The organism is Streptomyces sp. NPDC040589, assembly GCF_055594445.1.
The window spans coordinates 56678-111186 of sequence record NZ_JBVIWP010000005.1; the positions used below are offsets into that span (position 1 = coordinate 56678).

Here is a 54509-nt window from a genome sequence, read left to right on the forward strand (position 1 = left end):
TCTACGAGGCGTTCACGGCCGCGCAGTGACGGCCCGGTGAGCCCCGCCCGACGGCCGGCCATCCGCCCCTCGCGCCAACCGACTTGCGCAGCACCCGGGCTGATCAGTTAGAGTCTGGAGCACGCCGAGGGGCGAGGCCGAAAGGCCCAGCTCACGGAAACATGCGGGTGTAGTTCAGTAGTAGAACATCCCCCTTCCAGGGGGAAGGCGCAGTGTGCGATTCCTGTCACCCGCTCTGCATCACCGTACCGACCACTCCTGTGGATCAGGTAGGCTGGTGCCCGCACCGATCGGTGAGAGCCGATCGGGGGCAATTGCGGACGTAGCTCAGCTGGTAGAGCGCAACCTTGCCAAGGTTGAGGTCGCGAGTTCGAACCTCGTCGTCCGCTCGGGAATGAGACCCCGGTCCATCAGGACCGGGGTCTTTTCGTGCGCATCGCGGGCCCGTCTGACATTTGTCATGCCGAGTGATGACAACGCGCACTGCTGCCGGGTCCGCCGGGGCGGAACGCTGAAGGCATGGAAAACAACGGACACGAACACGTGATTGAGGTCACTGACCTGCGGCGTGTGTACGGGGGCGGGTTCGAGGCGGTACGCGGAATCAGCTTTTCCGTGCGACGCGGGGAGATCTTCGCGCTGCTGGGCACCAACGGCGCGGGCAAGACGTCGACCGTGGAGGTGCTCGAGGGGCTCGCGCCGCCCACCGCCGGGACGGTGCGGGTCCTCGGGCACGACCCGTACACCGACCGGGCCCTCGTCCGGCCCCGCACCGGCGTGATGCTCCAGGAAGGCGGCTTCCCGTCCGAGCTGACCGTCGCGGAGACCGCGCGGATGTGGGCGGGGTGCGTGAGCGGGGCCCGTCCGCCGTCGGAGGCCCTCGCGCTGGTCCGACTGGAGTCGAAGGCCGACGTCCGGGTCAAGCAGTTGTCCGGCGGCCAGCGGCGCCGCCTGGATCTGGCACTCGCCCTGCTCGGCCACCCCGAGGTGCTCTTCCTGGACGAGCCGACCACCGGACTGGACGTCGAAGGCCGCCGGGAAACGTGGGAGTTGGTGAGCGCACTGCGCGACGGCGGCACGACGGTGCTGCTGACCACGCACTACCTGGAAGAGGCCGAGAACCTCGCCGACCGGCTGGCGATCATGCACGAGGGCCGTGCCGCCCTCACCGGGACCCCGGCCGAGGTGACCGCTTCGGAGCCGTCGCACATCTCCTTCGAGCTGCCCGACGGCTACTTGGTGGGCGACCTGCCGCCGCTCGGGGAGCTGGGCGTGAGCGGGCACGAGACCGACGGCCGGATCGTCCGGCTCCGCACCCATGAACTGCAGCGCGCGGCCACCGGGCTGCTGCTGTGGGCCGAGCGGGCCCGGGTGGAACTGCGCCGCCTGGACGTGCGGTCGGCCTCCCTGGAGGAGGCGTTCCTCGGGATCGCCAAGGATGCCTCCGCGGGACGGGCCCCGGCAACGACGACGAAGGAGTACGCGGCATGAGTGCCACCCACACGACACCCCGCCCGGCGCTCGCCCCCGAGGCCGCGGCCACCACGCCGATGAGCCGCATGACGGCACTGGCCCGCGCCGAGCTGACCCTGCTCGGGCGGAACAGGGGCGCGCTCGTCGCCGCACTGTTCGTGCCGCTGGTGATGCCGGTCAGTGTGCGGTCGGCGGCCCAGGAGATGGACCTCGCGGGGGCGGGGCTGGACGCCGGCACCCTGGTGCTGCCCGCCGCGGTCGGCTTCTCCCTGCTGTTCGCCGTCTACTCGGTGCTCGTCGGCGTCTTCGTCGTCCGGCGTGAGGAACTCGTCCTCAAGCGACTGCGCACCGGTGAGCTGCGGGACACCGAGATCCTGGCCGGCTCCGCCATGCCCGCCGCCGTCACCGCGCTCGCGCAGTGCCTGCTGCTCGCGGCGGGCTGCACCGTGCTGCTGGACATGTCCGCGCCGTCCGCGCCCCAGCTGGCCGTCGCGGGCCTGCTGTTGGGGCTCGTGCTGTGCGCCGCCCTCGCCGCGGTCACCGCCGGTTTCACCCGGACCGGCGAGAGCGCCCAGGTCACGCCCATGCCGCTGCTGATCGTCTCGATGATGGGCTCGGGCATGTTCTTTCCGCTGGAGCTGCTGCCGGACCGGCTGGCCTCCCTGTGCGAGCTGCTGCCGCTGACGCCCGTCGTCAGCCTGGTGCGCGGCGGCTGGACCGGTGACCTGTCGGCGTACGAGGCGCTGGGCGCCGTGGCGACGGCGGTGGCCTGGATCCTCGTGTCGGTGTTTGCTGTACGGCGGTGGTTCCGCTGGGAACCGCGGCGCTGACCAAAGGGGGAGGGACGGGCTGATGCGCGGGCCGGGCGGGTGGTGGCGGCGGAAGACGACGCCGGAGAAGGTCGAGACGTACACGCGGTGGTCGTTCCAGTCCTTCGCGGTGACGGAGTTCGTCATGGTCGGGCTCATGGCCCTCCCGATGGGAGCGTGGCTCGGGGCCGGGATGCTGCTCATGGCCGGTGCGCACGCCGCGGTCTGCTGCGTCACCGTGTCGCGGGCGCTGGACTGGACGCGCGGCAGGCGGCCTCAGCCCGTCCGGCTGCTGTGGACGCTGGCCGCCGTGACCGCCGCGGTCTGCGCCGTCTCGATCGGCATCGCCGACCACGGGCCGGGCGGCGAGAGCGTGGACACCGCCGCGGGCGGGGCCCTCGGCGTCGTCGGCATCATCGGTGTCGGCACCATCGCCCTCGGGGTCCGCGAGCGGCGGCAGGTGTTCGCGATCGTCGTGGGCTTCGCGACGGTCTCCTGGCTCGTTGCGTTCACCCGGGGCGCCTCGCTGGGCGAATCGCTCTTCACGGCGGTGATCGCGCTGTTCGCGGGCGGGCTGCTCGCCTTCACGGCCGTCGTCTCACTGTGGCTGCTCAACATCGTCTACGAACTCGACGAGGCCCGCGAGACCCGGGCCCGGCTCGCCGTCGCCGAGGAGCGGCTCAGGTTCGGGCGTGATCTGCACGACGTGATGGGCCGGAACCTGGCCGTGATCGCGCTCAAGAGCGAACTGGCCGTGCAGCTGGCCCAGCGGGGGCGGCCGGAGGCCGTGGCGCAGATGGTCGAGGTCCAGCGGCTCGCGCACGAGTCGCAGCGGGAGGTGCGGGAGGTCGTCCGCGGCTACCGGGAGGCCGACCTCGGGTCGGAACTCGCCGGGGCGCAGGGGGTGCTGGCCGCGGCCGGAATCGACTGCGCGGTCACCGGACCGGTGCCGGTGGGGCTGCCGTCCGGGGTGCAGTCCGCACTGGGGTGGGTGGTGCGGGAGGCCGCGACGAATGTCCTGCGGCACGGGGACGCGCGGCGGTGTGCGGTGCGGCTGCGGGTGGTGGAGGGGTGCGTGGTGTTGTCCGTGGAGAACGACGGGGTGGTCACGGAGGCCGATACCGGGCTGCCCGGCGCTCCCGGCTCCTCCGGCCCCTCCGGCTCGGGGCTCACCGGATTGCGGGAGCGGCTGGCGGAGATCGACGGCACGTTGGAGGCCGGGCCCGCGGGGCGGGGGCTGTTCCGGCTGACGGCGGAGATTCCGCTGCCGTCGTCGGCCACCCCTTCCGCCACTGCCGGCCCCGCGTCCGTCTCCGCCGTGCGTTCCGTGAGTGAGGTCACGCCATGACGGCCGGGGAGCCCGTGCGGCTGCTGCTCGCCGACGACGAGCACCTCATCCGTGGGGCGCTCGCCGCGCTGCTGTCGCTGGAGGACGACCTCATGATCGTCGCCGAGGCGGCCACCGGTCCGGAGGCGCTGGCGATGGCCCGGGCGCACGAGCCCGACGTCGCGGTGCTGGATCTCCAGATGCCCGGCGCCGACGGTGTGAAGGTCGCCACATCCCTGCGCTCCGAACTGCCCGGCTGCAAGGTGCTCATCGTCACCAGCCACGGGCGGCCCGGGCATCTGAAGCGGGCGCTGGAGGCCGGGGTACGGGGGTTCGTGCCGAAGACCGTGAGTGCGCAGCGGCTCGCGGAGCTCATTCGTACCGTGCACGTCGGCAACCGTTACGTGGACCCTGAGTTGGCCGCCGACGCGATCGCCGCCGGGGACTCGCCGCTGACCGCGCGGGAGGCGGAGGTGCTGGAACTCGCCGCCGACGGTGCACCCGTGGCGGAGATCGCCGAGCGGGCCGCGCTGTCGCAGGGGACCGTACGGAACTACCTGTCCTCGGCGGTGTCGAAGCTCGGGGCGGAGAACCGGCATGCGGCGGTGCGGCTCGCACGGGAGCGAGGTTGGGTATAGTGGTTCCCGCGCCACGGCGCATGCGAACGTAGCTCAGTTGGTAGAGCGCAACCTTGCCAAGGTTGAGGTCGCGAGTTCGAACCTCGTCGTTCGCTCCAGCGAGAAGCCCCCCCCGGTTCCGGCCGGGGGGCTTCTGTGTGTTCAGGACCAGGTCAGGCCCGTCAGGCGCTCGTACGCCTCCACGTACTTGGCGCGGGTGGCGTCGACGACCTGCTGCGGCAGCGCCGGCGGGGGCTGCTCGCTCTTGCGGTCCCAGCCGGACTCCGCCGAGGTCAGCCAGTCGCGGACGAACTGCTTGTCGTACGACGGCTGCGCGCGGCCCGGCTCCCACTGGTCGGCCGGCCAGAAACGGGAGGAGTCCGCGGTGAGGACCTCGTCCGCGAGGACCAGGTCGTCGCCGTCGAAGCCGAACTCGAACTTCGTGTCCGCGAGGATGATGCCCCGCTCCCGGGCGATGTCCCGGCCCCGGGCGTAGACGGCGAGGGTCGCCTGGCGCAGTCGGGCCGCGGTGTCCGCGCCGACCTGGCGGGCGACCTCCTCGTAGGAGACGTTCTCGTCGTGCTCGCCGACTGCGGCCTTGGTGGCCGGGGTGAAGATCGGCGCGGGCAGTTCGCTGCCGTCGACCAGGCCCTCGGGGAGGGCGAGGCCGCAGACCGTGCGGGACTCCTTGTACTCGACCAGGCCCGAGCCGGTGAGGTAGCCGCGGGCCACGCACTCCACGGGGACCATCTGCAGGGACTTGCAGACCAGCGTGCGGCCCGCCCAGTCGGCGGGGGCGCCGGCGGGCAGTTCGGTGCTCAGGACGTGGTTCGGGACCAGGTCGGCGAGCTGGTCGAACCACCACAGGGAGAGCTGGGTGAGGACTCGGCCCTTGTCGGGGATCTCGGTCGGCAGCACCCAGTCGTAGGCGGAGATGCGGTCGCTGGCGACCATCACGAGGTCGCCCGCCTCGTTCTGGTACAGCTCGCGCACCTTGCCGGTGTGCAGATGCACCAGACCCGGAACCTGGATCGGCTCGGGCTTTTCTACGAATCCGGACACGGTTCCTCCCCGTGGTTCTGTCCTATGCCTTGATTCTCCCGTATGCGCGGGTGATCACGGACAGTGGGTCAGTCGCGTTTGCAGATGCGGTCCAGGAGGTTTGCGGTGGCGCGCTGGATGCGGGGGTCGACGTGGTCCGGGCGGTCCAGCGCCGGGGTCCAGGCGAACGTTCCGGATGCGAAGACCCAGGCGCCCGACGGGGCGCGGTAGAGGGACGTCTCCTGGTGGCGCCGGGCGCCTTCCTTGTCGGAGTACGGGGAGTGCGCGAGCAGCACGCGCTCCTCGTGCTCGGGCAGCGGGGTGCGCGGGAAGTAGCGGTCGGCCTCGCCCGCCACCAGGTCGGCGATCTCGTCGCCCTCGTGCGCGCCGGACGCCTCCCACAGCCAGTGATCGGCGTTGCGCACGATCAAGGGCTGCGGCTCGGGGACGTGCCCCGCGTACTGGATGCCTATGAGCTGCTGCTCCGCCCGGTCGATCTCCCGCCACAGCACCGGCTTGCCCGGGCCCCTGCGCTTGCGGCAGGTCAGCAGGCGGTCGGGGACGCCGGACGGGGAGGGGCCCAGTTCCACCTGCCAGTACATGGAGTTGGCGGAGAGGAAGACGAGCGAGGTCCCGGCGTCGCGGGCGAGCTCCACACTGCCGCGCATGGCGGCCGACCAGTACTCGTCGTGGCCCGGGAAGACCAGGCCGCGGTAGTGGGTGGGGTCGACGCGGCCCGCGTGCAGGTCGCTCGCCGTGGCATAGGCGATGTCGTAGCCGTAGCGCTCGGCCCAGCGGATGAAGTCGTAGGCGTGGCCGACGTGGAGGGGGAGGCCCGCGCCCGCGTAGGGACGGTCGAAGGAGACCGTCGTGGCGGCCTCCGACTCGCCCAGCAGCCGGCCCTCCTCGTCCCAGGCGTGGTAGAGGCTGGCGCCGGTGCGGCCGTCCTCCGGGTAGAGGTTGTACGCCTGCCAGGTGATGTCGGGCAGGACGAGGAGCAGGTCGGCGGGCTGGTCGTGGCGGACCGTGAACGGGACGTGGGAGCGGTAGCCGCCGGCGGTGGTGAGGACGGCGACGTACGCGCCGATGTTCCAGTACGACGGGACCTGGAGCCGCCAGGACAGCCACCAGTGGTGGCACGAGACCGTACGGTCCGCGGTGAGCGGCGCGGGCTGCACGATGCCGGACAGCCGCGGGCTGGTCGTGATCTTGGCGGCGCCGTCACCGCCGTAGTGGCCTATGCGGTAGATGTCGACGCCGAACTCCTGGGGCGGGTCGACGGTGATGTGGAAGTCGATGGCGTCGCCGGGCGCGACCGCTCCGGTGGAGGTGAAGCCCTTGATCTGGCGGTGGACGTCGTCGGCCGCGCGGGGGCCGTTGGAGCGGGTGGATTTCCTCGGGGCGTGGGGCGCGTCCTGGTCCACGTACCAGGGGACGACCTGGCCGGTGTCGTCGAAGTACGTCACGGTGCCGCGCAGCCACGGAACGGGGCCCTGTCCGAAGGGATCCGTCACGGCGTGCGCCAGCGCTCCCGACTCCCAGCGGCCGATCTGCTCCGAAGCCATGGCTGTTTCCCCTCCCCATCGCCCCCGTGGTGGTGCGTACTGGTGTGGTGCGTGTGGTCTGTGCGCTGAGTGCGGTGAGTGCGTCCCCGTGTGATGTCGTCGCGCTTATGTGCTTGTCGTATGTCGTCAGCCCTTGCCATGTGCGCGAACGGTCCAAGCACATCACATAACGCGCGCACTTCGTCACTGTTCGTTTCGAATTGGCCAGAAGTGGAAGCGGATGCTCCGGCGGTCAGACGAGCCGGACCGGCTTCTCCGGGCGTATCCCCAGCTCGGCCAGCCAGGCGCGCAGGGGGGTGGGGTCGCCCTCCTCGATCAGGGTGAGGATTTTGGGCGCGAGATCGGCGGTGCGCTCGCCGTTGTGGAGGAGCGTGGGGCCGTCCAGCCAGTCCAGGCCGGGCGTCGCGCCGGCGGTGTCCATCGCGGCACAGCAGATCATCGCCGTGAGGTGGTCGGCGAGCAGTTCACGGGCCGTGCGCGGGGGCTGGAGGGGGAAGAGGGGGAGGGCTCGGTCGTCCCAGAGGGCGAGGGGGTCCGGGGCGGCCGGGGAGCCGGCGGCCGGTGAGGCGGCGGTCGACGGGCGGGGCGTCGCGGCGGCCTCTTCGCGGCCCAGTTCGGCGCTGAGGCGGGCGGCGAGGTTCGCGCTGCGGGGGGTGGTGCCGGAGAGGTCTTCTTCGTCGTCGTCGGGGGGAGGGGGTGGTTCCGGGCTTCTGGTGGGGAGGGGCGCTTCGCCGGACGGGTCGGTGCTTCTCTGGGTGAGAGACGCGTCGCCGGTCGGGCCCGTGCTTCTCTGGCTCAGGGGTGATTCGCCGGTCGGGTCCGTCAGGTGGTCCAGGACGCGGGACAGGGTCGGGCTGCCGGTGGCGGGGGCCGCGGGGCCGGTGGCGGGGCGGACGCCCATCGCGTCCAGGACGCGGTGGAGCCGGGCCGCGTCGATGCGCCATTTGCGGTCCACGACCTCTTCCGGATACTCGCTCCAGTCCACCGGCGACCAGTCGGGCCCGGGCTCGGCAGGGCCGCCGTGGAAGAGTCGGGCGGCGAGGAGGGAGGCGGACTCGTCGACCGCGCCCGGCTCCTCGAGCAGATCGCAGGCGGGCCGCTCCCCGAGACGGGACGCGAAGCCCTCGGCCAGGCGGTCGCGCCGGGACAGCTCCGTGAGCGCCGCCACCACGCCGGCGTCCAGCCGGGACGGCCAGCGGCCCATCCGCCAGGCGGGCAGCGCGACGCGGGTCAGCAGCCGGTCCCAGCCCGCGTACGCCAGGCCCACCTGCTCCTGGGCGACGATCCGCAGCCCGTAATCCACAGCCTGTGCACGCTCCGCCGCCGCGGCCGCCACGCCCCGCTCCAGCTCGGCGGCATGGAGGCGGCAACCGCGCAGCAGCAGCCGGGCCACCCAGCCGACGCCGGACAGTACGGCTCGCGACACCGGGTCGCGGCGGGGCGCCGAGGTCACGGCCACCGCGGCGTCGAGGCCCCGGACGAAGCGCCGGGCCGCGGCTATGTCCGGGTGGGCGGAGGGGCCCGTACCGGCGACGACCGGGGCGAGGACCGCGCGCAGCTCGCCGACCCGCATCCACCACAGGAAGGGAGAGCCGATGACGAGGACCGGCGCGACGGGGTGACGACGGTGCGCGTGCTTCCCCGCGCCCGCTATGTCGTCGTGCTCCTCGGGCGGAGGCGGTCCGTGGGCCGGGTGGGTGCGGTCCTCCAGCCAGCTGTCGCAGTCCGGCGTGAGCGCTATCGCGGAGGGGGCGGGGACCTCGAGGCGGTCGGCCAGGTCGCGCACCATCCGGTACAGGTCGGGAGCCGACTCCTCGGCGATCGGGACGGTCGGGCTCATGGCCGGACGGGCCCGGGCGACGACCAGGGCGATCCCGGCGGCGGCGAGCAGCACGAGGACGGCGACCGGCGTCACGACCCAGCGGGCGGCGTCCCAGCCGGGACCGACGAGACGGCCGGAGAAAGCCCCCGCGAGCAGGATCACGGCGACGGCCGCGGGCAGCAGGGCGACGGCCAGCGCGCGGCTGCGGATGCGCAGCACGACGAGTGCCCGTGCCCGCGCGACCTGCGCGCCTGCCTCCACACCCATTCTGGTCACGACCGACCTCACCCCCTCCCCGTTGACCTGACGCTTTCCTTGCTCACTCCCCCACTGTGGCACCCGCCACTGACATCGCAATGCCGGTGGGCCAAGTGCCGGAACGCTTGCGCCGCACCCTAGTTGGGGCTCAGCGCCCCGTCAGCCGGATAGGACATCGGTCACTCGATGGAATGGCTCAGGGGAGAGGTGGATGACGGAAAGCGAGGGTCAGGCCCTCACCTACCGAAAACTTCAGGCCCCGGATCCTGAGACGGATTCGGGGCCTGTGAGGTTCATCGGCGGCGGGGTGGTTCCCCTGCTGTGTGTAGGGCGGGTCGGGTGTGGGCCCGGTTACGCGCCTGCCGCCTTCGCGGCGATGTCCGTGCGGTGCTGGGAGCCGTCGAGGCGGACGCGCCCGACGGCCGTGTAGGCACGGTCGCGGGCCTCGGCGAGGTCCTTGCCGGTGGCCGTGACGGACAGGACGCGGCCGCCCGCGCTGACGATCGCGTCCCCGTCGCTCTTGGTACCGGCGTGCAGGACGTACGCGTGCGGGGCGTCCTGGGCGGCGACCTCGTCGAGGCCGGTGATCGGGTCGCCGGTGCGCGGGGTGCCGGGGTAGTTGTGCGAGGCGACGACCACGGTCACGGCCGCGTCGTCGCTCCAGCGCAGCGGCTCGAGGTGGGCGAGGTTGCCGGTGGCGGCGGCCATCAGGAGGCCGGCCAGCGGCGTCTTCAGGCGGGCCAGGACGACCTGGGTCTCCGGGTCGCCGAAGCGGGCGTTGAACTCGATCACGCGGACACCGCGGGAGGTGATCGCGAGACCGGCGTAGAGCAGGCCGGAGAACGGCGTGCCGCGGCGCTGCATCTCGTCCACGGTCGGCTGCAGGACCGTCTGCAGCACCTCGTCGACCAGCTTCGGGTCGGCCCACGGCAGCGGGGAGTACGCCCCCATGCCGCCCGTGTTCGGCCCCTCGTCGCCGTCCAGCGCGCGCTTGAAGTCCTGGGCGGGCTGGAGCGGCACGACCGTCTCGCCGTCGGTGACGGCGAACAGGGAGACCTCGGGGCCGTCGAGGAACTCCTCGATGACCACGCGCTCGCAGGCCGCGGCGTGGGCCCGGGCGGCTTCGAGGTCGTCGGTGACGACGACACCCTTGCCCGCGGCGAGCCCGTCGTCCTTGACGACGTACGGAGCACCGAAGGCGTCGAGGGCCGTGTCGACCTCGTCCGCCGTGGTGCAGACGTACGAGCGTGCCGTGGGCACCTCGGCCGCCGCCATGACGTCCTTCGCGAAGGCCTTGGAGCCCTCGAGCTGCGCGGCCGGGCCGGACGGGCCGAAGACCGGGATGCCCGCCGCGCGCACGGCGTCGGCGACTCCGGCGACCAGCGGTGCCTCCGGGCCGACGACCACGAGCTCCGCGCCGAGCCGGGTGGCCAGCGCGGTGACGGCGGCGCCGTCCAGGGCGTCGACCTGGTGCAGCTCGGCGACCTCGGCGATGCCGGCATTGCCGGGGGCGCAGTGCAGCGCGGTGACGTCGGGGTCGAGGGACAGCGAGTGGCACAGGGCGTGTTCGCGGGCGCCGGTACCGATGACGAGGACCTTCACGGGGGTCAGCCTAACGGGAAGCGCCGGGATTCCTTTGTGCGGGCTTCCGAAGGGGGTGGGGGTGTTGGGTTGGAGGTTCCTCCGAAGCGGGGGCACTGACCGGGCGGCTGGGGCTCGTTCGGCCGGGCTGGAGCTGGTTCGGCCGGGCTGGAGCTCGTTCGGCCGGCTAGGGCTCGTTCGTGAACTCGTCCACCACCGTTGCCCCCAGCTCCCGGACGATCAGGTCCTGCCCGGAGAGGGCCGACTCGTCGAGGTCGGGGTCGTCGTCCTCGGGGATGTCGTCCTCGACGGACACGGACCGCGGCTTCGGGGTGGAGGGCTGGGGCGCGGGGGCGGACGCCGCGGGGGCAGAGGTGGGGGCGGAAGAAGGCGTGCTCGACTGCTGGGCGGGGGTGGACGGGGCGGTCGACTGGGACGGGGCGGGGCGCTGGGCGGTTGCCGTACCGCCGCTGCCGCCGCTGCCGCCTCCCGCGTTGTAGCCGCCACCGCCGGAGCTGTAGCTGCCGCCGCCGTAGCCACCGGCGTTGCCGCCGGGGCCGGCACCGCCTCCTCCGAAGCCGGACGGGCCGCCCGGGGCCGGGGGCGCGGAGCCGCCGGAGGGGTCGACGATCGCCTCGATCTTCCACTGGACGTTGAACTGCTCGCCCAGCGCCTGCCGCAGCACGTCCTCGCTGCCGCTGCTCAGGAAGTTGTCCCGCGCACCCGCGTTGACGAAGCCGAGCTGGAGGGTCGTGCCGTCGAAGCCGGCCACCTGGGCGTTCTGGCTGAGCAGGATCCAGGTGAAGCGCCGACGGTTCTTGACGGCCTCCAGGATGTTCGGCCAGAGCATGCGGGGGTCGAGACCGCCGCCTGCGGGGGCAGGGGCGGGGGCGGCCGGAGCGGGGGCCGACGGCGAGGGTTCCGGCGGGGTGCTGGGGGCGGGTGCGCTCGGCGCGGGGGTGCTCGCTGCCGGGGCACTTCCTGCCGCGGGGCCTGCCGCTCCCGGGGCGGACGTGGGCCAGCCGCCGGGGCGACGGCCGCCGCTGCCCGCGGAGGCTGCGGTGGGCCAGGCGCCGGGGGCCGGGGCCGCCGGGGCGGATGCGGGTCCGGATGCGGGTGCGGGCGTCGTGGGCGCCAGGGGTGCCTGGGACGGCTCGGGAGGCCGGGGCGGCTCGGGAGGCCGGGGCGGCTCGGGAGGCCGGGGCGGCTCGGCCTGCCCGCCGGCGGCGGGGCCTGCGGCGGCCGGGGGCTGCTCGGCGGGGGCACCGGGGGAGCCCGGGTTACCGGGAGCGTCGGGGGCGGCGTACCCGGCCGCAGCCGCCGTATCACCGCCGCCGCTGCCACCGGTGCTGCCGCTCCCGTTCCCCGGTGCCCCGGAAGCCCGTACGGCCGCGCGGGCCGCGGCCGGACCGCCACCGGGCGGAACCGGAGGAGCGGCCGCAGCCGCTGGAGCCGCCGCTCCACCGTGCCCCTCGGGCCCGGGCACGTAGCCCATGGCGGGCATGCCGGCGGGTCCCGCGGAGAAGTTCACGCCGCGCTCGATGCGGTCCAGACGGGCCATGACGGACCGGTCGTCGCCGTAGGCGGCGGGGAGCAGGACGCGGGCGCAGATCAGCTCGAGCTGGAGACGGGGCGAGTTGGCGCCGCGCATCTCGGTCAGTCCCTCGTTGACGAGGTCGGCGGCCCGGCTCAGCTCGGCGGCGCCGAAGGTGCCGGCCTGGGCCTGCATGCGCTCGACGACATCGGCGGGGGCGTCGATGAGCCCCTTCTCGGCCGCGTCCGGAACGGCGGCGAGGATCACCAGGTCACGCAGCCGCTCCAGCAGGTCGGCGACGAAGCGACGGGGGTCGTTCCCGCCCTCGATCACATGGTCGACAACCTCGAAGGCCGCGGCCCCGTCGCCGGTGGCGAAGGACTCGACGACGGAGTCGAGGAGGGAGCCGTCGGTGTACCCGAGCAGGGCGGTCGCCATGGCATACGTCACACCGTCCGCCGCGGCACCGGCGAGGAGCTGGTCCATGACGGACATGGAGTCACGCACGGAACCGGCGCCTGCCCGCACGACGAGCGGGAGCACACCGTCGTCGACCGGGATGGTCTCCTTCTGGCACACCTCGGCGAGGTAGTCCCGCAGGGTTCCGGGCGGCACGAGCCGGAAGGGGTAGTGATGGGTCCGCGAGCGGATCGTCCCGATGACCTTCTCGGGCTCGGTGGTCGCGAAGATGAACTTGAGGTGCTCCGGCGGCTCCTCGACGACCTTCAGCAGCGCGTTGAAACCGGCCGACGTGACCATGTGGGCCTCGTCGATGATGTAGATCTTGTAGCGGCTGCGCGCGGGTCCGAAGAAGGCCTTTTCGCGCAGGTCACGGGCGTCGTCCACGCCACCGTGCGACGCGGCGTCGATCTCGATGACGTCGATGGAACCGGGGCCGTTGCGCGCGAGGTCCTGACACGACTGGCACTCACCGCACGGGGTGGGCGTCGGCCCCTGCTCGCAGTTCAGACACCGCGCCAAAATCCGCGCGCTGGTCGTCTTGCCACACCCGCGCGGCCCGCTGAACAGGTACGCGTGGTTGACCCGGTTGTTGCGCAGCGCCTGCTGCAACGGGTCGGTGACGTGCTGCTGCCCGATGACCTCGGCGAAGGTCTCCGGGCGATAGCGGCGGTACAGAGCGAGAGACGACACGCATACGAGGTTATAGGCGCCCACTGACAACGAGCCCCGCCCCGGGAACGCAAACGCCCCCCACGCACCCGCCAGAGCCAACCTACCCTTGCTGCCTTCCGGCCCTGGGGGAGTTCAGTCAGATAGCGCCGCGTGAGGGGCTGCGCCAAGGTTACCTGATGTCAGGGGCTGGGAACGAGTTCGCGAGCACTCCTCCCAGTCATGTAATGTCTTCGACGGAGGATTCGCCTAGAGGCCTAGGGCGCACGCTTGGAAAGCGTGTTGGGGGCAACCCCTCACGAGTTCGAATCTCGTATCCTCCGCCAGTGCCTCACCGGGCACGATGTCGAAGGGCCCCACCGTTCGCGGTGGGGCCCTTCGACGTTGTCCGTCTCAGTTTCCGTCTCAGTTGGTTTTCGGGAGCTCCCACAGCGCGTCGCCGACTTGCTGCGCGACCTTGCGGAGCATGGTCCCGGTCACGTGCATGTAGCGGGCGCGCATACGAGCCGCTCCCCCGGGCTCCCAACCCATGATCGAGTCGATCACGACGTCCGGGACGCCGAGGATCAGTAGGACCGTAGCTGCGGTGTGGCGAGCGTCATGGAGACGGCCGTCTCGTACGCCCGCGTCACGCAGAAGCCGCTTCCAGGTGTGGAAGTCGGTGTTCGGGCTCAGCGGCCCGCCGGTCGGCGAGGCGAACACGTAGCCCTTGCCCTCCCAGTCGGCAGCGGCCGCGACCCGTTCTCGTTCCTGCGTCTCCTGGTGCTGGCGGAGAATCTTGATCAGCGGGTCGGGCAGGCCGATAGTGCGTCGCCCGGCGCGTGACTTGGTGGACTTGTGCTCTCGGCGGGTCTGCTGCTTCTGAGGGCAGTAGCCAGCCATCCGACCGCAGGGGTCGGCGCCACACCCGTGGGCGTACTTGGGCCGCAGCCGGTTCTTGCGGATGCGGACGTATCCCGCGTCCAGGTCGACGTCTTCCCAGTGGAGCCCGAGCGCTTCCCCCTGACGGAGACCGAGAGCCAAGGCCACGACCCATCGCGCACTGTTGCGGAGCTTGGCGGCCTCCACCAGGACGCTCTGAACCTCTTCGATCGTGAACGGCTCGATGTCCTCTTCTTCGAGTCTCGGGGCCTTGGCGATCTCAGCAACGTTGGTGGCGACATGCCCACGCCGCTTGGCCTCACCGAGGGCGACCCGGATCGTCCGGTGAGTGTGATGAGCGGTGCCGGCGGAGCTCCCGGCTTCCTGCATCCGCTGGTAAAAGCGCTCCAGATGTTCCGGCTCCAGGCGGTCGAGCTTGTGAGCACCGAGGCCGGGGACCAGGTGCACGCGCACGTCGACCTCGTAGCCGTCGTACGTGTTCTCGGAGACGTACGGCTTGGCGATGTTCTCGACCCAGTGCTCAAGCCAGGCCTGGACCGTCCAGCCCTGCCCCGGCTTCCTGAGCTTCTTCTCGTCCCGCGCCCGCTCCATCTCGCGGACTGCCTTGGTCACGGCAGCCTTGGTCTTGCGCTCAATGTGACGACGGTCCGGTTTGCCGTCATCGCGGAGGCCGACCGTCACTCGTCCGTGCCATTTCCCGTCCTTGCCGAAATAGATCGACGAGGCGCCGTTGGGCTGCCGTGTGCGCTTCTCTTCTGCCATGGCTTCCCCCTCAGGCCGCTTCGGCGGGTCGGTGGCGCAGCTTGGCCACGTAGGCGGGTACGGCGTCGGCAGGGATGCGGCGGAGCCGTCCGACCGTCACCGACTCGATCTCTCCGGCCAGGACGAGCCGAAAGCAGGTCGTACGGCCGATCCGGAGCCGCCGTGCTGCCTCTTCGACGGTCAGGAGCATCAGGGAAGGGTCGTGGGACTCCAGCACGGTGGCAGTGGCTCGGGGCTCAGCCATTGGTTGGTTCTCCTTCCGTTCCGGGGGCGGGTTCGAGGGAGGCGGCAAGCCAGGATTCGGCCTCCGAGAGGCCGGTTCCGGCGAAGACCCAGTGCGCGAGGACGTACGTCGTGTCGGGCTCGGGGCCGTTGGCTGTGGCGGCTTGGGCTCGGCGCCATTCGGCGCGGGCGTCGCGGAGGGCGCCGAGGGTGGTGGAGTAGCGGCGGGACTTGGTGGAGAAGTGGCCGCGGAAGCCGAGCATGTGGGCCCAGGCGCGCAGGCGGAGGTGTTCGAGGTCCTTGCGGGCGCCGAGGAACCATGCGGTACGGATCATGCGGCGGGCGTGGTCGCTGATGCCGAACTGGGCGAGTTCGGCGGCGAACTTGAGGGGGCGGTCGAGAGCTCCCGTGGCGGTCTCGGCGCCCTTGGTGGCGTACTTGGCGATGTAGGCGGCGACGGCCCGTTCGGTCAGCTCCTGGCCGTCGTCGAAGTCGGCCGAGCGGATGGTGCGGACGTCGAGTTGACGGCCGAAGGTGAAGGTGTGGGAGCGGCCATCGATGACCGGGCCCTCGACATTGACCTTGGCTGCGGCGGTGCCGATGGCGTCGGTGAGCAGTTCGGCGGTTGCCCAGGTTGGGGGTGCGGTGTCGCCGCCGCTGGGGCCGTCGATGCGGATGACTGCGTGGAAGTGGACCGCTCCGCGCTTCTGGTACTCGGCGACCTTGGCGAAGGACACCCGGGCGTGCTCGCGGAACCGGCGCTGTGACAGTCCCGCGCGCTTGGCGACCTCTCGGCGCAGGTAGGTCGAGAAGCGCCGCCAGAGCGGACCGGCGTGGGCGTTCCACAACACGGCAGCTTCGTAGTCGTAGGTGTCCGGGTCGAGCGGGGTGCCGAGTGCGTCGTCGTCCTGGTCGTGGCGGATGCCGCAGCGGCAGGGGCGTCCGCTGGAGGGGCGGTTGTGGACCGGGCCGAAGCTTGGCGCGGTGAAGGTGGCGAACACGCGCGGGTGCGTGGCGACGTGTTCGGGGGTGCCCTTGCCGCCTCGCAGGCCCGAAGTGATCAGGTGGAAGGTGTCGCGGCGGTAGACCTCCGCGCAGGCGGCGCAGCGGGTCGTGCGGCGGTTGTTGCAGCGGACCAGGAGTTGACCGGCCGGGAGGCTGGTGGAGTCGAGGCGGTGGAGGACGTTGCCGATCTCGCCGGTGCGGGTGTCTACGTCGTATTCGGTGCGGTGGCCGTCGAGGCGGATCGGGTGGGTGCAGCCGCCGAGTCCGGAGAGTTGGCGGAGGATACCCGGCAGCGTGCCCTGCGAGGCCAGGTTCACGAGTTCCGGAAGTGGGGGCGGAGTGGTGCGGGTGAAGATGGCGATTCCCTTCTGACTGGCTCGGTTGGGAGGAAGGCGCCGGGGCGGCGAGATGCTTGGTCGTGTGCCGCCGCCCCGGAGGCCGGCGCGGTTCAGCGGCGGTGGTGGTCGCGGAGCATGGAGCGCAGGACGACAGCGGCCACGGCTACGGAAATCGCCGTGACGGCGACAGCAGCCAGGAGCGCGGTGAGGACGACCCCGCCGACGACCAGGGCCACGACGGTCTTCTGATCGATGGAGACCGACGGGAGGGAGCGCCGTAGGGGCGCCTCCTGGTGAGTCGGGATGTGGGTGTGTGCGGGCGGCGGGGTCGGGCTGTCCGGGTACTTGGGCAGGAACACGGCCGAGGTCTCCTTATCTACTCGTCTAGGTGTGTGAGCCGTTTATGACGGTCACGCCGGAGCGCGTGCCGGACTCGATGGCGGGAGCGAGGAAGGTGTGCGAGAGCCAGAAGCCGAAGAGCGCGATCAGGACGACGACCCAGGTACGGACGCCGAGGAACTTGATCGCTCCCCAGGCGAAGAAGCCGAGGACGACGACGAGCGGCAGGCTGACGGTCACGAGCGCGGGTCCTTTCAGCGGACGGGGCAGCGGTGGGTGCGGGCCGTGAGTTCCGCGGCGGCGCGGCTGTCGTAGTCGGCGGAGAAGCCGCAGCGCGGGGCGGTGCATGCGGCGGTGTGCTTCTCCTGGCCTCGGCCGTCGAAGGAGGTTCCGACCTGGACGGGGCCGATACGGCTGACGTCGCGGAAGCGGCGGTTGGCTGTCATGGGTTGGTCTCCCATCAGATGTGTGCGGCGATGGCTTCCGCCATGGGCGCGGGTACGCCGAGGCGGGCGCGGAGAGTCGGTGCGTCGATCGGGGCGCCGGTGCGGGTGTGGTGCTCGGCGGCGACCTTGCGGGCGTGTTCGACGAGGGCGGCAGGGACGGGAACGGCAGGGCGTTCGGTCGGTGGCTCGATGGCTGGCTGCGCGGGCGGTTCGGGGTCGGGAGCGACCTCCTGGTGCTTGAACTCCCCTGTCTCCTCCACGTCGTCGTGAGCACTCGCCGTTGGCGCGGAATGGGCGAGGAGAGTGCCGCCGAGGAAGGCGACCGCAGGCCAGCCAGCGACGAGGATGCGCAACCAGGCCGGGACCTGGTCCAGGTCGAGGAGGCCGGCGGTCGCGACGTTCGCGCCGAGTGAGGCGGCGAGCGCGATGACGAACCAGCACCACCCGGCCGCTTTCGCCTCCCCCGATCGCAGCCGACGCCAGGCAGCGACGAGCAGCAGGTCAACCGAGATCGGGTAGGCCCACGCCTTCCACCCGTCCTGCCCGGCCGCCGAGGCGATGTCGTGCAGGTGGGCGAAGGACAGCGCGGCAGCGATGACAGCCTGGACGAGCACCGCGTCAACGCGGGCCAGTTGGGCACGCACGAAGCGACTCCTTCCGGATTCAGGCATAGGAGGGGTAGGGATTTGACGTGAGGCGGTCACGCCGACCGGTGTTGGTGGAGGAGGTCAGCCGGTTGCCGAGCGCGGCTCGACGACGGGGCCCGGGGACTCGACCGGCCGCTCCGCGACGTCGGGCTGGAAGGGCTTGAGCGCGGGCAGGTCGGGCACCAGGTGCGCGGAGTCGCGGCAGGTCTCGGCTGCATCGCTGAGGGACAGGTACGGCGTACGGATGCGTGACCACCCACCGGAGGTATCGCCCGCAACTGCCAGGCCGGGCCGTTCGGGAGCAATGGCGCAGGTGGCAGAGACCGCCTCGGGGGCGATGTCGCCGAGTGCCATCTTGGCTGAGGCTTCGTCGTTGACGCGGTGGCAGACCCGGCCGGTCAACTGAGCGCGCAGCATGGTCGCTCCCTTGCCCAGCTCGGCGCCGAAGCGCTGCCCGCAGACCTCCAGGTAGATGCCGGCCGCGCGGCCGAGTTGGGCGAGCCGGATGAGCTGGGTGACCATCTCATCCCGTCGTTCCTCGTCTTTCCTGGTGGCGACGAGGAAGAGTTCAGCCACCTCGTCGACGAACAGCACGACGGGGACGGGGCGTTCGGACGCGGGCAGTCCCCAGGTGTCGGAGGTGATCTCCTCGGCCGGAGTGCCTGGGGCGATGCCCTGCCGGTCCTTGATCAGGTCGTATCGGTCCTCCATTTCCTTCACGAGCACGGGCAGCAGTTCGGCGGCCTGCTCCGGATCGGTCGCCAGCGCGGAGAGACGGGCCGCGAACGGCGCCAGTTCCACTCCGCGTTTGCAGTCGATGCCGACGAGGGCGACCGGCTGAGGGGCGAGTCCGGCGATCAGGTGCCGTAGGTACATGGACTTGCCTGACAGGGTCGCGCCGAGGGTGAGTTGGTGGGGCACGGTCCGGTAGTCGCGTACGAACGGCATGGCGTCTTCCCGCAGTGCCACCGGAACCTGAAGGAACCCGGCGTCCACCTTGCGAGGCATCCGCACCCGCCGCAGCACGTCGAAGCCGACCAGCCGCAGCTCAACCACACCGGGCTTGATCGTCGAGACGTACACGGCGTGAACGCCCCAGGCGTGCCGCAGCCGTTCGGCCGAGGCGGCGACGTCGGCCGGTTCCTGCCCCGGTGCAAGGCGGAGCCGCAGCCGCAGCCCGGTCGAGGTGGGGCGGATGATGCCGCGACGCGGCGGTACGGGCCGGATTTCACGGCGAGTGGTGGCCTTGACCGCCAGCATCCGCAGCCGGGACGGAGCCACGGTCAGGCCGCAGGCTTCCATGACTGAGCCGTAGGAGCTGAGGAGCCGGGCCGTGGATATCGGCAGGCCGACCGTGGACCAGTACACCCCGGGGTGCTTGGCCCGGGCGTAGGCGGCCCCGCCGCCGAGTGCGGCGACAGGACCACCCACTTCCAGGACTGTCGTTAGGTCGGTCATCAGGCAGCGGCCCCGGTGGCGGCCGGGAAGGCGGCCGGTGTCACGGCGGCGGCGCGGTAGGCGATGCCGTGCCGCTGCTGCCCGTTGAAGACGCTCTCCCACGGCCTGGCCACCAGCCCCGGCAGCGAGACCGGAGCCCCGAGCGTCAGCCCCTCGGACACTCCACTCTCGGGAACGGTGACCTTGATCAGCGACGACTCGCCGTCTTCCAGGTAGACGACGCCGAGCGTCATCAGGGCCTCACCGCTCGTCGCGTCCTTGGCGATCTCGCCGGTCTGCCGGTCGCGGACCTTGGGCTCGGGCGCCTCGGTCAGCAGGATCGTTGCGGCCGACGTCTCTACACGGATGGTGCGCAAGACTTCTTCCCATCTACTCGTCTATACAAGATGCGGTGTTCGAACCCGATCTCCGGGAACGACAACCACCTTGCCACACAACTTGCCCACTCGTCTATACGAGTAAGCCTGTTGGGGTGTACGAGTTCGGAGAAGCCTCCCCGCGCACCACCGCCGGTCAGGCGCTCACGTCGCCGGGAGCTGGTACGACAGCACGTACGCGTCGGCCGCCATGACCGTGTCACAGACCTCCACAGCCCGGCCTTCCTGGTCGAACGCGGTACGGATCAAGTGAATGACCGGCACGCCGGAGGCCAGCCGCAGCGTGCGCACCTCATCGGGCGAGGGCATCCGGGCGCGGATCTCTTCCTCAAAATGGTCGAGGCGGTGCCCGAGCTCCTCAAGCCGGGCGTAGATGCCACCGGGCCCGGGGTTCGGCTCGGCGATCGGCGTACCCCGCGCGATGTCGAGCGGCAGATACGAGGTAGCGAACTCCACCGGCCGCCCGTCCAGCAGATACCGGCGACGCCGGGCCAGCACCCGCCGCACGGACCCGAGCCGGGTGGAGACGTCCTGGCTGGCCTTCTCCTCCTTGACTTCCAGGCTGTCCACCTGCGGGTGACTGCCGGCGGCGTCGGCCTCCACGATGAAGGCGGACTTCCCCTGCTCGCGGTGGCGCCGGGCGAACCGGTCTGAGGCGAGTCGCCGTACAGGCGGCCGTGGTCGCACGAAGACGCCTTTGCCATGCTCGGCGTGCACCAGGCCCTCGCCCTGGAGGACGGAGAAGGAGTTTCGAACCGTCATACGGGAAACCCCGTAATGCTCGACCAGTTCGGCCTCGGAGGGCAGCTTTTCGCCCTCCTTGAATCGCCCACGGTCGATGGCCTCGCGCAGCTGGTCGGCGATCTGCCGGAAGACCGCACGATCGCTCGTGGGGTCGAGATCGCCGAGGAGGCCGGAGGAAAGAGAGGGCACGTGTACTCCTTTAGGTATCTAGACGAGTGGGCGAGCTTTGTTGCTACCGTGGAGAGCCTAGCCAGCTGAGAGGGCAGAGGAACGTGAGCACCGACCGTCCGCACTCCGTGAGCGTCGCCGGAGTCATCGTCGACGACCAGGACCGCGCCCTCTTGATCAAACGCCGTGACAACGGCCACTGGGAACCCCCGGGCGGAGTCCTCGAACGCGAGGAAACCATCCCCGAGGCCCTCCAGCGGGAAGTCCTTGAAGAGACCGGCATCAAGATCGCGCTTCCCGCGACCCTGACCGGGATCTACAAGAACATGAAGGGCTTGATCGTCTCCATGGTCTTCCGCTGCGAGGCCGCCGACGGCACGCCCACCACCGGGGACGAGACCCGCGCACTGCGCTGGGCCACCCGCGAAGAGGTCATCGAACTCGCCGACGAGGCATACGCGATCCGCGTCCTGGACGCATTGGACGCGGTATCCCCGCCGGCCATACGCGCCCACGACGGCGTCAAACTCGTCTAGCCCGAACCCGCTGCACATGGCGGCCTACCAGCACGAAGGAACTTGTATGCACGAGTATACGAGCACCGCCCGGGTCTGGGGACTCACTTGCCCAGGTTTTCCTGAAGAGGTCAGCAGGGCCCGCCGCTGGACACGGGACATCCTGCGTGGATCGCCTCTGGCCGACGACGCCGAGCTGATCGTGAGCGAGCTGAGTTCGAACGCGATCCTTCACACGGCCAGCGGCACGGCATCCGGCAGCTTCCACCTGGCCCTCGCAGTCTCACGGCAGGTGGTCGCCCTGTCGGTCACGGACGCCGGAGGCACCGGCATCTCCCCCAAGGTCGAGCACCAGGACCAGGACGCCGAACACGGCCGAGGGCTGGGCATGGTCACCGCGCTCGCGCACCGGGTCTTGGTCCACAACAGCCAGGCCGGCCACACGGTCACCGCGGAACTCTTCGCGAGCCCTCGACCAGGAGGACGCGCATGGTGACGGCGACTCCTCACGAGCGCTTAGCCGCCGCAGAAAACGGCACTGCATACCGCTGCTGGGCAGTGGCCTACCCCGCATACGAGACCCGCTCCATCTCCCTGGGAGCACTCGACACGGCGAGTCCCCGCCTCGCACTGCGTTGGCTGCGCGAGCAGACGCGCAACGTCACCGACCAGCTCGACGCGGCATACGCCCAGCCGGGGCGCCACTGGTTGAGGGACGAGGCCGAGCACGAACGTGCACTCGCCTACCTGACCGGGGGCACCGCCTACCAACTCACCCTGTACGACGAGAACACCCGCTACGTGCTCGTTGCCTACCCGCCGGGAGTGACCTCGTGACCGGACTCCCGCGCGGCTACTGGTGCGAGTGCTGGACCCAGGACCTCACCAACGAGTCGGAGCAACCGGCTCTGCATGCATCGTTCGACGCGTACTCCGCTCCCCAAGCCGACAGATGGGTAGCAGTCGCGCTCAGGACCATCACCCCGGCACTAGACACCGCAGCCAGCGGCGAAGCGTGGTCATGGCTGTACGAGGAACGAGTCGAGACAAGAAGAGCTCTCCTGCGCTCCGAGCCCTGCACGGTGACAGTCAAGCACGCCACCACCCGCATCACTTGGACGATCCGACCAGTGCTCTTCCTGCCCCTCGCTCACCGCCGAGGTCGCGAGCTTCCTCCATGTGCGTACGACTTCAAGCCCCGCACCACCGACTGAGTTACAACTTTCTCTACTGGTTCAAGGCGGCTCGCTCCGCTCACCGCGCGCGGCCCGGCCTCCGGCCGGGCCTGCGCTCCTGTCTCCGCCCCGCTCCAGCCCGGCCGGCGCCCGTGCCGCGCGTACAGCAATCAGCCACTTGATGCCAGAGAAGAGGTACGCCGTGGCTGGGGCGGTCGGCTACACGGCTTTACGGAGCCACTTTGGCGCGAGCCTCGAAGATCATGGCCCCAACGTCGTGCTTTACCGGGCAGGTCCACAGACTGCCCGACGCGCCGGAAGCTTACGGGGCCATGATCACTCGCGCCAAAGCAGCGCCACCCCAAAGCCGCTCCGCCGACCTAAGGGGTTATGTGGACCGCTACATGACGTCCGTGACCACCCAAGAGGTGGGCAAACCTTGAGAATCTCGCAACACGACCGGCTCGCAATTTTTGGAAGCATTCTTTATTGCGGCCTTGAGTGCATCATCTAGATTCTTGGTAACTTTGGCGGCGCGAGTTGAGGTCTCTCTTTTTTCACTATATCCCCTGGATCCCGGATCCAAAAATCGCAAACTCAACCCCGCCGATACTTTAATTTTCCCGGCAAGGATTTTAGCGTCACCTTCTTTCAGTAGCCGAGCAGCTCTGCTCAGGATGACGTCAAACCCGAGAGCGATAGAAACGGCCTGTGTGCAGAAATTCTGCAGATCTCGCGGTTGAGTGTCCGCATCAGCATTATGTGCAGCATCATGACGCCATCGTATTGCCTGGTCATAAGCCGCCTTCAGTGGCATACTGCCTGCCCCACATCGACTCGCAATGAGGGATATTTCGTTCCAGGCATCAGCAGCATGGAAAGCCGTGACAATCTGCGTCACCTCGCCACTGCTTACGTTTGAGCCTGAATACCCAAGACTGAACCGACTCAGTTGAAGAGCGCCGCCTGCTGTGCTTGCAACGTGTCTGCCAGCCTCCTGCAACAGCGCTATGGGATCTTGACCTGCGTTCTTGGCCATATCCGCTCGAGCTCTTGCCGCCTTCATCGCCCCCAACGTAGCGGCATTTTGCAGAATTTCTGGCAGATCGGTGAAATGAACGACGGTTCTACTCACCGCATCTAGCAAATCTCCCGTCCGAGCGCGGATGAAATCCTCAAGGGAGGTGAAAGCCACCACCATAAGTCCGTTGCGCAACAGCCGGGCACGACTGTTGTGCGCCACATCAGTTAGTACGCGATCAATAAGAAACGGTTCACTAGCAGCTTGCTCGATTGTGCGGATCCGCTGAATAAACGCCTCACGCGACGATAGAGACATACACACCCCCCGCAGCTGCTAGAATTCCGTAACCAATTCCAAAACCCTACCGATGCGATACGCGACACGTGAAGGCGTGTTAGTAGACAGACGGACGGCTTCATTGAAAGTCCGGTCGTCGAAAAGGGAGCGAGTATTTTCCACAACGTCAGCACTCCGTGACGCCAACGAGGCCAGCCGCTTGTCGTCTACTGAACTCACGGCCACCATCTGGGCGTCGTACATACCGGCCAACATTTGATCACGCCAGCCGTTGCCCTCGGGACGTTTGAAGGCGTGAGGCCCCCAAATTTGCTCACACGCACTCAGCGCTCGCAGGAATGTTTGACGGAGTCGGTCAATTTCCCGAGCTCCCATATTCATGTTTGTCTCCATGTAACTGTCCATGGAGACTCGATAGTCACCGGAGAAACTTCGCCACTGCTCCAGCAGGACCAGGTAACGCAGCACGGACTCTGCGTCCTGCATGAGATTGTAGGCAGAAGACCTATTGTCCTTGATTTTAAGTTGCCGCCGCAGGAATGGGGCTTCAGAAAGCTCCATCAGTAGATCATTCAGTGGGCCACGGTAGATTACGTTCCGGATCTCCTGTGCGTTGAGTGGCTCGCCACCGGAGTTCAGTCGATGGAAAACTTCATACTTCGTTGACCGGTCCGACTGCCGAAGGATGGTGATCGCCCTGATGTAGGGCCTAACTTTAAGAGCGTTTTGAAGCTCGCCTGGCAGGTCCGAAAATCGCAAGCCGTTAATCTCTTCAAAGCGAGTTAGCTGCGTAAGCTGAAACTTGTCCGCCATGAAATCGCGAATCGCAGTGATACGCTGCTTACCATCGATCACGGAGTAGCTTCCGTAATCATCTTCAGACAGGTATACAGGCGGAACAGGAACGTTCATCAGGAAGGACTCGATGAGAGCAGATTGGCGACGCTGGTCCCACCTTTCCCGCCGTTGAAATAGTGGCGACACATCAATTGCGCCAGTCTGCGCCATCTGGAAGATAGTCTCCAGGGAAAGGTCAGACGCCTGAATTACTAGAGCGTCTTGAGATTGCTTGAACTTCTTAACAATGCCAGATTCCGACATTCCCGCCCCGCTTCCTAGCCAGAGGAGTCTCTTTAGTCGATCCTGAGTATGCCCCAGGTGGCGCAGTGAAGGGAACGGATTCACTGACTCTGGCGACGTGCGTACCGCCAGAGGTCGACGTAATAGCCAGGCGTACGCCGAGCCCTGGGCGCGCCCGAAGCAGGAGACCTTAAGTTCGCTGCGTGTCGCTCAGGGCTCGTCTACGCGACCGTTCAGACAGAAGAGAAGCCACTCAAGCCAGTCCGCCGTGACTCCCATAGAGGTGGCCCAGCCGTGCATGCAGCTGACGTAGGTGGCGTACCGGGTGGGCCAGTGGCGTGTGCCGGCCGCCTTCCAACTGGTCCAGCCGAGGGCGTTGAGCGAACGGAAGACCCGGTCGTCGAGGATCAAGGCCCGATCGCATGGGGCGTCGCGGTCATCCACGGCCGCGAACCACTTGGTGAAGAAGGACCGTCCCACCCCCTTGAGGGCGAATTGCCGGTAGGCCTCGCTCAGGTCGCCGACTCGGACCGCTTCGCGCGTGCTCCGCAGGACAGTGGGCATGCGCGTGTCGGACAAGGCCGCTTCCGTGTATCGCGGTCCCCGTCCGTTCGTGGTGCCCGAGCCCCAGACCATGACTGCCACGAACAGGTCACGCAGACTGTCGGGATCGTCGTCCCTAACGCGCTCACGAATATGGGCCAGGTCGCCCCGGCTGATGAGACGGTCGCCGCTCGCCCCGCTCACACATCCGACGCCGGTATCGAGTTCGCCACTCCGTGCGACTCCAACCGCGAGCGCCACGCTTCTGGACGGAAGCGCACGGGCTTCTGTTCGCAATCGCCGTAGCGGACCACAAGCTTCCGAAGCTGCTCCATCATGCTCCCCCTGGCCACGACGACGGCGGCGTGCGTCACCCACAGCGTATGGGAGGAGATGCCAGGCCGACCGCCTATCCGCGATGGCGTATGGACCAGCCCACTGCCAGCACGATCAGAACCGACAGCGCGAAGCCCAAACGGTGACCGGGTTCATCTTCGAGTCAGTCATGACTCGCTTCGCGCGTAGCCGCAGGCTCCTCGGTCGAGTCGCAGTGAGTAGCCGCGGTCGTAGAAGGCGCAGCCGCGGGGACGACTACTCGTTCAAATCGTCAGCCGCGGTTGCATCTTACTCATCCGCGGCTGTAGCGTCCTCGATCTGTTGGACCATCAGGCAGGCGCAGTGCGCGTCCAGTTGGAGGGAGCCCCGTTGTCGGAGACACCCACGGCCAAGTTCGCCACACTCATCGAGGTCGACAAGGGGCAGCCCATCCGTGTGATGCCGGTCAGGAAACATCTTTCGCTGGCCACGGTGACGTGGGGCCACCTGTCGCGGATCGTGCCTGATCCCCGACGGGCGGAGGACCCGAAGGCGCTCCCGTACCTGTCCGCCGCCGAACGCGAGCAGGCGGAGATTCGCAATGAGATCCAGCGGATGATTCATGGAACGAAGAAGAAGGAAAACGCTAAGGACTACGCGCGCTACGTTGCGAACGGGATCGCCGGCATCCGCGGCGAGAGTTGGTCTACTCCTCCCTTCGCTCTCTGGGTGCCCCAAGAGTTGGAGCACGTCGAGGCCAACGGGCCATTCGGCGTCGACTACATCGCCTACCTGCCCTTCGATGCGAGCGGGGTCCTCATGGACGCCGAGACGCAGCACTTGGCACACATCCACTTGTCGGAGAGCCCCTCGCGCTACGGAATCACACGGGAGCAGGTCACCAGTCGGCCCGTGTGTGTGGAGATCTACCACGGCATCCCCTTGAGCGCAGCCCGCCAAATCTTCCACGACCGCAACCTGCTCGGGGTTATCCCGAACAAGAACGTCGCGCTCAATTCCGACTCGAACGACGCCGCCACCAGCATCACCTTCGCTCTGATGGACCGGGTCTCTGTGCCGCACCCGATCACCGGGCAGGAAGTGTCCCTGAAGTCCTTGGTGGCCACGAACAAGAGGCAGCTCAAGGTCGCAGATCCGGAGTGGATGACCCTGTCGACACTGCGCTCGTTCACGGTTACGACTATCTTCGGCCGCTCTGGGTTCGAGAAGACTAGCGGTGCGGTCACGGAACAAGACCTGCCGAAGGGTTACCCGAAGGATGCCGCAGAGGCTGCGGTTGCCCAGGTGGCCAGCGCGCTCTTCCGGACCTTTGCTGACGAGTTCAGCTCCCGCACTTCAACCGTCATCGCCGCTCCGGCCGTGCTGGCAGCTTTGGGAGCGGTCGGGCACAAATGCATGCCCTGGAGCGACGAACCGCGCCGGTCCGTGGAGGAACTCAGCACTCTGCTGTCGGACGTTGTCTGGAAGCGGGATCCTGCGATCTGGAATGGCATCGCTGGTAAGACAACCGCATCCGGCGCTTTGTCGGTTGCCGGAGGCGTGAAGGATAACGGCTCGAAAACGGCTACCGCACTGGAGGATGCTGCCTCGCCTACCTTCAACCGCATCCGTGGCAGGGGCGCCCCGGAGTAGCAGGCGTCAGGTGACGCTCTTAAGACTCCGTCGCCCCCAAAGCACACCTCTCACAGCAATACCTGGGGGCGACGGCAGACCACCCACCCAAGAAAGGTGCACGGCAGTCATGACCAGTATGCAGCCGCTCCCGGAGCGGAGCGAGGAACCCCGGCGTCCCAAGGGAGTGCTCGTCGCCCTTGCTACCGGCTATGCCGGCGGCTACGCCGCGGCGCTCGGCGTCACCGGGACGCCGAGCGACTCAACCACCTCAGCGGCCGTGGCTTCAGTTCAAGGGGTGATCGCCGCCATCTGCTGGATCTTCTGGCAGGAGCGCAGATGATCAACCAGGCTTGATCCGGCGGGGGGTGCTGCCCGTGGGGGCAGCACCCCGCCTGTACGGCGACGGGGGGTCAGGCCGGACGAAGGGTTGTGAGTCCGGCAGCCTGCCCCGTCTCAGTTTCCGTCTCATTCACGGCAGTACGCAGCCGTTCAGTGGAGTCCGCACCCCGGTGCGGACTCCACTGAGTGACCGCCCATGAACGCAGGTGAACGCCCCGAACGTAGCCCAAGAGCCCGCCAACACAGTTGGAAAGCGTGTTGGGGGCAACCCCTCACGAGTTCGAATCTCGTATCCTCCGCCAGTGCCTCACCGGGCACGATGTCGAAGGGCCCCACCGTTCGCGGTGGGGCCCTTCGACGTGCGTGGTGTCAGTCGATCGCCAGGGCGCCGCGGGAGCGGCTGGATGAGGTGATCCGAGCCGGGTCTTGATGGATGACTTCAGTTCCCGGTGGCCGGGGTGTCGGGGCCGGTGGCGCGCGCATAGGTGAGGAAGGCCGCGCCGCTGTCGAGCACGGTGTGGCCGGTGAGCTGCCAGCCGCGCGGGTCGAAGGCGGCCTTGTGGGAGAAGAGCGGGATTCCGGCGCCGGTGGTCAGCGGTGCCACCTTGAGGATGAGCTGGTCGATCTCGCCGTACAGGGAACCGGCCAGTTCCGCGCCGCCCAGCAGCCAGATGTCCTTGCCGTCCTCCTGCTTCAGCTGCCGCACCTTGTCGACAGGGTCGTCGGCGACCAGTTCGACGGCCGGGTCCGGGCTCTCGGTGAGGGTCCGGGAGAAGACCAGGTGACGTAGGTGGGGGTAGGCATCGGCGATGCCGGCCTTGAGACCGATCTCGTAGCTGCGCCGTCCTTCCAGAACGGTGTCGAAGTGCGTGCCTTGCGCGGTGACGGACAGCGCCGCCCGGGCGTGAACAGGCAAGGTCTCCGGGTACTCCGTCACAAGGTGCTGGATGTAGTCCTCAGGGATCGGCCAGAAGCCGTCCGGGCCCGTGGGATCGGCGCCGTCCGGGCCCGCGATGAATCCGTCCAGCGTGGTGGCGATGTAGTACACGAGCTTTCGCATGCGGTGCTCTCTCTTCTCGGGCTGCGCGATGGGCCGGGGATCAGGAGTGGTCCGGTGTGATCCATTCGACGAGCTGGACGATGACCCCGTTGGGGTCGGTGACCTGGAACAGGCGTTCTCCCCATGGCTCTTCGCGCAGCGGCATCGTGATGTCGACGCCTTCGGAACGCAGTCGTTTCTCCTCGGCTTCAAGACCGGTGACGGTGAAGGCGAGGATCAGTCCGCCGGCGTGCCGGTCGCGCTGGTCGGGCGGCAGGACGTCGATGCCCCGCCGGAGCAGGACGATGTCGACGGCGGCATCGTCACGGGTGAGGGAGGCGAATCCTTCGGCCACGGCCTGTTCCCGGTAGCCGAGGTGCTCGGTGAAGAAGCCGCGGGAGGCCGCGATGTCTTCGACCGTGAGGGAGACGGTGGAAGCGGTGATCCTCAAGAAGGGTTCCTTTTCCAGGCTGCGGGGTCGGGACGATGTCCCTTCAGAACTGATCTTACGTCGATTGTAATGTTACCTCCATGCGATCGACGCTGTAAGCATATTTTTACTACGGAGGTAAGATTCGCCTCATGGAGACGACGACGAGCGCCGCAGCGAGTGCCACCACAGCCGGCGTCACCGCCCCCCTGGGTCTGCGGGAGGCGAAGAAGCAGGAGACGCGACAGCTGATCTCCGACCATGCGACACGGCTCTTCATCGAGCAGGGCTTCGAGAACACCACCATCGCCGAGATCGCAGCGGCCTCCCGCGTCGCGAAGAAGACGGTGACCAACTACTTCGCGCGCAAAGAGGACTTGGCCCTCGACCACCAGGACGAGTTCAGCGCCACGCTGGCGCGCGCCGTGACGTCCCGCCGCCCTGGCGAGTCCGCCCTCGCGGCACTTCGCCGTGCTTTCGAGGCCGCCGTCGCGGCCCAGGACCCGGTCGCCGGATTCGCCGGCCCGGACTTCTCCCGCATGATCACCGACAGCCCCACCTTGTCGGCGTGCCTGCGTAACCTGCACGACCAGCGCGAGCAGGTGCTGGCCGAGGCCCTCGCCGAGGCCGTCGGTGCGCAGCCGGACGACATCATCGTGCGCACGGTCGCCGGGCTGCTCGGCGCCACGCACCGCGTGCTGTTCCAACGCATCCAGGACCTGACCCTGGCCGGGCACACCAACGACGAGATCGCCAGGACCATCGCGAAGGAAGCGGCACGCGCCTTCGACGTTCTCGAACCGGCCGTCAGTGACTACGCGATCGCCTGAGGGGTCCTTTCACCATGCTGGGTTGCCGCGGGCGAGGGTCATGCAGTGGGGCCACCGCACCCGACCCGGGCCCGAGCCATGTGGTTGTCCGCGCCGGGCGATTCCTGGACACCGCCAGCCGCACCCCGGGCAGCGCGGGGCGGATCAAGGTGTCGTGCTGGGAATCACGCAGTTCTTCGGCTGGGGTTTGCCCGTCGGCCAGCCCAGACCGACGAACTTCAGGGTGCCCTGGCCTTTTCGGCCCGGGTCGAGTTCGACGATGGCGGCCGGTTTGTCGTAGGCGTTGCCGCCGGTGGTGAGGCAGATCAGGCCGCTGGTGGCCTGGACGCGGTGGCGGGACTGGAGGAGGGACCACTGGCGGCCCACGTCCTCGCGGGTGGGGGCGGTGGTCTCGGGGGCGCCTCGTTGGGCCTGGTGGAGGGCCTTGCCGATGGTGAGGAGGCCGTCGTGGACGAGCATCGTGCGGGAGTCGTCCAGGTTCGGGGTGGAGCCTAGAGCGATGCCTTCGCGCTGGGTGGCCTTGATCTGGTTTCTCAGGGTGTCCAGGGCCGCCTGGGGTTCGGTGAGGTACTGGGGGAGGTCCTGGGCGGACGGCTTCTTGTGGTGGGTCGCCGTGTGGTTCTTCGTCCACTTCGCCAGTTCCGTGGTCCAGGCGTCGGGGTGTGCGGGAGCCGCGTACTGCACCGTCACCTTCGCCCTGCCGTCGTCGCCGCGGAGCCGGTCCCAGTCCTTCTCCGTCATGGCCTGGCGCAGCGAGGCCGCGTCGGAGCCGCTGACGATCGTGTAGTGGCGGTTCTCGCAGCCCACCTGGGCGAGTTTGAGGGCGAAGATGCGCAGGTGGAGCGTGCGGCCCGCGAAGTAGATCGTGTCGGCCTCGGAGTCGCAGATGTTGTTGGCCGTCTGGGTGAACTGGTTGCCGGTCGAGCCCGGCTCGTCGATGGACGGGGACTCGAAGGACATCGCGGCGGGGCCGGCCGGGCCCTTCTCCTTGATCCTGCTGAACGCCCTGGCCAGCGACTCGTTGTAGCCGTCGGGGCGTTTGTCGTAGACCAGGACCGTCCTGAGGTTCCGGCGGCCGCGTTCGCCGTTGAAGTTGGCCAGGGCCTGGGCCGCGTCGTTGTTGGTGGGGAGAATGCGGGCCAGGCCGGGGAACTTCAGGGCGGCCATGCCGTCCGGCCGGTCCTCGTTCGCGATCCTGTCGCCGCTGATTCTGGCCGCGAGGACCGGGATCTTGTTCTCCGTCAGGCGTTTCACCGCCGCCTCGGTGGCGGCGAGGCTCAGGTTGAAGCCGGTGACCGCGCGCAGCCGGTCCTCGGGGGAGGCGGCCATCCGGAGCAGGGTCTCGACGACCTTCGCCTGATGGCCGTAGGCCTGACCGGGGTTGGCCAGGACCAGGCGGATCCTGGGGGGTTCGCCCTCGCCCTCGTTGGCCTGCCGTTGTCCCAGGTAGGCGCCCTGGAGGTCGCTGCGCATCTGCCGGCGCAGGGCCTCGCGGTCCGACTGGAGCGGCAGCATCATCGCCACCGTGACATGCGGCTGGTTCTCGATCCGCTGGTTCTCGCGGGCGATGGCCCGGGCCACGTCGGCGATCTCCGGGGTGCCGAAGTCGTAGCCCTCGCCGTTGACGCCGACGCACTCGCCCTCGATCCGCTCGACGCCGTCGGCGCAGGTGTCCGGCCTTCCGAGGAGGGAGGTGGTGAGGGCCACGCCTGCCACGATCGCCGCTACGAGCAACACCGAGTAGAGGATCTTCCGCCATCTGGGCATGCCGTCATCTCCTTCGCCGGAGCTGTTCGGTGCAGGTGCAGCGCAGCAGGGGCTGTTCGTTCTCCGCCAGGCCGCTCCAGTCCGTCGCCGTCCTGCTGAGCCGGCCCGCGCCCTCGAAGTCCATGATCGAGAGCAGGTCCAGCAGCTTGGCCAGCGTGCGGGCCGTCTCCTTGCCGGTGGGCCTGGTCCGCTCCTCGCACAGCCACACCGCGTGCAGCAGCTGGTCGACGGTCCGGCGCAGCGGCGGGCCGTCCGCCGCGACCAGCCCCTGGGCGCGCTCCCGCCGGGCGTCGGCCCCGCCCGGATAGGGGGCTTGGGCGATCTCCAGAAGATCCGCGCACCATGCGCCGGGGCGGCCGGGGAGTGTGGCGGCGAGGTGGCTGACGACGTCGTCCGCGCCGCCGGACACCAGGTGGTGGTTCATCCGGTGTGCGGTGAGCGAGCGGAAGGCCCCGTCGCCCTGGGTCCCCTGCGCCTCCCCCACCGCGCGTTCCGCGTAGTGGTCGCGCAGCAGATGGTGGTCGGCGTACCAGGCGGCGCCGCCGGGGCGCAGTCCGTAGAGCCGGTGCACCAGCAGCTGGCGGAGGCCGAAGTCGCCGATGAAGTGGCGTTCGCAGGTGGGCCATCCGGTGTCGGTGAGGAGCTGGGACACGTGATGGGCGGTCAGGTGGTGGACGTGGCCCGACTGGTGGTGGCGCAGCAGGACGTCCGCGCACTCCGTGTCGTGGGCCACCGACAGGTGGGAGAGGAGGTCGAGCCACTGGGCCCGGTGCTCGGTGGGGAGCCGTACGGGTAACTGGTCCAGGATCAGTTCGCGGAGCAGGACGTCCGCGACCGGGCGTTCGGGGGTGTCGTCGCCGGGGAGCCGCAGCGGGGCGTCCAGGATGTCGCGGTCGTTGGCGTCCGCCGGCATGCGGAAGGCCGCGGCTGCGGCGGCCAGCCGGATCACCGTGTGCGGGCGGCCGCCGCTCAGCCGGGCCACGGCCGCGTCGATACGGCGGCGGTTCGTGCCGCCCTCCGGCTCGGCGCGCTGCTGTCTTCGTACGGTTTCGCGGCGGAGCTGGTCGCCGGTGAGCAGCGGCATCCGCAGCAGGACCACGCCGTCGGCCAGGGGTGCCCGGTCCGCGGCCCCGTCCGTGCGCCGGGACCAGGCCGGCGGGGCGCCGTCGGCCGGCCGGTACTCCGCCGGGGGCGCCGCCTCCGCGGGCGGCAGGCCGCCGTGCAGGAAGGCGCCGCCGTCCGACCGGCGTGCCGTGCCCACGATCACCACGCGGTCGCGCTGCCCGGCCCGGCGGTCGGTGAGGACGGCGCGCAGCAGCCGCTCGCCCAGGGGCGACTCGGCGTGGTCCAGCAGCATCGCCGGGCGGCCGACCCGGCGGAGCCAGCCGGAGGGCGAGGCGTACGCAGCCTCCAGGTCCTCGCGCAGGGCCCGGAAGAGGAAGCTCTCCGCCACCTCCCGTGCCTCGCCGCCGGCGCGGAAGTCGGCGGCGAGGATGCGCAGCCCGATCCTGGGCTGGCCGGCCGCGCCGGGGTAGGCGCCGTAGAGCCGCTCCAGTTCCGCCCTGCCCCTAGGGCCCAGTCGCTGGAAGAGGGCGTCCAGCAGGGCGTTGCTCACGGCCGCGGAGTACGGGTCGAGCGCCTGCCCGTACAGGGTCATCAGCAGGTTCCGGATGGCGCCGCGCAGCACGCCCCGCCAGAAGTCGCCGGTGCCCAGGCCCCGCAGGCGCTGCTTCTGGGCCAGGCCCTCGTAGCGTTCGGCCTCCGTGGCGACCGCCTCGGGCGTGCCCTCGGTGACGCCGGTCGCGATCATGGCAAGGCCCGGGAAGAGCCGCGGGAAGGCGAACGAGCCGCCCGTGCCCTGCCAGGTGCACAGCCGCCGGGCGACCTCGACCAGGGCCTCGGTCGTGGCCGAGCGGGCGCCGGGCTCCGGGTCCGCGCGGTCCGCGTACACCGGTGAGGCGCAGTCCAGGTGGATCACCGGCGCCTTGGCGGCGAAGCGGTCCCGTACGGCGCGCAGCAGGCGGCCCTTGCCCATGCCCGGGCCGCCGGTGAGCAGGACGACGGGGAGGTCGGGGCCGTAGAGCAGGTCCCGGCCGGTCCCGGACGGCGTCCGTCCGAGCAGCCGCGCGAAGAAGCCCTCCTCGCCGAGGAGTTTCTCGAACCCCAGTTCTTCACACACGGACTCCCCCATGGAGTGCCTGCCCGCCCGGGGGCGGGTGACCCGCGACCGATGTGCCAGAAAGGATTCAGTGGAACACGGAACCTCTGGCCGGACAACGGGGGCTGCACGGGATGGAGTTGGTGAAGGAACCGGCTCTGTCTAGGACACGATCCGCACCTGCTTCGACACCGTCACCTGGTCGACGTCCGACACCCGCACGGTCGTCTTCATCGTCCAGGTCCCGGGGAGGGGCAGGTTGACGGAGTTGGTGCCCCAATAGCCGATGTCGGTGAGTTCGGCGTCGATCGGGCCGACCTTCCGGGAGGGCAGGGTGAAGGTGATGCGGACCTCGGGGACGGTGATCGGGCCCCCGTCGGAGCCGTGGACCACGGCCTGGATGCCGTTCTCGCCGACACGCCCGGGGTCCACGGTGACCTGAACCGTGCCCCGACCGGTCAGGGAGTCCAGGCCCGTGTCGAAGGGCACCGTGACCAGGGTCGTGGGCGGCAGCGCGCCCGCCGGGGCCTGTTGCGCGGCCTCGGCCTGGGCGCGGCCCGGCAGCGTGGTGGTGAGCAGGGTCGTGATCAGCAGCACCACGGCGGCGACGGCGACCTCGATGAGGACGGAGCGGCGCAGACCCCGCCGTACGTCCCTGTCCCCGTTCTCGTCCCCGTCCCCCGGCTCGGGGGACGGCGCCTCAGGCTGCTCCGGCTCCCCGGCGTCCGGCGTCTCGGGCTTTCCGGTCGCCTCCGGCGGCGGGGCGCCGACCGGCTGCGCGACCCGTTCGCGCACGGCCACCGCCGGGGCGGTCGCCGGCGCGGTCGCCGGGGCCGCGATACGAGCCGTCCAGCGGCGCGAGTACCCGGCCGCCAGTACCAGCGCGGTCACCGCGACCAGTTTCGCGAGCAGCAGCCGGCCGTACGACGTGCCGGTCAGCGCGGAGACGGAGCCGAGGCCGCGCCAGGACTGGTACACGCCGGTGACGACGAGGACCGTCACCGAGGCGAAGGCGATACGGGAGAAGCGGGGCACGACCTCCGTCAGGTCCTCGCCGGACGAGCGGCGCAGGGTCAGGAGCAGGGCCACGAGGCCGCCCAGCCAGACTCCGGTCGCCAGCAGGTGCAGCACGGACGACGTCATCGCCAGCGGCACCTGGATCCCGGCGGAGGCGTGCTCGGCCGCCGCCCAGGTCAGGGCCAGTCCGACGGCCAGGGTCGTGCCCGCAGCCAGCGCTACGGGCTGCCGGCGGTCATGGCTGTCCCGGCTGTCCGGACGCCTGGAGAGCCACACCAGGAAGACGGCGGTCAGCAGGAGAACGGCCAGCCTGGCGAGCAGGGCCAGGCCCGGGCGGCTGGTCAGGGTACGGGCGAGGACGGAGGCGTCGAACGCCGCCGCCGGGCCCGAGCCCGCCTCGTACGGGGCGCGCAGCAGGAGCAGGGCGACCGTCGAGCCCAGCAGCGTCCACCAGGCCGTCACCAGCGGCCCCCGCAGCGGGGACCTGTTCGCGGGACGGCACAGCAGTGCGAACGCCGCCGCGCCGACGAGCAGCGCGGCGGCGAGGTAGGCGAGGTAGCGGGCGGCGTCGTAGAGGCCGCCGGTCAGCGGGTCCTCGTCCGGGCCGGTGTCGATCTGCGTGGCCGTGGCGGACCGTTTGCCGACGGAGAAGGTGAAGGCGCCGGAGACCGGGTGGCTGTCGGCGGAGACCACCCGCCAGGCCACCGTGTAGGTGCCCTGGGCGAGCTTCCCGGGCAGGCCGACCCGGGCCGTTTCGGAGCGGCCGTCCGCGTGCGCGGCCTCGCCGGTGTGGACGCGGCGCTGGTCGGGGCCGAAGACCCGGAAGGAGTCGTCGAGCAGGCCTACGGATTCGGTGAAGGTCAGGGTGACACTGCGGGGGGCTTGCTTGACGACGGATCCATCGTCAGGGGTGGTGGTGCGGAGGGCTGCGTGGGCCGAGGCGGGGGCTCCGCTGCAGAGGAGCAGGACCAGCACGGTGCAGAGCAGCACCAGGGCTTGGATCCGCCGAGGGTGTCCGACATCGCGCTCCTCGTTCCGCCGTGGGTCCACGTGGTTCTCCGGGGTCGGGCAATACCGCTTCCGGCTATGTACGGATGGGAAGCGTGTAACGCTCACCGGGTGTGTGGCTGTGTTGTGTGGCGGCTGCGGGTGCGTTGTGGCTGGTCGCGCGGTTCCCCGCGCCCCTAGATACGTGACAGCCCTGCGATCCTGTGCGCCTCTGTCGGGTAGCGCGCCGTCAGCTCCTCCTCATCCCCGTGTTCGTAGCCCTCGAACGTGAAGCCGGGCGCCATCGTGCAGCCGAACAAGGTCCACTGCCCGCGGGTCCTCCCGCCCATCCACGTACCTGCCGGGACGGTGAACTGGACGTGCTGGCCACCCAGGACATCCGGCCCGAGCACCACCATCCGCGTGCTGCCGTCCGGGGCGAGCAGGAGGAGCTCCAGGGGATCGCCGAGGTAGAAGTGCCAGACCTCGTCGGTCGGGAGGCGGTGGAGGGCGGAGAAGGCGGCCGCTGTCAGGAGCGCGACGATCGCCGTGCCCTCGGGGCGGCCGTCGGGGCGTTCGGGGCCGGCCCAGGTCTGGCGGAACAGGCCGCCTTCGCGGGGGATCGGTTCCAGGCCGTAGTGCGCGATGAGGTCCTCGGGCGTCACGCGGGGAAGAGTACTTCCCGGTCGAGGAAGGCGAGCTGTGCCTTCTTCTCCGGGAGGTACACGTCGGGGAGGTCGATCTCGGGCAGGACGACGACCGGCCCCGCCGTGAAGCCCAGTTCGAGGAAGCGGGCGACGGCCTTCTCGTTGCGCACGTCCGGGTCGACCACGACCCGTCGTCGGTCCAGGCCCAGCAGGACGTATCCGGCGATGGACGCCACCAGGCGGGCCGTCCAGCCGGAGCGTGTGCCGCCCGGGCCGGCCGGGGCGAGGAGCAGGTGGACGCCGATGTCACCGGGGCGGACGTCGTAGCACTCGCTGACGCGGTCGGCCTCGGGCTCGTAGGTCTGGAGGAGGGCGACCGGCTCGCCGTCCCGGACGACGAGGTAGGCGTGGTGGGTGGTGAGGGTGTCCAGGTGGGCGTAGGTCTCGGCCACCTGCCGCTCGGTGAGGTCGTTCATGCCCCAGAAGGCGGCCCGGTCCTCGTGCACCCAGCGGTGGATCACGGCGGCGTCGGATTCCGGGTCCAGTCGCAGGACGCGGACGGTGCCGAAGCCGTCGGCCGTCTGCTCGTGGACGGCCGTGCGGGAGGCGTACGGGGCGTACGGGTCAGACATCGGTTTCCTTCTTCAGCAGGGTCCAGTCGGTGACGACCGGGACGAGGTCTCCGGCGAGCCACAGGGAGAGCTGGTCGCGGTGGTGGGGCGAGCCGGGGACGCCCGAGGCGCCGAGCGGGACCACCCAGCGGCTGTCGTCGCGCCGGGCCAGGTCCCAGATGTAGCGGGCCGCCGGGCCCCGGGCGGCGCGGTCGGTGAGGCCGGGTACGCCCGAGGTGCACAGCACGCAGTCGTGGTCGCCGGACAGCGCCGGTTCGTCGTACGGCGTCCCGGGCCGCAGCGGTCGCCAGGGGGTGAGCCGGTGGGTGTCGCCCCAGACACCGGCCGGGGGCCGCTCGGCGACCTCCTCGACCGCCGCGCGGACGGCCGCAGGGCGGTCGATTCCGTACAGGTCCTCGGCCCGCAGCAGGTGTTCGAGGGCGAAGCCGACGCGCGGGATCAGGGCCAGCCAGGGCTGGAACACCGCCGGGTACGCCGGTGCTACGGCCAGCGCGGCGAAGGCCGGGTGCGCCGCCAGCTGTCGTACGACCGCTCCGCGCACCGCCGCGTAGCGGGCCGCGTCGGCGCTGCCGGCGTCCATGCGGCGGTCCCAGGCGAGGAGCCGGTCGCGGAGGGCGGCGGCCTCGGGGGTGAGGCCGTCGAGGGCCTGGAGGTGATCCAGCAGGGGGCCCGCCGAGGCGAGGTGGGTGTCCGTGTGGATCGCGGGCATGTCGGCGGCGGACCAGCGCTCCTTGCGGGAGAGCAGCTCGGCGATGCGGCCGGCGCGGTGCGGCGGGGCGAACTCGACGCCGAGGGGTTCGGCCGGGCCGCGCTGGTTGGCCATGACGGCGACACCGTCGGTGAGCCCGGCGCGGGGCGTCTCCTGCCGGCCGTGCCACTCGTGGCCGGGTTCCCAGGCGGGCACCAGGCGCATGCGGTTGGACTCGGCGCGCAGCGGCACCCACCCGGCCACGCGGTGCAGGACACCGCCCTTGGTGTCGGCGGCCTGGACGACATTGACCGGCTCGGCCCACCGGTCGAAGGCCTGGTCGATGTCGGCGATGCGGCGGGCCCGCAGCAGCGGCAGCAGAGCGCCGAAGCCGAGGTCGCCGGTGACGCGGGGCGGGTAGCGCAGGCTGATCGCCACCGGCACGCCCAAGGGGTCCGCCGGGTCGCCGTCGAGTCCCTCGGGGCCGCCGATGACCACCGGGCCGCGGTCGGTCTCGATCACCTCGACCTCGACCGGCTCCTCGCCCGCCACCTCGACGGTCTCCGTGTGCCGGGCCGCCCGGTGCCAGACCCCGTCCGGGCCGAGGGCCTCCACTCCGGCCCCGGTGCGCCGCAGCCGCTCCCGGTAGAGGTCCTGGTAGTCGGACATGGCGTTGGTGATCGCCCAGGCGACGGAGCCGGTGTGCCCGAAGTGGGCGATGCCGGGGACACCGGGGACGGCGAGACCCACGACGTCGAACTCGGGGCAGGACAGGTGGATCTGCTGGTAGACGCCCGGGTCCTCGATCCAGCGGTGGGGGTCGCCGGCGATGACCGCCTGCCCGGTGACGGTCCGCTCCCCGCTCACCAGCCAGCCGTTGGAGCCCGAGGTGCCGGGGCCGTCGGTGGCGAACAGGCCGATGGCGTCTTCGTCCAGGTGGGCGAGGGCCTGCTCGCGCCAGAGCTTGGCCGGGAACCCGGCGAAGAGGATGTGGGTGGCGAGCCAGACGCCGAGCGGGGTCCAGGGGTGCCAGGGGCCGGGGGTGAGGCCGGTGCGGGCGAACTCGGGGGCGGACCCGGCTCCCTCCGCCAGCCCCGCGTTGACCCCGTCGACGTACGCCCGCACCCACCGGGCCGTCTCCGGGTCCTGTCTCTCCAACTCCTCGAAGCAGCGTCTGGCCGTGTCGTCGAGTCCGGCCCGTCTGGCGAACCGGTCCCAGGCCAGGGCGCTCTCGCCGAGGAAGGACGCCGAGGTGCCCTGGGCCCGGTGCCGCTCGACCTCCAGCTGCCAGGCCCGGTCGCGGGCGGTGACGCGGCCCTGCGCGTGGGCGAGTTCGGCCGCGCTGCCGGCGCGCAGATGCGGAATGCCCCAGGCGTCACGGTAGATCTCGGTGGCCACGCTGCGCTCCCTTTGTTCTTTAGGTTAGGCTTGCCTAAGTTGATCGTGGCGGAATAGTACGTGAAGGGTGAAGAAGCGATGGGGCAGGGGCGGGGTTGGGAAGGCGCGGTCCTCAAGCTGCTGCGCGCGAAGGATTTCGTGTTCACCGTGACCGGCGCGCGGGACGTCACCCCGGACTACCGGCGGCTCTCCTTCACCGACGGCGGCCTGCTGGCGGCGACCGGCGTCCATCCGACCATGTGGGCCCGGCTGTGGTTCGACAACGCGGGCAAGCCCCACCAGCGGGCCTACACCCTGGTCGACCCGGACCCGGAGACCGGCACCTTCAGCCTGGAGTTCGCCCTGCACGAGGGGTGCGCCAGCGACTGGGCCAGGACGGCCGAGCCGGGCGACACCGTCGAGGCGACCGTCCAGGGCACCGGCTTCGAGCACCCGAGCCCCGCGCCCTCGCACGTCTTCGCCGTCGGCGACCCCGCCTCGCTGCCGGCCATCAACTCCCTGCTGGACGCCCTGGGTTCCGCCCCGGCCACCGTCTGGTTCGAGGGCGGCGGCGAGGACCTGCCGTTCCGCACCGACCCGGCCCGGCACGAGCTGCGCCATGTGCCGCGCCAGGACTCCGGCGCCCACCTGGTCGACCAGGTGAAGGCGGACCTGCCCGGGCTGCTCCAGGGCGCCTTGGACCCGTACGTCTGGATCGCCTGCGACACGGCGACGACCCGGACCCTGGCGGCGTACGTACGCAAGGAACTGGGCCTGCCCAAGCAGCGGGTGCACGCGCTGGGGTACTGGCGCGCGTCCTAGAGGGCTGCGGACGCGGCCTGGCCCGGACCGGGGGATGATCGGGGCATGGACGTCACCCTTCACCTCGCCCAGGACCCCGAGGCCGACGCACTGCTCGGCCGCAGTCCGCTCGCCGCACTGGTCGGGATGCTGCTGGACCAGCAAGTTCCGATGGAGTGGGCGTTCAAGGGTCCGGCGACGATCGCCCAGCGGCTCGGCACGGACGACCTGGACGCTCACGAGATCGCCGCGCACGAACCCGAGGCCTTCGCCGCGCTGCTCTCGCAGAAGCCGGCCGTGCACCGCTACCCGGGCTCCATGGCCAAGCGGATCCAGCAGCTCTGCCAGTACCTCGTCGAGCACTACGACGGTGACGCCGAGGCCGTCTGGAAGGACGTCGGCACCGGCAAGGAACTGCTGAAGCGGCTGGCCGGGCTGCCGGGCTTCGGCAAGCAGAAGGCCCAGATCTTCCTCGCCCTGCTCGGCAAGCAGCTCGGGGTGCGGCCGGACGGATGGCGGGAGGCCGCGGGCGCGTACGGCGAGCCGCAGTCCTTCCGTTCCGTCGCCGACATCACCGGCCCCGAGTCGCTGGTCAAGGTACGGGCGCACAAGCAGGAGATGAAGGCGGCGGCCAAGGCGGCGAAGGCCGCCGGCCAGTAGCAGCCCACCGGCCAAGCAGACGTCAGCCTCTCGGGCCGTCCTGGGTGGCGGACGCCAGTCTCCAGGGCCGTCCTGGGTGACCAGCCTCCAGGGCCGCCCTGGCAGGCAGACGTCAGCCTCCCGGCCCGCCCCGGGTGACAGGCGTCAGGCCCCGGCCCACCCCAGGTGACAGGCGTCAGGCCCCGGCCCACCCCAACACCCAGGCCTCAACCTCCCGGCCGTCCCGACAGGCAGGCACGCAGGCGTTAGCCTCCCGGGCCCGCCCCAACACCCAGGCCTCAACCTCCCGGCCCGCCCCGACAGGCAGGCAGGCAGGCAGGCGTCAGCCTCCTGGCCCGTCCCGGGTGGCGGGTCGCTCCGGGCCGGTCCGAGCATGGATCATGCCTCACGGTCACACCCCACCCGCGACGGGGAACGACCTCCCGTGACCCCCGCCGCACCGCAGCCGGTCCCCCGCGGCACCCGCCGGAAGGCGTGGCCGCGGGTGCTCGTCCTGCTGCTCGCCCTGCTCCTGCCGGGCGCGCACGCCGAGGCGTACACGGGGCCGACGGCCACCGTCTCCGGGGAGAGCACGGCCGTCGAGTGCGACGTCCTCGACACCGCCCTGCGCCCGTCGGCCCGGGCCGCCCGGCGCACCGCCGTCCCGCTGCGCCCCGCCCCGCTCCCGGCCCCCGGGCCCGCGTACACCGCACCGCGCCCCGTGCCCGTACCGCCGGGCCCGCCGCACGACCCTCGCCCCCTCCGCTCCGAGGTCCTGCGCTGCTGACCGGACCGGCCACCGGTCCCTCAGCCCCGCACGGAACAGGAACGACGAGGAACGACGAGGAACAGCCATGCTTCAAGACCCGTACGCGGTCCTGCGCGCCCTGCTGCGCGCGGAGGCCGTCCGCAACGCCCCCAAGCCCGATTCCAAGCCGGACAGGCAGAAGCCGCAGCAGCCCTCGAAGGAACGAGAACGCGGCTGATCCACGCGCGGCGGCGGAGGCGGCACAGAGAAGAACTAGCGCCTCCGCCGCCCCGAACGCCGAGCCGTCCCGAACAGCGACCGCGTGATCTCCCGCCCGATCTGCGTCCCCACGGACCGGGCCAGGGACTTGAACACCCCGCTGCCGACCACCTGCTCCACGGCGGACGGCCGTTCCTCCTCCACCGGGGTGGCCGCGTCCCGCATCTCGTCCGGCCCCTTCGCCCCCCGACCGCGCCGGTCATCCTGGCCGCCCCGGTCGTCCGTCAGCCGCTCGTACGCCGACTCCCGGTCCACGGCCCGGGCGTACCGCTCGTACAGCGGCGACTCCTCGACCGCCCGGTCCAGGGCCTCCTGCCCGACCGGACCCATCAGGGACTCGGGCGCGCGCAGCCGGGTCGCGGCGACGGGCGTCGGGGCGCCCTTCTCGCTCAGCACCGTCACCACCGCCTCGCCCGTCCCCAGGTTGGTCAGCACCTCTTCGAGGTCGTAGGGCGACTTCGGGAACGTCTTCACCGTGGCGTTCAGGGCCTTCTGGTCGTCGGGGGTGAAGGCGCGCAAGGCGTGCTGGACCCGGTTGCCGAGCTGGGCGAGGACATCGGCGGGTACGTCCTTCGGGGTCTGCGTCACGAAGAAGACGCCGACCCCTTTCGAGCGAATCAGGCGCACGGTCTGCGTGATCGACTCCAGGAACGTCTCGGAGGCGTCGTCGAAGAGCAGATGCGCCTCGTCGAGGAAGAAGACCAGCCGGGGCTTGTCGACGTCGCCCAGCTCGGGCAGGTCGTGGAAGAGGTCGGCGAGCAGCCACATCAGGAAGGTCGAGAACAGCTGCGGCCGGTCCTGTACGGCGTTCAGCTCCAGGACGGAGACGATGCCGCGTCCGTCCTCACCCGTCCGGAGCAACTCGGCGGTGTCGAACTCCGGCTCCCCGAAGAAGCCGGACGCGCCCTGCGCCTCGAAGGCCGTCAGGGACCGCAGGATCACCCCGGCCGTGGCGGCGGACAGACCGCCGATCGTCTTCAGCTCCTGCCGGCCCTCGTCCGAGGTCAGGAAGGTCACGACCGCCCTGAGGTCCTTGAGGTCGATCAGCTCCAGGCCCTTGCTGTCGGCGTAGTGGAAGATCAGGGCGAGGGACTGCTCCTGGGTCCGGTTCAGCCGCAGCACCTTGGACAGCAGCACCGGGCCGAAGCCGGTGACCGTGGCCCGGACGGGGATGCCGCGGCCGATGCCGCCGAGGGCGTAGTACTCGGCCGGGAACCCCGTCGCCGTCCACTGCTGGTGGACGTCCTTGGCCCGGCCCTCGACCCGGGCGTCCGGGCGGCCCGGCGCCGCGATCCCGGAGAGGTCGCCCTTGATGTCGGCGAGGAAGACGGGCACGCCCTGGGCGGACAGCTGCTCGGCGAACAGCTGGAGCGTCTTGGTCTTGCCGGTGCCGGTGGCACCCGCGATCAGGCCATGGCGGTTGAGCATCGCCAGCGGCACCCGGATCCGCGCGTCCGGCAGGCACCGCCCGTCCCACAGCAGGGCGCCCAGATGCAGGGCGGGTCCGGGGAAGGCGTAGCCGGAGGCGATCTTCAGGGCCTCCTGGGGGAGGGCGGCGGCGCGCTCCGACACTTCCGGAGCCGGGGCCGACGGCATGGTCTCGCGGTCCGGCATATTCACGCCCCTGTTCCCGGTTCGTACCGCCTTGTGGGGTTTTTTTCAGCGTCGCACTACGGCGCCATGGCTGCGCCCGGAACGTCTTGCCCGGTAGGCTTTCCGTGTGATCTTCAAGCGCATCGGAAACGGCCGGCCGTACCCCGACCACGGCCGGGAAAGCACCCGGCAGTGGGCGGACGTCGCGCCGCGCCCGGTCCGCCTCGATCAGCTCGTGACGACCAAGGGGCAGCTGGACCTGGAGACCCTCCTCGCCGAGGACTCGACGTTCTACGGCGACCTCTTCGCGCACGTCGTGAAGTGGCAGGGCGATCTGTACCTGGAGGACGGCCTGCACCGCGCGGTGCGGGCGGCGCTCCAGCAGCGCCAGGTGCTGCACGCGCGCGTGCTCGAACTCGACTGACTCCCCACCGGTAACGGGTTGGCCCTTTCGGGTTCGTCTGGTTCGTCTGGGCGATGTCGAATGATCATCTAGTAGGCATCGTCGCCCAGGCGCACTACGCTGCGTTCATGAGCATGCTGACTCCCCCCGGCATGGGCGGCAAGTACCGCATCACGGGCAACAAGTACCCCCGGATGCGGGGGCCCCGGCGGCGCGGGCGGCTTGTCGTCGTGGTCGTCGCCTCCGTCGCCGTGCTCGGCGTGGGCGGCTGGGGCACGCTGCAGCTCATCGATGTCTTCACCGGCGGCGGCGGAAAGGCTTCGGCAGCCGGAAACGGCTCGGACTGCGCCCCCAGGACCAAGGCGAGTGCCTCGCCCGCCGCCAAGGCGCTGCCCGAGCCGCGCACGATCACGGTCAACGTCTTCAACGCCACCACCCGCGGCGGCCTGGCGAAGAAGACCGCCGACGAGCTGAAGAAGCGCGGATTCAAGATCGGCGACGTGGGCAACGCGACCAAGCAGTACGACAAGAAGGTCAAGGGAACCGGCGTGCTGCTCGGCCCCGCCTCAGCCCTCGGCACGTCGCTGCCCGTGCTCGGCGCCCAGCTCCCGGACGCCGAACGGCGTACCGAGGCGGCCCGCAAGGGTGCCGCGGTCGACCTCGTCATCGGCGACGGCTTCACGGACCTGGCGAAGAGGCCCGCGGCCGACCGGGCCCTGGCCAAGCTGGCCAGGCCCGAGCCGGCTGCCACGCCGAAGAAGGGCTGCTGAGAGGCTCGGAGGTCCTTACTCCGCCGCGCCGTACATCCGGTCGCCCGCGTCGCCGAGGCCCGGCACGATGTAGCCGTGCTCGTTCAGGCGCTCGTCGACCGAGGCGGTCACGACCGTCACCGGGGTGCCGGCCAGCTCGCGCTCCATGATCTCGACGCCCTCCGGGGCGGCCAGCAGCACCACGGCGGTCACATCGTCGGCGCCGCGCTTGATCAGCTCCTGGATCGCCGCGACCAGCGTGCCGCCGGTGGCGAGCATCGGGTCCAGCACGTACACCTGGCGCCCCGACAGGTCCTCCGGCATCCGCGTCGCGTACGTGGAGGCCTCGAGCGTCTCCTCGTTGCGGATCATGCCGAGGAAGCCCACCTCGGCGGTCGGCAGCAGCCGGACCATGCCGTCCAGCATGCCGAGCCCGGCGCGCAGGATCGGCACCACCAGGGGGCGCGGGTGGGAGAGCTTGACGCCCGTGGTCGTGGCCACCGGCGTCCGGATGTCGACCTGCTCGGTGCGCACGTCGCGCGTGGCCTCGTAGGCGAGCAGGGTGACCAGCTCGTCGGCGAGACGGCGGAAGGTCGCGGAGTCGGTGCGCTGGTCGCGCAGCGTGGTGAGCTTGTGGGCGACCAGTGGGTGGTCGACGACGTGGAGACGCATGTCCACAACAGTAGCCGGGCCGGGTGACCCGGACCGCACGGCGTTGTCGGCGTCAATCGCCCGTCCGGGGGAAGGCGGGGAAGGACGAACTGGGGGTGATGAGCCAGATGCCCGACCGGGATTCCCGAGAAGAGCTGTCGCCGCGCGCATGGCCCGGGGCGGACCCGGCGGCCGGCCGGACGGACGAGCCGGACGTGTCCTCCGCCGAGCGCCGCCGACGCCGCGCCCGCTTCCTGCGCGACCTCGCCGAGGCCCGCGAACTGCGCGACCGAGTCCAGCCCCGCCGCGCCAAGACGGCCCGCCTGCGACACGCCATGCGCATGCGCACGTTCCGCTGGTGACACCGGCCCACGTACCCGGACCCACCGGCGCGACTCGCACGCTTGCCATCGGTAGGCCCCGCGCGCCGGCCGACCGTGGGACCCGGACGGGTCCGGCGTTGCCGCCGCACGGGTTCGCCGGTGGCACACGGAGGCGTCCGCCGTCGGGACCGTACGGGTACGCCCGTAGGAGCCAGACGGGCCCGTCGGTGGCGATCATCCAGTGGGCCCCAGACGCATCCGCCCGCGGAACGCGCACGCGTTCCACCGGTGGGGCCCGCGGAACGCGCACGCGTTCCACCGGCGGGGCCCGCGTGCGTCGGTCGGTGGGAACCCGGACGGGTTCGTCCGGCCGTGGGGCTCCACCGGTCCGCCGGTGGAGCCCGGACGCGTTCGCTGCCATGACCGCGCACGTCCGTGGTCCCACATGTGTCCGCCCCTGGGGCCAGACACATCCCCCGCGCAGGACCGCGCGTGTCCGCCCGCAGCACCGGGACGCGTTCCACCGGCAGGACCGGCACACGTTCCGCCGGTAGGGCCCGGGCGCGTTCGCCGCCGGGGACCCGCGCGTCCGACCGTGGGACTTTCGCCGGTGGGAAACGGGTGAGGAAACCGTTGGAGAAGATCACGAACCGCGCGGATATTGTCGCGGTGACCGCGCGTGGAGAGGGGGAAAGCCGCGTACGATCCGCAGGTGGCGGCAACGAGCGTGCGATCAAAACTGCCGGACACAGGGTGCCGAAGACGTCCCCTGAACGCCTTGTTTCTGCCACGATTCCGAGGGGGCGGGGCTCGGACGAGCACTCCCCGCCCTCAACCTCCGCCGGGGGGACCCCCAACCGGCACGCCTCTGACCAGTGGGAGAGTCACGGTGTACTTCGCCGCACTGCTCGCGCGCACCGAAGACGGGTGGAAAGCGAGCGACACAGAGCTCGACGATGTGGAAACCCTGTCGGATCTGGCCGACCTGGCCCGTGAATCCTCCCCCGACGAGGACACGGTGCTCGTGCTGATCGAGCAGGAGGACGCCTGGTTCGGCGTCGTCCGCGTGGACGGCGAGGACGACCCTCGTATCTACGTCTCGGACGCCGCCGCCGCTGCCCGCAGCAGCTACGGCGAGATCCTGCTCACCGACGAACTGCTCGGCCGCGACCCGGACGACGGGGACGTCCTCGACGCCCTCGACCTCGACGGCACCGAGGACGGTGAACCCGACGAGGACGAGGCCGACGGCGGCGACGGGGCCACCGGATCGGCGGACGCCGTGCCGCACGGCCCCGTCGGCGACCCCCAGATCCTCGACGACCTCGGCGTCAGCGAGAAGGAGCTGCGCCTGATGTCGACGGAGGCCGTCACCGAGATCGCCGAGTCCCTGGGCGCCTCGGAGACCCTGGAGGCCGTCCGCTGACCGGTCCCGTCGGCCCGGGACCGCCGGATCCGGTACGCGACCCCTGGCGGCCCGCGATGCGACTCGCCCTGGACGAGGCCGCCGAGGCCGTCCGGGGCGGGGACGTCCCCGTCGGCGCCGTGGTACTGGCGCCGGACGGCACGACCGTACTCGCGGCCGGGCACAACGAACGCGAGGCCGGCGGCGACCCGACGGCCCACGCGGAGGTCCTCGCCATCCGCCGGGCCGCCGCCGAGTTCGGCCAGTGGCGGCTCGCCGGCTGCACCCTCGTGGTGACACTGGAGCCCTGCACGATGTGCGCGGGCGCCATCCAGCAGTCCCGCGTCGACCGTCTCGTCTACGGCGCCCGTGACGAGAAGGCCGGCGCGGCCGGCTCCCTCTGGGATCTGGTCCGCGACCGGCGGCTCAACCACCGGCCCGAGGTGATCGAGGGCGTGCTCGCCGAGGAGTGCTCCCGGCTGCTCACCGAGTTCTTCCGGAGCCGCTGAATACCGATTTCAAAGCACGCCGCCCCTTGCTGTAAGGTCTCCCTCGGTAGCGTGTCCGAGCGGCCGAAGGAGCTCGCCTCGAAAGCGAGTGTGGCGCAAGTCACCGAGGGTTCAAATCCCTCCGCTACCGCTTGAGAAGGGCCCCGTCGTCAGGCGGGGCCCTTCGTGCGATCTGCCTCTTCGTGCGCTCGGACCTTCGTGCGATCATGTGCGCTGCATGGGACACCTGGGACAAGGGAGGCCGCGATGGCGGTGAACGCGAAGAAGGTCGCCGTCTACGTCGTCGTGGTCTTCGTGCTGTACTTGATCATCACGGACCCGAAGAAAGCGTCCGAATACGTCCTCGTAGGCTTCCAGGGCGTATCGGACGCCGCCAGTGCCCTCGGCGACTTCGCCACCTGGGTCGCCAACGGAGGAAAGTGATGATCCGCCACCTGGTCCTCTTCAAGCTCAACGAGGGCGTCGAGCGCGACGACCCGCGCGTCGTGAAGGGCGTCGAGGCCTTCCGCTCGCTCGACGGCGCGATCCCCGAGATCCGCTTCTGGGAGCTCGGCTGGAACGTCAGCGACCGCCCCATCGCCCACGACTTCGCCATCAACTCGGCCTTCGACGACGCGGACGCGCTGCGCCGGTACGTGGAGCATCCCGACCACCAGACGGGTGTCGCGCTGTGGCGCGAGTTCGCCACGTGGGTGATCGCGGACTACGAGTTCTGACGCCCGCGACCCGAACGACTTCGAGCCCCCCGTCGCTTCGACGGGGGGCTCTTCCGTTGCTTCGACGGAGGGCTCTTCCGTCGCTCGAGCGCATGTACGCGGTAATTCATCCCTCAACACGTAGTTATGGGGTGCTTGCACACAGTGCGCATGTGTTGTGATGCTATGACCGCTTTTGATGGAACGGTTGACGGACGGGTTGACGGATGACGAGGTGGAGTTGACCGTGCTGGCCAGTACTGCGCCTCAGGCACCCTCCTCGGAAGCGACTCCCCAGCGGAGCCGTGGCGCCGACACCCGCGCCCTCACCCAGGTCCTCTTCGGCCAGCTCAAGGAACTCCAGCCGGGCACGCCGGAGCACGACCGGGTGCGCGGGGCGCTCATCGAGGCCAACCTCCCGCTCGTGCGCTACGCGGCCGCCCGTTTCCGCTCCCGCAACGAGCCGATGGAGGACGTCGTCCAGGTCGGCACCATCGGGCTCATCAACGCCATCGACCGCTTCGACCCGGACCGGGGCGTGCAGTTCCCGACGTTCGCGATGCCGACGGTCGTCGGCGAGATCAAGCGGTACTTCCGCGACAACGTCCGTACGGTCCATGTACCGCGCCGGCTGCACGAGCTGTGGGTGCAGGTCAACAGCGCGACCGAGGACCTGACCACCTCCTTCGGGCGCACGCCTACGACCTCGGAGATCGCCGAGCGGCTGCGCATCACCGAGGACGAGGTGCTGTCCTGCATCGAGGCCGGGCGGTCGTATCACGCGACCTCGCTGGAGGCCGCCCAGGAGGGCGACGGGCTGCCGGGGCTGCTGGACCGGCTCGGCTACGAGGATCCGGCGCTGGACGGCGTGGAGCACCGGGATCTCGTACGGCATCTGCTCGTACAACTGCCCGAAAGAGAACAGCGGATTCTGCTGCTGCGGTACTACAGCAATCTCACGCAGTCTCAGATCAGCGCGGAACTCGGCGTCTCGCAGATGCATGTCTCGCGGCTACTCGCGCGTAGCTTCCAACGGTTGCGGTCTGCGAACAGGATCGACGCGTAACCGCAAACAGGAGCGAGAGGTCACCGAGGCGAGGGAATCGCTCATCAGGGCCGTTCCCGGCAGTTGAGGGCCGAAAGACCGTCAGACCCCTTGTTTGCAGGGCTTATTCGCGTCTCAGATGTCGACATGTCACTACAGCGTGTTGCCGACATGTGACATTCTGCGTGAAGCGCGTTTGCCGGGGCTTCGGCTCCGGTATTCAGGTGAAGGCTGCGTTCCTCAGACGGGAGCGTTCGCCGCGACCGTCCCGCGACCCAAAGGGGGTGGCATGTCCGCAGAACAGGGCAGCTCGAAGGTGCTCACGCTCGCGGAGAGCGAGACAGCTCCCCATGCTCTCGACTCACTCGGCCCCATCGATGATGCTCCGGCACCGGCGGCCGAGCCCGTCCCGGCCCTGCCGGCTGCGGGCGCCATCGACACCCGCACCCTGTCCCGCTCCCTGTTCCTGCGGCTGGCCGCGCTCGACGAGGACAGCCCCGAGCGTGCGTACGTCCGTGACACTCTGATCGAGCTCAACCTGCCGCTGGTGCGGTATGCCGCGGCGCGGTTCCGTTCGCGGAACGAGCCGATGGAGGACATCGTCCAGGTCGGCACGATCGGGCTGATCAAGGCGATCGACCGGTTCGACTGCGAACGCGGGGTGGAGTTCCCGACGTTCGCGATGCCGACGGTGGTCGGGGAGATCAAGCGATTCTTCCGCGACACGTCGTGGTCGGTGCGGGTGCCGCGGCGCCTGCAGGAGCTGCGGCTCGCGCTGACCAAGGCCAGTGACGAGCTCTCGCAGAAGCTGGACCGGTCTCCTACGGTCACCGAACTCGCGGCCGTGCTCGGGGTGTCCGAGGAGGACGTCGTCGACGGGCTGGCGGTGGGGAACGCGTACACGGCGTCCTCGCTGGACTCGCCGGCTCCGGAGGACGACGGCGGCGAGGGGTCGCTGGCGGACCGGCTGGGGTACGAGGACACCGCGCTGGAGGGCGTGGAGTACCGCGAATCCCTGAAGCCGCTGCTGGCGAAGCTGCCGCCTCGTGAGCGGCGGATCATCATGCTGCGGTTCTTCGCGAACATGACCCAGTCGCAGATCGGCGAGGAGGTCGGCATCTCGCAGATGCACGTCTCCCGCCTGCTGACGCGGACGCTGGCGCAGCTGCGGGAAGGCCTGATCTCGGACTGACGCCCCGGGGCGGCCCCACGACTCTCGCCGTGGTGCCGCCTACGGCTTCGTCGCGAGCCCGCCTGGGCTTCGTCGTAGGGCGCCTGCCGGCTTCGTCGTGCGTGCGCTTGCGGCTTCGTCGTAGGGCGCCTGCCGCTTCGTCGTGCGTGCGCTTGCGGCTTCGTCGTGGGTCGGGGCCGCGTCGGGGGGTGTCCGTCCTCGGAACGGCGCGATGGGGTGAGAGACCGACTGACTGGCGTTGACGCGCCAACCGCTGCGGGCGGACACCCCCCGACACGTCCCCTTCTCGCCGTGCGCGGGTGCGGGCGCGTCGTGGTTGCCCTGGCTGCGGGCATGCGTGCCTCCCCGGTGCCTTAAGGGCCTGGGAGGTCCCCGCAGGGCGGCACGGGTGGGCGGTGGGGGTACCCCCGCTCGAGCGAAGCCGAGAGTGGGGAGGCACCCCGCTTCGCGGGTTGCGGATCCACCCGACCTCAGCGGAAACGCCGAGCAACTGGAAAACCGGCCGTGCGCGTTACGCCAGCGCCAGCCAAGCCACCGCCGCGACCACCGCTACGGCGACGACGACGCCGAGGATGAGGCCGATGCGCGGGCCGCCGCCGGCGGACGTCGCCGCGGCCTGCCGCCCCTGCGGTGCCTCGTCGACGAACGCGCGGAACATCTGGGTGTTGCCGGCAGGGTCGTGATTGCCCTGGGGGGCCTGGTTGTTAGCCATGGCCCGAGACCCTAGCGAAAACGCCGGGGCTCCCCAAGTGGGGGTTGGCCTTCCGTTTGCCCCGGGACGACCGGTACCGCCACCCTCGCCACCAGCACATTTACTGACGCAATACTTGCCTTTGCCAAGTTTTGGCGCCGCATTCACCTCCTTTATTTGCCTTCAGCAACCAACAGCTCCTATGGTTGCCCTAAGCAACGAAAGCGGGAGGTGTCATGGCCGAGAGGGCGCAGTACGAAGAGCTGGTCCGCCAGTTCAGTGCCTTCGGTGCCGTGAAGCGGGAGCTCGGCCGGATCATGCCGGCCGAATGCCCCGGCGGGTCGGCGGCCGTTCTGACCCTGCTGGGCCGCCATGGCGACATGCGCATGAGCAAGCTCGCCGAGCTGCTCGCGGTGGACATGTCGGTCACCAGCCGCCATGTCGCGCACGTCGTGGACCGGGGCTGGATCGAACGCTCCCCCGACCCCGCGGACAAGCGCTCACGCATCCTGCGCCTCACGCCCGCGGGCGACGCACAGCTCGACGAGCTGTCCCGGCGAACCACCGAGGTGCTTCAAGAGCGCCTGAGCGACTGGTCCGACGAGGACGTCCGCCGGCTCACGCAGCTGATGGCGCGGCTGCGGGAGAGCTTCGACTGCCGGCCCGCGCCCCGGGCGGCACCACCCGCTGTCGAACAGACCACCCGTACACCCGCAAGCACGTAAGAAAAGGAAGCCCATGGCAACGACCACACCAGCCGGTGTGCGGGCTCATGCCAAGCACGGGGGAGGCTCGCACAGTCCCTCCGGCGACGGCGCTCCGATGACGCACCGGCAGATCATGGAGGCCCTCACCGGCCTCCTGCTCGGCATGTTCGTCGCGATCCTGTCGTCGACGATCGTCTCCAACGCCCTGCCCCGGATCATCGGCGACCTCGGTGGCGGCCAGAGCGCCTACACCTGGGTCGTGACCGCGTCCCTGCTGACGATGACCGCGTCCACGCCGCTGTGGGGCAAGCTCGCCGACCTGTTCTCCAAGAAGCTGCTGATCCAGGTCGCCCTGGTCATCTTCGTGCTGGGTTCGGCGGCGGCAGGCATGTCGCAGAACCCCGGCATGCTCATCGCGTTCCGCGCGGTCCAGGGCATCGGCATGGGCGGCCTGTCCGCACTGGCCCAGATCATCATGGCCGCGATGATCTCCCCGCGTGAACGCGGCCGCTACAACGGCTACCTCGGCGCCACGTTCGCCACCGCCATGGTCGGCGGCCCGCTGGTCGGCGGTGTCATCACCGACACCGACTGGCTCGGCTGGCGCTGGTGCTTCTACGTCGGCGTGCCCTTCGCCGTGATCGCCCTGATCGTGCTGCAGAAGACCCTGCACCTGCCCGTGGTCAAGCGGAAGGTCAAGGTCGACTGGGCCGGCGCGTTCTTCATCACCGCTGCCGTCTGCCTGCTGCTGGTCTGGGTGACCTTCGCCGGTGACAAGTACGACTGGCTGTCCTGGCAGACGTACGCGATGGTCGGCGGTTCGCTGGTGCTGCTGGCGGTGTTCGTCCTCGTCGAGGCGAAGGCGAGCGAGCCGATCATTCCGCTGCGGCTGTTCCGCAACCGCACCATCACGCTGGCCTCCGTCGCCTCCCTGTTCGTCGGTGTCGCGATGTTCTCGGGGACCGTGTTCTTCAGCCAGTACTTCCAGCTGGCGCGGGACAAGTCGCCGACGATGTCCGGGGTCATGACCATTCCGATGATCGCGGGGCTGTTCGTCTCCTCGACCGTCTCCGGGCAGGTCATCACCCGCACCGGGCGCTGGAAGGCGTGGCTGGTCGCCGGCGGTGTGCTGGTGACCGCGGGCCTCGGCCTGCTGAGCACGATCCGGTACGACACCGAGTACTGGCACATCGCGATCTTCATGGCGCTGCTGGGACTCGGCATCGGCATGATGATGCAGAACCTGGTGCTCTGCACGCAGAACCAGGTGGAGCCGGGCGACCTGGGTGCCGCCAGCTCCACGGTGACCTTCTTCCGGTCCCTGGGCGGTGCCATGGGCGTCTCGGCGCTCGGCGCGGTCATGGGCAACAAGATCACCGACTATGTCAAGGACGGCCTCGCCGACCTCGGCCCCAAGGGCGCGGCCCTCGGCCACGCCGGCACGGGCGGGGGCGGCATCCCCGACCTCGACGCGATGCCCGCGCCGCTGCGCACCGTCGTGGAGAGCGCCTACGGCCACGGTGTCGCGGACGTGTTCCTCTACTCGGCTCCGTTGGCGCTGCTCGCGCTGCTGGTCTCGCTGTTCATCAAGGAGGTTCCGTTGAAGACGAAGGGCGGGCTGGCGCAGGCCGCCGAGCCGGAGACGCCTGCCGAGGCCGTGGCTCCCGCCGAGGCCGTGGCTCCCGCCGCGGAGAAGGCCGTGCCGAGCTGGGCCGTTGCCGAGACCGAGGCGGTCGACGGCGCCGGGCCCGAGGGCACGCGGCGGCTCGCCGCGGTCGCCACGGCGGTCCGTGCGGAGGAGGCCTCCGGCGGTGCTCCCGGCGTCCCCGTTCACGGGTTCGTCCGCGGCGCCGAGTCCGCGCCCGTGCCGCAGGCCGCCGTCACGCTGATCTCGCTGGCCGGGCGTCAGCTGGGCCGGTCCGTGGCGCAGGCCGACGGCTCGTACGCGGTGGACGCCCCGGGCTCCGGTTCGTACGTCCTGATCGCCTCCGCCGACGGCTTCCAGCCGCAGGCGTCCACGGTCGTGGTGAACGGCGAGCCGGTCACCTACGACATCCTGCTCAGCGGCACCAGCGGGCTGACCGGTCTGGTGCGGGCCGCCGAGAACGGGCAGCCGGTCAAGGACGCGATGGTCATCGTGACCGATGTGCGCGGCGACCTGCTGGCCACCGGGACCACCGGTGAGCAGGGCGACTTCACCTTCGCCGAGCTGGTGCCGGGGGCGGTGACCGTCGCGGTGAACGCCGCCGGGTACCGGCCGCAGGCCCTGCCCGTCGAGGTGGGCGGCACCGGGGTCACCCGGGTCGAGATGGACCTGGACTCGGGCGCCCGCGTCCAGGGTGTCGTCCGCGCCCCGCACGGCCCGCTGGCCGATGCCCGGGTGACGCTGGTCGACCAGGCGGGCAATGTCGTCGGCTCGGCCACGACCGGCACGGACGGGGCGTACGCCTTCACCGACCTGGACGGCGGCGAGTACACCGTCATCGCCACGGGCTATCCGCCGGTGGCCACCGCCCTGACGGTGACGGGCGCCGGCGCCGACGGCCACGACATCGAACTCGCCCACCCCGGCGAGTAGGGCCTGCCCGGCGGGCCGGGCCGATTCCGACCGTTGTTTTCAACGCAGGTGAGCGGGGTCTGGCCCGCCGGGGAGGACCTGCGTACGGACCCCGGCCCGTGGCAGTGGGGCGCGCTCTGAGCGGAGGTGCGCCCCCTGTCGCGGGCCGGTTTCTTTCTGAGGAGTAGCTGAGATGGGACTGACAGCGAGGATCCGTACCCGGGACGGCTGGGCCGTGTCGCACGCGGTCGTCACGGTGGCGGACATGAGGGGCGCGCAGGTGCTGCGTGCCGAGGCCGACGCCGAGGGCGCCGTACGGGACGCGACGCCGCTGGAGGCGGGGGCGTACACCGTCATCGTCACGGCCGTCGGGTACGCGCCGGCGGCCTCCAGCGTGATCGTCACCGCGAGCGGACGGGCCGAGGTCGGCACGTTGACGCTGGCGCGGCAGGGCGGCACCGAGCTGCCGCCGCCGGGCCCG

Annotated in this window: 57 protein-coding genes, 5 tRNA genes and 1 other RNA gene (2 of these 63 running past the window's edge); 33 read left to right on the top strand and 30 right to left on the bottom strand. The window is 70.3% G+C overall.

Annotation, left to right across the window (positions count from 1 at the left end; all coding sequences use genetic code 11):
* From ACZ58V_RS22910 to ACZ58V_RS22945, 8 genes are all read left to right on the top strand, one after another.
* Window positions 1-29, top strand: the end of a protein-coding gene (locus ACZ58V_RS22910; RefSeq protein ID WP_193483505.1) for a histone-like nucleoid-structuring protein Lsr2. Its footprint begins 289 nt before the window's first position; only the last 29 of its 318 coding nucleotides appear in the window; its start codon lies beyond the left edge, outside the window; it ends in the stop codon at window positions 27-29.
* Window positions 30-163: 134 nt separating this feature from the next.
* Window positions 164-235, top strand: a tRNA-Gly gene (locus ACZ58V_RS22915).
* An 81-nt stretch (window positions 236-316) separates the two neighbouring features.
* A tRNA-Gly gene (locus ACZ58V_RS22920) sits at window positions 317-389 on the top strand.
* Window positions 390-519: 130 nt separating this feature from the next.
* Window positions 520-1491, top strand: a complete 972-nt coding sequence (locus tag ACZ58V_RS22925) for an ABC transporter ATP-binding protein (RefSeq protein WP_471291870.1) — start codon at window positions 520-522, stop codon at window positions 1489-1491.
* Window positions 1488-2303 (top strand): ABC transporter permease, encoded by an 816-nt coding sequence (locus ACZ58V_RS22930; RefSeq protein WP_468196728.1) that lies wholly within the window; start codon window positions 1488-1490, stop codon window positions 2301-2303. Before ACZ58V_RS22925 ends, ACZ58V_RS22930 begins: the two co-directional genes overlap by 4 nt.
* A 22-nt stretch (window positions 2304-2325) precedes the next feature.
* Window positions 2326-3630 carry a sensor histidine kinase gene (locus ACZ58V_RS22935; protein WP_471291873.1) on the top strand — a complete coding sequence of 435 codons (1305 nt, stop codon included), beginning with the start codon at window positions 2326-2328 and terminating at the stop codon, window positions 3628-3630.
* On the top strand, window positions 3627-4247 hold the full coding sequence (locus tag ACZ58V_RS22940; protein WP_471291876.1) for a response regulator: 621 nt from the start codon (window positions 3627-3629) through the stop codon (window positions 4245-4247). Before ACZ58V_RS22935 ends, ACZ58V_RS22940 begins: the two co-directional genes overlap by 4 nt.
* 22 nt (window positions 4248-4269) lie before the next feature.
* Window positions 4270-4345, top strand: a tRNA-Gly gene (locus ACZ58V_RS22945).
* 43 nt (window positions 4346-4388) lie between these two features.
* On the opposite strand, the gene ACZ58V_RS22950 is transcribed toward ACZ58V_RS22945, so the two are convergent.
* The 6 genes from ACZ58V_RS22950 to ffs all read right to left on the bottom strand — a co-directional run bounded on the left by ACZ58V_RS22950 (window position 4389) and on the right by ffs (window position 13324).
* On the bottom strand, window positions 4389-5288 hold the full coding sequence (locus tag ACZ58V_RS22950) for a phosphoribosylaminoimidazolesuccinocarboxamide synthase (protein WP_468196734.1): 900 nt from the start codon (window positions 5286-5288) through the stop codon (window positions 4389-4391).
* A gap of 68 nt (window positions 5289-5356) precedes the next feature.
* On the bottom strand, window positions 5357-6832 hold the full coding sequence (locus ACZ58V_RS22955) for a N,N-dimethylformamidase beta subunit family domain-containing protein (RefSeq protein ID WP_468196736.1): 1476 nt from the start codon (window positions 6830-6832) through the stop codon (window positions 5357-5359).
* Window positions 6833-7064: 232 nt separating this feature from the next.
* A complete protein-coding gene (locus ACZ58V_RS22960) occupies window positions 7065-8921 on the bottom strand; it encodes a hypothetical protein (protein ID WP_471292671.1) in 1857 nt (618 codons plus the stop codon).
* Window positions 8922-9263: 342 nt separating this feature from the next.
* Window positions 9264-10514: a phosphoribosylamine--glycine ligase gene (gene purD / locus ACZ58V_RS22965; RefSeq protein WP_468196739.1), complete on the bottom strand. Its 1251-nt coding sequence runs from the start codon at window positions 10512-10514 to the stop codon at window positions 9264-9266.
* A 166-nt stretch (window positions 10515-10680) separates the two neighbouring features.
* Window positions 10681-13179, bottom strand: a complete 2499-nt coding sequence (locus tag ACZ58V_RS22970; RefSeq protein WP_471291880.1) for a DNA polymerase III subunit gamma and tau — start codon at window positions 13177-13179, stop codon at window positions 10681-10683.
* Between the two features lie 46 nt (window positions 13180-13225).
* Window positions 13226-13324: signal recognition particle sRNA small type (gene ffs / locus ACZ58V_RS22975), an RNA gene on the bottom strand.
* A 72-nt stretch (window positions 13325-13396) separates the two neighbouring features.
* On the opposite strand from ffs, the gene ACZ58V_RS22980 reads away from it, so the two are divergent.
* Window positions 13397-13484 (top strand) — tRNA-Ser (locus ACZ58V_RS22980).
* A gap of 79 nt (window positions 13485-13563) precedes the next feature.
* On the opposite strand, the gene ACZ58V_RS22985 is transcribed toward ACZ58V_RS22980, so the two are convergent.
* The 10 genes from ACZ58V_RS22985 to ACZ58V_RS23030 form a co-directional block, all read right to left on the bottom strand.
* Window positions 13564-14802, bottom strand: coding sequence for a tyrosine-type recombinase/integrase (locus ACZ58V_RS22985; RefSeq protein ID WP_471291882.1), 1239 nt, complete (start codon window positions 14800-14802; stop codon window positions 13564-13566).
* A gap of 10 nt (window positions 14803-14812) precedes the next feature.
* Window positions 14813-15046, bottom strand: a complete 234-nt coding sequence (locus ACZ58V_RS22990; RefSeq protein ID WP_471291885.1) for an excisionase family DNA-binding protein — start codon at window positions 15044-15046, stop codon at window positions 14813-14815.
* Window positions 15039-16340 carry a replication initiator gene (locus ACZ58V_RS22995; RefSeq protein WP_471292674.1) on the bottom strand — a complete coding sequence of 434 codons (1302 nt, stop codon included), beginning with the start codon at window positions 16338-16340 and terminating at the stop codon, window positions 15039-15041. Before ACZ58V_RS22995 ends, ACZ58V_RS22990 begins: the two co-directional genes overlap by 8 nt.
* 137 nt (window positions 16341-16477) lie before the next feature.
* A complete protein-coding gene (locus ACZ58V_RS23000) occupies window positions 16478-16726 on the bottom strand; it encodes a SpdD protein (RefSeq protein WP_471291887.1) in 249 nt (82 codons plus the stop codon).
* Between the two features lie 25 nt (window positions 16727-16751).
* On the bottom strand, window positions 16752-16946 hold the full coding sequence (locus ACZ58V_RS23005; protein WP_381037330.1) for a hypothetical protein: 195 nt from the start codon (window positions 16944-16946) through the stop codon (window positions 16752-16754).
* A gap of 14 nt (window positions 16947-16960) precedes the next feature.
* Entirely contained in the window at window positions 16961-17152 is a 192-nt protein-coding gene (locus tag ACZ58V_RS23010) for a mobile element transfer protein (RefSeq protein WP_471291891.1), read from the bottom strand.
* Window positions 17153-17166: 14 nt separating this feature from the next.
* Window positions 17167-17796, bottom strand: coding sequence for a DUF2637 domain-containing protein (locus ACZ58V_RS23015; protein ID WP_471291893.1), 630 nt, complete (start codon window positions 17794-17796; stop codon window positions 17167-17169).
* Window positions 17797-17880: 84 nt separating this feature from the next.
* Complete coding sequence (locus tag ACZ58V_RS23020; RefSeq protein WP_471291895.1) at window positions 17881-19257, bottom strand: FtsK/SpoIIIE domain-containing protein; 1377 nt, start codon at window positions 19255-19257, stop codon at window positions 17881-17883.
* The gene (locus ACZ58V_RS23025; protein WP_358966890.1) at window positions 19257-19613 is read right to left on the bottom strand and encodes an SCO3933 family regulatory protein; all 357 of its coding nucleotides are present in this window, start codon (window positions 19611-19613) and stop codon (window positions 19257-19259) included. The genes ACZ58V_RS23020 and ACZ58V_RS23025 overlap by 1 nt, the downstream gene beginning before the upstream one ends.
* A gap of 165 nt (window positions 19614-19778) precedes the next feature.
* Window positions 19779-20567, bottom strand: a complete 789-nt coding sequence (locus ACZ58V_RS23030) for a GntR family transcriptional regulator (protein ID WP_020274970.1) — start codon at window positions 20565-20567, stop codon at window positions 19779-19781.
* A 107-nt stretch (window positions 20568-20674) separates the two neighbouring features.
* Here ACZ58V_RS23030 and ACZ58V_RS23035 point away from each other — a divergent pair, with 107 nt between their 5' ends.
* From ACZ58V_RS23035 to ACZ58V_RS23050, 4 genes are all read left to right on the top strand, one after another.
* On the top strand, window positions 20675-21082 hold the full coding sequence (locus tag ACZ58V_RS23035; protein ID WP_030851880.1) for an NUDIX hydrolase: 408 nt from the start codon (window positions 20675-20677) through the stop codon (window positions 21080-21082).
* Between the two features lie 46 nt (window positions 21083-21128).
* The gene (locus tag ACZ58V_RS23040) at window positions 21129-21557 is read left to right on the top strand and encodes an ATP-binding protein (RefSeq protein WP_471291899.1); all 429 of its coding nucleotides are present in this window, start codon (window positions 21129-21131) and stop codon (window positions 21555-21557) included.
* Between the two features lie 62 nt (window positions 21558-21619).
* Window positions 21620-21898 carry a hypothetical protein gene (locus tag ACZ58V_RS23045; RefSeq protein WP_471291901.1) on the top strand — a complete coding sequence of 93 codons (279 nt, stop codon included), beginning with the start codon at window positions 21620-21622 and terminating at the stop codon, window positions 21896-21898.
* Window positions 21895-22275, top strand: a complete 381-nt coding sequence (locus ACZ58V_RS23050) for a hypothetical protein (RefSeq protein ID WP_471291904.1) — start codon at window positions 21895-21897, stop codon at window positions 22273-22275. The genes ACZ58V_RS23045 and ACZ58V_RS23050 overlap by 4 nt, the downstream gene beginning before the upstream one ends.
* Before the next feature lie 361 nt (window positions 22276-22636).
* Here ACZ58V_RS23050 and ACZ58V_RS23055 read toward each other — a convergent pair whose 3' ends face one another.
* From ACZ58V_RS23055 to ACZ58V_RS23065, 3 genes are all read right to left on the bottom strand, one after another.
* Window positions 22637-23575: a hypothetical protein gene (locus tag ACZ58V_RS23055; protein ID WP_471291906.1), complete on the bottom strand. Its 939-nt coding sequence runs from the start codon at window positions 23573-23575 to the stop codon at window positions 22637-22639.
* An 18-nt stretch (window positions 23576-23593) separates the two neighbouring features.
* Window positions 23594-24658, bottom strand: a complete 1065-nt coding sequence (locus ACZ58V_RS23060) for a GmrSD restriction endonuclease domain-containing protein (protein WP_471291908.1) — start codon at window positions 24656-24658, stop codon at window positions 23594-23596.
* Window positions 24659-24847: 189 nt separating this feature from the next.
* Window positions 24848-25558: an 8-oxoguanine DNA glycosylase OGG fold protein gene (locus ACZ58V_RS23065; RefSeq protein ID WP_471291911.1), complete on the bottom strand. Its 711-nt coding sequence runs from the start codon at window positions 25556-25558 to the stop codon at window positions 24848-24850.
* Window positions 25559-25885: 327 nt separating this feature from the next.
* On the opposite strand from ACZ58V_RS23065, the gene ACZ58V_RS23070 reads away from it, so the two are divergent.
* A complete protein-coding gene (locus tag ACZ58V_RS23070; protein WP_471291914.1) occupies window positions 25886-27148 on the top strand; it encodes a DNA sulfur modification protein DndB in 1263 nt (420 codons plus the stop codon).
* Window positions 27149-27257: 109 nt separating this feature from the next.
* On the top strand, window positions 27258-27470 hold the full coding sequence (locus ACZ58V_RS23075) for a hypothetical protein (RefSeq protein ID WP_471291917.1): 213 nt from the start codon (window positions 27258-27260) through the stop codon (window positions 27468-27470).
* Between the two features lie 438 nt (window positions 27471-27908).
* On the opposite strand, the gene ACZ58V_RS23080 is transcribed toward ACZ58V_RS23075, so the two are convergent.
* Together ACZ58V_RS23080 and ACZ58V_RS23085 are read right to left on the bottom strand one after the other, a co-directional pair.
* Window positions 27909-28529 carry a dihydrofolate reductase family protein gene (locus tag ACZ58V_RS23080; protein ID WP_468196743.1) on the bottom strand — a complete coding sequence of 207 codons (621 nt, stop codon included), beginning with the start codon at window positions 28527-28529 and terminating at the stop codon, window positions 27909-27911.
* A 40-nt stretch (window positions 28530-28569) separates the two neighbouring features.
* A complete protein-coding gene (locus ACZ58V_RS23085; protein ID WP_468196746.1) occupies window positions 28570-28959 on the bottom strand; it encodes a VOC family protein in 390 nt (129 codons plus the stop codon).
* Between the two features lie 131 nt (window positions 28960-29090).
* On the opposite strand from ACZ58V_RS23085, the gene ACZ58V_RS23090 reads away from it, so the two are divergent.
* On the top strand, window positions 29091-29768 hold the full coding sequence (locus ACZ58V_RS23090; protein WP_468196748.1) for a TetR/AcrR family transcriptional regulator: 678 nt from the start codon (window positions 29091-29093) through the stop codon (window positions 29766-29768).
* A gap of 144 nt (window positions 29769-29912) precedes the next feature.
* Here ACZ58V_RS23090 and ACZ58V_RS23095 read toward each other — a convergent pair whose 3' ends face one another.
* The 6 genes from ACZ58V_RS23095 to ACZ58V_RS23120 form a co-directional block, all read right to left on the bottom strand.
* Window positions 29913-31535 (bottom strand): type 1 periplasmic-binding domain-containing protein, encoded by a 1623-nt coding sequence (locus tag ACZ58V_RS23095; protein ID WP_471291921.1) that lies wholly within the window; start codon window positions 31533-31535, stop codon window positions 29913-29915.
* A 4-nt stretch (window positions 31536-31539) separates the two neighbouring features.
* The gene (locus ACZ58V_RS23100) at window positions 31540-33714 is read right to left on the bottom strand and encodes a hypothetical protein (protein ID WP_471291923.1); all 2175 of its coding nucleotides are present in this window, start codon (window positions 33712-33714) and stop codon (window positions 31540-31542) included.
* 141 nt (window positions 33715-33855) lie between these two features.
* Window positions 33856-35700: a copper resistance CopC/CopD family protein gene (locus tag ACZ58V_RS23105; protein WP_471292677.1), complete on the bottom strand. Its 1845-nt coding sequence runs from the start codon at window positions 35698-35700 to the stop codon at window positions 33856-33858.
* Between the two features lie 194 nt (window positions 35701-35894).
* Window positions 35895-36362, bottom strand: a complete 468-nt coding sequence (locus tag ACZ58V_RS23110; RefSeq protein ID WP_471291926.1) for a cupin domain-containing protein — start codon at window positions 36360-36362, stop codon at window positions 35895-35897.
* Window positions 36359-36976 (bottom strand): GNAT family N-acetyltransferase, encoded by a 618-nt coding sequence (locus ACZ58V_RS23115; RefSeq protein WP_471291929.1) that lies wholly within the window; start codon window positions 36974-36976, stop codon window positions 36359-36361. The genes ACZ58V_RS23110 and ACZ58V_RS23115 overlap by 4 nt, the downstream gene beginning before the upstream one ends.
* Window positions 36969-39062, bottom strand: a complete 2094-nt coding sequence (locus tag ACZ58V_RS23120; protein ID WP_471291932.1) for a penicillin acylase family protein — start codon at window positions 39060-39062, stop codon at window positions 36969-36971. Before ACZ58V_RS23120 ends, ACZ58V_RS23115 begins: the two co-directional genes overlap by 8 nt.
* Before the next feature lie 78 nt (window positions 39063-39140).
* Between ACZ58V_RS23120 and ACZ58V_RS23125 the strand changes: the two genes are divergently transcribed.
* The 4 genes from ACZ58V_RS23125 (at window position 39141) to ACZ58V_RS23140 (ending at window position 41467) form a co-directional block, all read left to right on the top strand.
* Window positions 39141-39863 (top strand): siderophore-interacting protein, encoded by a 723-nt coding sequence (locus ACZ58V_RS23125; protein ID WP_471292679.1) that lies wholly within the window; start codon window positions 39141-39143, stop codon window positions 39861-39863.
* A 45-nt stretch (window positions 39864-39908) separates the two neighbouring features.
* A complete protein-coding gene (locus ACZ58V_RS23130; protein ID WP_468196765.1) occupies window positions 39909-40502 on the top strand; it encodes an HhH-GPD-type base excision DNA repair protein in 594 nt (197 codons plus the stop codon).
* A gap of 424 nt (window positions 40503-40926) precedes the next feature.
* Window positions 40927-41268 (top strand): hypothetical protein, encoded by a 342-nt coding sequence (locus tag ACZ58V_RS23135; protein WP_471291935.1) that lies wholly within the window; start codon window positions 40927-40929, stop codon window positions 41266-41268.
* A gap of 67 nt (window positions 41269-41335) precedes the next feature.
* Window positions 41336-41467 carry a hypothetical protein gene (locus ACZ58V_RS23140; protein WP_468196769.1) on the top strand — a complete coding sequence of 44 codons (132 nt, stop codon included), beginning with the start codon at window positions 41336-41338 and terminating at the stop codon, window positions 41465-41467.
* A 35-nt stretch (window positions 41468-41502) separates the two neighbouring features.
* On the opposite strand, the gene ACZ58V_RS23145 is transcribed toward ACZ58V_RS23140, so the two are convergent.
* Window positions 41503-43122 (bottom strand): helicase HerA-like domain-containing protein, encoded by a 1620-nt coding sequence (locus tag ACZ58V_RS23145; RefSeq protein ID WP_468196771.1) that lies wholly within the window; start codon window positions 43120-43122, stop codon window positions 41503-41505.
* A 106-nt stretch (window positions 43123-43228) separates the two neighbouring features.
* On the opposite strand from ACZ58V_RS23145, the gene ACZ58V_RS23150 reads away from it, so the two are divergent.
* The gene (locus ACZ58V_RS23150) at window positions 43229-43525 is read left to right on the top strand and encodes a type II toxin-antitoxin system VapB family antitoxin (protein ID WP_003999914.1); all 297 of its coding nucleotides are present in this window, start codon (window positions 43229-43231) and stop codon (window positions 43523-43525) included.
* A 131-nt stretch (window positions 43526-43656) separates the two neighbouring features.
* Window positions 43657-44274 carry a LytR C-terminal domain-containing protein gene (locus ACZ58V_RS23155; protein WP_471292682.1) on the top strand — a complete coding sequence of 206 codons (618 nt, stop codon included), beginning with the start codon at window positions 43657-43659 and terminating at the stop codon, window positions 44272-44274.
* A gap of 15 nt (window positions 44275-44289) precedes the next feature.
* On the opposite strand, the gene upp is transcribed toward ACZ58V_RS23155, so the two are convergent.
* The gene (gene upp / locus ACZ58V_RS23160; protein ID WP_189727300.1) at window positions 44290-44925 is read right to left on the bottom strand and encodes a uracil phosphoribosyltransferase; all 636 of its coding nucleotides are present in this window, start codon (window positions 44923-44925) and stop codon (window positions 44290-44292) included.
* Between the two features lie 107 nt (window positions 44926-45032).
* Between upp and ACZ58V_RS23165 the strand changes: the two genes are divergently transcribed.
* The 8 genes from ACZ58V_RS23165 (at window position 45033) to ACZ58V_RS23200 (ending at window position 50073) form a co-directional block, all read left to right on the top strand.
* Window positions 45033-45266, top strand: a complete 234-nt coding sequence (locus tag ACZ58V_RS23165; RefSeq protein ID WP_468197065.1) for a hypothetical protein — start codon at window positions 45033-45035, stop codon at window positions 45264-45266.
* Between the two features lie 850 nt (window positions 45267-46116).
* Window positions 46117-46653 (top strand): tRNA adenosine deaminase-associated protein, encoded by a 537-nt coding sequence (locus tag ACZ58V_RS23170; protein ID WP_468196776.1) that lies wholly within the window; start codon window positions 46117-46119, stop codon window positions 46651-46653.
* Between the two features lie 56 nt (window positions 46654-46709).
* A complete protein-coding gene (gene tadA / locus ACZ58V_RS23175) occupies window positions 46710-47141 on the top strand; it encodes a tRNA adenosine(34) deaminase TadA (protein ID WP_468196778.1) in 432 nt (143 codons plus the stop codon).
* A 45-nt stretch (window positions 47142-47186) separates the two neighbouring features.
* Window positions 47187-47271: transfer RNA gene (locus tag ACZ58V_RS23180), tRNA-Ser, on the top strand.
* A gap of 116 nt (window positions 47272-47387) precedes the next feature.
* Window positions 47388-47564: a hypothetical protein gene (locus ACZ58V_RS23185; protein WP_468196780.1), complete on the top strand. Its 177-nt coding sequence runs from the start codon at window positions 47388-47390 to the stop codon at window positions 47562-47564.
* On the top strand, window positions 47564-47857 hold the full coding sequence (locus ACZ58V_RS23190) for a Dabb family protein (protein WP_471291940.1): 294 nt from the start codon (window positions 47564-47566) through the stop codon (window positions 47855-47857). Before ACZ58V_RS23185 ends, ACZ58V_RS23190 begins: the two co-directional genes overlap by 1 nt.
* A gap of 178 nt (window positions 47858-48035) precedes the next feature.
* Window positions 48036-48902, top strand: coding sequence for an RNA polymerase sigma factor SigF (locus ACZ58V_RS23195; protein ID WP_468196784.1), 867 nt, complete (start codon window positions 48036-48038; stop codon window positions 48900-48902).
* Between the two features lie 268 nt (window positions 48903-49170).
* Complete coding sequence (locus ACZ58V_RS23200) at window positions 49171-50073, top strand: RNA polymerase sigma factor SigF (RefSeq protein ID WP_468196787.1); 903 nt, start codon at window positions 49171-49173, stop codon at window positions 50071-50073.
* Window positions 50074-50584: 511 nt separating this feature from the next.
* On the opposite strand, the gene ACZ58V_RS23205 is transcribed toward ACZ58V_RS23200, so the two are convergent.
* On the bottom strand, window positions 50585-50785 hold the full coding sequence (locus ACZ58V_RS23205; protein WP_328412956.1) for a hypothetical protein: 201 nt from the start codon (window positions 50783-50785) through the stop codon (window positions 50585-50587).
* 215 nt (window positions 50786-51000) lie between these two features.
* Between ACZ58V_RS23205 and ACZ58V_RS23210 the strand changes: the two genes are divergently transcribed.
* From ACZ58V_RS23210 to ACZ58V_RS23220, 3 genes are all read left to right on the top strand, one after another.
* Window positions 51001-51489 (top strand): MarR family winged helix-turn-helix transcriptional regulator, encoded by a 489-nt coding sequence (locus ACZ58V_RS23210; RefSeq protein WP_468196789.1) that lies wholly within the window; start codon window positions 51001-51003, stop codon window positions 51487-51489.
* Between the two features lie 97 nt (window positions 51490-51586).
* Window positions 51587-54049 carry an MFS transporter gene (locus ACZ58V_RS23215; RefSeq protein WP_468197068.1) on the top strand — a complete coding sequence of 821 codons (2463 nt, stop codon included), beginning with the start codon at window positions 51587-51589 and terminating at the stop codon, window positions 54047-54049.
* Between the two features lie 172 nt (window positions 54050-54221).
* Window positions 54222-54509: the 5' end (the start) of a YceI family protein gene (locus ACZ58V_RS23220; protein ID WP_471291945.1), read on the top strand. Its footprint extends 534 nt past the window's final position; only the first 288 of its 822 coding nucleotides appear in the window; the start codon lies at window positions 54222-54224; the stop codon falls past the right edge of the window.

Bases quoted from the DNA above. Each gene is read 5' to 3' on its own strand.
- ACZ58V_RS22925 (WP_471291870.1), top strand. From the start codon at position 520: ATGGAAAACAACGGACACGAACACGTGATTGAGGTCACTGACCTGCGG.
- ACZ58V_RS22930 (WP_468196728.1), top strand. From the start codon at position 1,488: ATGAGTGCCACCCACACGACACCCCGCCCGGCGCTCGCCCCCGAGGCC.
- ACZ58V_RS22935 (WP_471291873.1), top strand. From the start codon at position 2,326: ATGCGCGGGCCGGGCGGGTGGTGGCGGCGGAAGACGACGCCGGAGAAG.
- ACZ58V_RS22940 (WP_471291876.1), top strand. From the start codon at position 3,627: ATGACGGCCGGGGAGCCCGTGCGGCTGCTGCTCGCCGACGACGAGCAC.
- ACZ58V_RS22955 (WP_468196736.1), bottom strand. From the start codon at position 6,832: ATGGCTTCGGAGCAGATCGGCCGCTGGGAGTCGGGAGCGCTGGCGCAC.
- ACZ58V_RS22960 (WP_471292671.1), bottom strand. From the start codon at position 8,921: ATGGGTGTGGAGGCAGGCGCGCAGGTCGCGCGGGCACGGGCACTCGTC.
- ACZ58V_RS22985 (WP_471291882.1), bottom strand. From the start codon at position 14,802: ATGGCAGAAGAGAAGCGCACACGGCAGCCCAACGGCGCCTCGTCGATC.
- ACZ58V_RS22990 (WP_471291885.1), bottom strand. From the start codon at position 15,046: ATGGCTGAGCCCCGAGCCACTGCCACCGTGCTGGAGTCCCACGACCCT.
- ACZ58V_RS23010 (WP_471291891.1), bottom strand. From the start codon at position 17,152: ATGACAGCCAACCGCCGCTTCCGCGACGTCAGCCGTATCGGCCCCGTC.
- ACZ58V_RS23020 (WP_471291895.1), bottom strand. From the start codon at position 19,257: ATGACCGACCTAACGACAGTCCTGGAAGTGGGTGGTCCTGTCGCCGCA.
- ACZ58V_RS23040 (WP_471291899.1), top strand. From the start codon at position 21,129: ATGCACGAGTATACGAGCACCGCCCGGGTCTGGGGACTCACTTGCCCA.
- ACZ58V_RS23055 (WP_471291906.1), bottom strand. From the start codon at position 23,575: ATGTCTCTATCGTCGCGTGAGGCGTTTATTCAGCGGATCCGCACAATC.
- ACZ58V_RS23060 (WP_471291908.1), bottom strand. From the start codon at position 24,658: ATGTCGGAATCTGGCATTGTTAAGAAGTTCAAGCAATCTCAAGACGCT.
- ACZ58V_RS23075 (WP_471291917.1), top strand. From the start codon at position 27,258: ATGACCAGTATGCAGCCGCTCCCGGAGCGGAGCGAGGAACCCCGGCGT.
- ACZ58V_RS23080 (WP_468196743.1), bottom strand. From the start codon at position 28,529: ATGCGAAAGCTCGTGTACTACATCGCCACCACGCTGGACGGATTCATC.
- ACZ58V_RS23090 (WP_468196748.1), top strand. From the start codon at position 29,091: ATGGAGACGACGACGAGCGCCGCAGCGAGTGCCACCACAGCCGGCGTC.
- ACZ58V_RS23095 (WP_471291921.1), bottom strand. From the start codon at position 31,535: ATGCCCAGATGGCGGAAGATCCTCTACTCGGTGTTGCTCGTAGCGGCG.
- ACZ58V_RS23115 (WP_471291929.1), bottom strand. From the start codon at position 36,976: ATGTCTGACCCGTACGCCCCGTACGCCTCCCGCACGGCCGTCCACGAG.
- ACZ58V_RS23125 (WP_471292679.1), top strand. From the start codon at position 39,141: ATGGGGCAGGGGCGGGGTTGGGAAGGCGCGGTCCTCAAGCTGCTGCGC.
- ACZ58V_RS23130 (WP_468196765.1), top strand. From the start codon at position 39,909: ATGGACGTCACCCTTCACCTCGCCCAGGACCCCGAGGCCGACGCACTG.
- ACZ58V_RS23140 (WP_468196769.1), top strand. From the start codon at position 41,336: ATGCTTCAAGACCCGTACGCGGTCCTGCGCGCCCTGCTGCGCGCGGAG.
- ACZ58V_RS23145 (WP_468196771.1), bottom strand. From the start codon at position 43,122: ATGCCGGACCGCGAGACCATGCCGTCGGCCCCGGCTCCGGAAGTGTCG.
- ACZ58V_RS23155 (WP_471292682.1), top strand. From the start codon at position 43,657: ATGGGCGGCAAGTACCGCATCACGGGCAACAAGTACCCCCGGATGCGG.
- upp (WP_189727300.1), bottom strand. From the start codon at position 44,925: ATGCGTCTCCACGTCGTCGACCACCCACTGGTCGCCCACAAGCTCACC.
- ACZ58V_RS23165 (WP_468197065.1), top strand. From the start codon at position 45,033: ATGCCCGACCGGGATTCCCGAGAAGAGCTGTCGCCGCGCGCATGGCCC.
- tadA (WP_468196778.1), top strand. From the start codon at position 46,710: ATGCGACTCGCCCTGGACGAGGCCGCCGAGGCCGTCCGGGGCGGGGAC.
- ACZ58V_RS23185 (WP_468196780.1), top strand. From the start codon at position 47,388: ATGGCGGTGAACGCGAAGAAGGTCGCCGTCTACGTCGTCGTGGTCTTC.
- ACZ58V_RS23190 (WP_471291940.1), top strand. From the start codon at position 47,564: ATGATCCGCCACCTGGTCCTCTTCAAGCTCAACGAGGGCGTCGAGCGC.
- ACZ58V_RS23195 (WP_468196784.1), top strand. From the start codon at position 48,036: ATGGAACGGTTGACGGACGGGTTGACGGATGACGAGGTGGAGTTGACC.
- ACZ58V_RS23200 (WP_468196787.1), top strand. From the start codon at position 49,171: ATGTCCGCAGAACAGGGCAGCTCGAAGGTGCTCACGCTCGCGGAGAGC.
- ACZ58V_RS23205 (WP_328412956.1), bottom strand. From the start codon at position 50,785: ATGGCTAACAACCAGGCCCCCCAGGGCAATCACGACCCTGCCGGCAAC.
- ACZ58V_RS23210 (WP_468196789.1), top strand. From the start codon at position 51,001: ATGGCCGAGAGGGCGCAGTACGAAGAGCTGGTCCGCCAGTTCAGTGCC.
- ACZ58V_RS23215 (WP_468197068.1), top strand. From the start codon at position 51,587: ATGACGCACCGGCAGATCATGGAGGCCCTCACCGGCCTCCTGCTCGGC.